A 56,049-nucleotide genomic window follows, 5' to 3' on the forward strand; every position below is an offset into this window, starting at 1 on the left:
CGTAAGGGTGTTTGAGCGTAGCGAGTTCCCTGGAGCCAGCCGGCCCTCACGAGAAGCGCAGGGAACCCGTGTAGCGGGCGCTGTCGCAGGGGTCGCCTTTCTTTGGTTACTTTCTTTGGCGAAGCAAAGAAAGTAACGTGCCCCCGCCACCGCGGGTATCCAATGCTTTTCAAACCCGCGCCGCAAGGCGCTAACAATCCTGCAACAATATTAACCAGACCAGCCACCCCGGATTCCCGCTAACGCTTCATCCGGGCTACGTTCCTGGTGGATCAGCGCCGGGGCTCCAAATCCCCCTAAAACCCTGGCATTCCCCTCAATACCCCAAAAAACAAAAAGCCACCATCCCCAAAAAGGAACAGTGGCTTTCCATCATCAAAAAAGAGGTTGCGAAGCCAGCCGGTAAGCCGGGTTTTGTACAGATGCTCGCGCATCCTGACAGCCATTCCTCTAGGCCCATCATTACTAATGGGCTCATGCAACCTACCCGCAGGCTTGGCGGGCCGCCTCAACGCCTGCTGCTTGGTCTTGCTCCGGATGGGGTTTACCGAGCCGCCCGGTTGCCCGGGACGCTGGTGCGCTCTTACCGCACCGTTTCACCCTTACCTGTGCCAGTTTGACCTGGCCATCGGCGGTCTACTCTCTGTTGCACTTTCCGTCGCCTCACGGCGCCCGGCCGTTAGCCGGCATCCTGCCCTGCGGAGCCCGGACTTTCCTCCCCCCGTTTTGCAACGGGCAGCGACTGTCTGGCTTGCTTCGCGGCGATGATTATACACACATTCATCGCCCACCTTTCCCCACGGGTCGGTTTCCCTGGCCGCGATGAGACCGCTCAAACGTCGGCAGAGTCCGGTGTTTCGGGGGTTTCGGCCACAAAGGGCAGACCGGCCCGGGCGGCCAGATGCCGGGCCTCCTGCACGGCCTTGTTTACGCCACGGCGCGTGGCACGGTAGTGAGAGAACACAAATCGGGCGTCGCCATTGTCAGCCAGGCAGACCCAGACGCTGTCTGGACCAATCACGTTGGGTTCCTGATCCAGCACCACGCGGGTAAAGGCGCTCAGTGGAATATGGCGCGTGCGCACCGGAATGAGGCCCAGGAGGCAGATACGCCGTTCCAGCACACCACCGTGCACCCGCTGCTCCGCCGGGAACGCCCAGAACAGCGCGCCCAGCAGCAACATGGAATACCAGAACAGTCCAAAGAAGTGGTTTTCAAAGCGCGGCGAGTCAATCAACGGCCAGCCCCAGGCTGCCGCCGCGATCAGGACCACTCCAAACACCATCCAGGCCGGCTTGCTGGCATTGCGGTGGGTCAGCATCAATCCACCAGCGTCCACTGAACCTCTTCGCCCGCGCGCAGCGGCACCACGGTATGACCGCCAAACGGGTACTCGGCCGGTACAGTCCACGGCGTGCGGGTCAGCGTGACCTTGACGGTGTTGCGCGGCAGACGGTAAAAATCCGGGCCGTTGAAACTGGCAAAGGCTTCCAGTTTGTCCAGCGCGCCAGCACGGTCAAACACTTCTGCATACAGCGGCAGCGCAGCGTGGGCGGTATACATGCCGGCGCAGCCACAAGCGGCCTCTTTGGTGTGGCGGGCATGGGGCGCGCTGTCCGTCCCCAGGAAGAACTTGCTTGAGCCGCTGGTCACGGCCTGAACCAGTGCCTGGCGATGTTGTTCGCGCTTGAGCACAGGCAAACAGTAGTGATGCGGGCGAATGCCACCGGTAAACATGGCATTGCGGTTCATTAACAGGTGATGCGCCGTCACGGTGGCGGCCACGTTATCGGGTGCGGCGGCCACAAAGGTGGCGGCCTGGCGAGTGGTGATGTGTTCCAGCACCACGCGCAATTGCGGCAGGCGCACCAGCAATGGCGCCAGGATGGTATCGATAAAGACTGCTTCCCGATCAAACACGTCGATATCCGGATCGGTCACTTCGCCGTGGACCAGCAACGGCAGGCCCAGCTCAGCCATTTTTTCCAGCGCCGGCATGACTTTGTCCAGCCCGGTCACGCCGCTATCCGAATTGGTGGTCGCGCCCGCCGGATATAGCTTGATCCCGTGTACAAAGCCGGATGCCCTGGCGCGGGCTACTTCCGCCGGATCGGTGCGATCCGTCAGGTACAGTGTCATCAGCGGTTCAAACGCCATGCCGGTCGGCAAGGCCGCCAGGATGCGGTCACGGTAGGCGGCCGCCAGTGCGGTGGTCGTTACCGGTGGCTTGAGATTGGGCATGACAATCGCACGGGCAAACTCACGCGCGGTGTGCGGCAGCACGGCCGCCATCAACGCGTCATCGCGCAGGTGCAAATGCCAGTCGTCGGGGCGGGTCAGGGTAATGGTCTGGGTCATGGTGTCGTCAGTGTGGGTCAGCGTTTCTGGATCACGAATACAAACTTGTCCGCGGCAGCGGTGCTATCGAGCAGCGGGTTGCCGGTTTGCTTGCAGAACGCTTCAAAATCTTTGGGCGTGGCCGGGTCGGTGCAGGTCACGTGCACGGTCTGGCCGCTCTGTAAATTGGCGAGTGCTTTTTTGGTGCGCAAGATGGGTAGCGGGCAATTGAGTCCAGACAGATCAATGACAAGATCGGCATCCATAGGCGGCAGGTTCTCTAGAGAATCTTGAAACAAGACAAACCGCAGATTTTACGCCTCAAATGCCCACTTTGCCGATCACCATGTGGGCAGACAGGCACAGAGAATTTACACATGCGCGCCGCTGGCTGGTCTGGATCAGCGTATGATTGGCGGGTTGTAAGCGGCGCGGCCAGAGGCTTGCGCCACCCCGTCCAGAGGAGCGAGAACTTGAAATGCCTGATCCCCGCCGCGTGCCTGTTGCTGTGCGTGGCCAGTCACGTGTATGCCGAGGCCAACGGCCAGAACCCGGATGCACGTTCCAACAACACGCTGGATGATGGCGATGCAAAGCACGAATATAGCATCACCAACTTCTTCAAAGACAAGCTGCCCACCCCGGCCGAGCAAAGTTTCACGCCACCCGATCTGGCCACGCTGAACGCCTGGGCGCCCATCCGTAATAACTATGCCTGGGGCAATGTCCACTTTGTTGTCTCTGAAGACAGTTTGTCGGTCGGTGACAAGGACAAGCTGGTGCGTTATGCCGTGGGTATTCCGTTGCGCAACGGCAAGTACAACTACGTGTACGAAGGCATGGATTGCGATACCGCCCAGACTCGTTCTTATTACTACGCCAATAGCGACAACCCGGTCTGGGCACCGCTGAATCGCGCTTGGGAACGCATCCAGGAAAAGGGTTACAACACCTACCAGGCGCCGTTGTATGAAGCGCTGTGCAGTTTCCGTGACCCGATGTCGATCAAAGACATGAAATCTTCGCTGGGTGCGACCACCTCGTCGCAAAACACCGCAGGATGTCCGGCATGTCATGCGGGCAGCGGGCAGGGCAGCAAGTAAACCGCCAGAGCATAAAAAAGGGGCTGACGAATCAGCCCCTTTTTTTGGTCGCCCCACACGGATTACAGCAGCACCAGGTTATCCCGGTGGATCAGTTCCGGCTCCTCCAGATAACCCAGCAGTGCTTCAATCTGGCTGGTGGGCTGACGCATGATGCGGCGGGCGTCACTGGCCGGGTAGTTCACCAGACCCCGCGCCAGCTCCACGCCCTCCGCATTGATACAACTGACCATATCACCGCGTGAGAACTCGCCCTCGACGGCGATCACACCAATCGGCAGCAGACTGGAACCCTTTTCCGCCAGCGCACGGCGGGCACCCTCATCGACCACCAGGCGGCCTTTGACCTGCAGGTGCGCGGCGATCCACTGCTTGCGCGCGGCCAGCGGTGTTTTCTCGGCAATCAACTGGGTACCAATGGCTTCACCGGCAGCCAACCGGGTCAGTACATCCGGCTCGCGCCCGCTGGCAATGATGGTGGCCGCGCCACTGCGCGCAGCGCGCTTGGCGGCAATCACCTTGGTATACATGCCGCCCGTGCCCACGCTGGAACCCGCACCGCCAGCCATGGCTTCCAGCGCCACATCACCCGCCCGTGCTTCCTGGATCAACGTGGCAGAGGCGTCTTTACGCGGATCGGCCGTGTACAAACCTTGTTGATCAGTCAGAATCACCAGCGCTTCGCCTTCCACCAGATTGGTGACCAGCGCGCCCAGGGTATCGTTATCGCCAAACTTGATTTCGGCGGTCACCACGGTGTCGTTCTCGTTGATGATGGGAATCACACCCAGCGCCAACAGCGTCAACAGCGTGGTGCGGGCATTGAGGTAACGGGTGCGGTCGGCCATGTCTTCATGGGTAAGCAAGACCTGGGCGGTTTTCAGACCATGTGCACGAAAGGCGCTTTCATAGGCCTGGCACAACCCCATCTGGCCGACGGCGGCGGCGGCTTGTTTTTCATGAATGGCGGTGGGTTTTTCTTTCCAGCCCAGGCGGGCCACGCCTTCAGCCACTGCGCCGGATGAAACCAGCACGACCTGTTTGCCCATGGCCGCAAGCTTGGCGATCTCTGCCGCCCAGCGGGCCAGCGCGGTGTGATCCAGACCGCGACCTTCGTTGGTGACAAGGCTCGAACCCACCTTCACCACGATGCGGTGCGCAGGCAAGAGGGCACTGACAGGCATGTTGTTCATCCAGAAGACGTGAAAACGCGTAATTATACCGGTCTGGCCCTGTCATAGACGAAGCGCTTGCGCGACCAAACCTTATCTGTCGACTTTTTACGGAATTAGCCATGTCCGCTGTAGCCATCAAGCGCCTGAAAACAGTCGTGTTCATCCTCTGCCTGATCCCGCTGGCCCGTACCGCCTGGCTGGCGGTCAGCGCGGTGAACCCCATTGAATTCATCACCCATCAGACCGGTACCTGGACGCTGATTTTTTTGCTGCTCACCCTCAGCATTACGCCATTGCGCCAGATCACCGGCCGCAATGAGCTGATCCGGTTTCGGCGCATGCTGGGCTTGTATGCGTTCTTTTATGTCTGCCTGCATTTTCTGACCTGGCTGGTGCTGGATCACTTTTTTGATTTCCAGGCCATCATCAAGGACATCATCAAGCGCCCCTTCATCACAGTGGGCTTCCTGGCGTTTGTATTGCTGATTCCGCTCGCGGTGACGTCCACCGACAAAATGATGCGGCGACTCAAGCGCAACTGGGGCCGCTTGCACAAACTCATTTACCTGATCGCCATCCTGGGTGTGCTGCATTACTGGTGGCTGGTCAAACGGGATATCACACAGCCCTTGATATTTGCCGTGTTATTGGCGGTATTGCTGGGCTGGCGGCTTGTGCGGCGACAACAAAGAGCCCCGGTCACGGCCTCTAGAATGGAGGCATGACCACTGACTCTGTATCCCCCCAACCCGTCCACCTGGCCGCGCTGACTGACACGGCACTCCACGCCGGGCTCATTGCCCATAGTTGCGGCGGCGATACCGCGCGCACCAGTGAGATCATGCAGCGCGTAGCGGTGGCGCTGGGTGGGCAGCGTGCCGATACGGTTGTCTCGTCGCTCAACCTGGGCCTGACGGTTGAAGCGGATGGCGAACGCGAAACCGCCCTGCGCAAAGCCCCGCATATGGGTATCAATTTTGATGCGCTCACCCATCTTGAAGACATCGTCCACGCGCTGGAAACCGGGCAGCTGGATCACCCCCGGTTTCGCTGTTTGCTTCATGAAACCGCGGCCCGGCCACGGGCATGGCCGGCGTGGCAGGTCGCCATCATGGTCGGGCTGGCCTGTGGCGGGTTTGCCGCGCTGTTTGGCGGGGATGTCGCCGCCATTGGCCTGACCAGCATCGCCAGTACCTGCGGCATAGCCTTGCGACAATGGCTGGCGCAGCGGCATTTTCAGCCGCTGATCTTTGCGACGGCCGCCGCCTTTGTCGCCACCCTCATCACCGGCCTGGCGCGACCGCTCACGCTCACTCCAGATGCCGCACTGGCGGCCTGCGTGCTGTTCCTCATCCCCGGCGTACCCCTGATCAATGGCACGGCGGATTTGCTGACCGGCAACTATCTCAATGGCAATGTGCGGCTCACCACCAGTGTGGTATTCATCCTTGGCATTGCCATTGGCATGAGCCTGGCACTCAGGATCACCGGATCATGACGCTGATCGCCCTGCTCAACGAATTGTGGGCGGCCGTCGCCGCGCTTGGGTTCGCCATGTTGTTCAATGTGCCGGTGCGCGCGTTACCCGCCTGCTGCACGCTCGCCGTGATCGGCCATGCCAGCCGCTTTGCACTGATCCACTGGGGTATCGATCTGGTCAGCGCCACGCTGCTGGCTGCGCTGCTGGTCGGTTTTCTGGCACAAGGGTGGGCGCGGCAAAGTGGCCGCATCAGCGTCATTTATGCCATCAGCGCCGCCATTCCCATGGTGCCGGGCGTGTCGATGTACCACGCCGTACAGGCATTGCTGCACCTGGCGACCGCGCAGAGCGTCAATACCACCGCCAGCGAGGCCTGGCTGGTCGATGCCGGCATCAATGCCACCCGCGCTGCCATGGTCGTGCTCTCGCTCACCCTGGGCATTGCTGCGCCGCGCTTGTTATGGCCGCGCGTTCACAAGAAAGACTGATCCATCCAGCTATCGGGCAGGTCGCTCCATATGAACGGCTTTGCCCGGCTAAATGGTTCCAGCATAATTTGCGGCTTGCTGGCGATGCGCCAGGTTTTCGTTCTAGCTGGGGCTTTCATGTCGATTCAATCTGCACCGTGGGACCACGGCGCTACGCTTTTCACCCTGGAAAACCAGCACGGTATGCGCGTGCTGATCACGGATATCGGCGCGTCGCTGGTGTCCTGGTTTACGCCGGACCGTGCCGGCAACATGGCAGATATCGTGCTGGGGCATCCTGACGCGGCGGGTTATCTTTCAGGCGCCGGTTTTTTTGGCTCTATTGCAGGTCGCTGGGCCAACCGCATCAAGGGCGCCAGTTGCACCATTGATGGCCAGCGCTACGCACTGGCTGCCAATGAAGGCGCCAATCTTTTGCACGGCGGCACGGCGGGTTTTCATACCCAACGCTGGCAAGGGCAGATTCTGGGCGACACGCTGCAATTGCAATTGCATTCGCCCGCTGGTGCGGCCGGCTTTCCGGGCAATCTGCAAGTGTGGCTGGATTACCATCTGGCCGACAATGGCACGCTGACCCTGACCTATGCCGCGCGTACCGATGCGCCTACACCAGTCAATCTGACCAACCACGCGTATTTCAACCTGGCCGGCGGCGGCAGTACGGGTATCCGTGAACATCAGTTGCAAGTGCATGCCAGCAACATACTGGCGATTGATGCGGAGTCCATACCTGTCGGCGTCATGCCGGTAGAGGGCACACCGTTTGACTTGCGCCAGGCTGCGGCATTGGGCGAGCGTTTCACCACGGCGCATCCGCAACTGGCGATCGCCCGTGGTTTTGATCATTGCTATGTGCCAGACGGCGAGCCCGGCCAGTTGCGTGACGTGGCTACGCTGTTTGACCCATCCAGCGGGCGCGAACTGATCACCGCGACCACCGAGCGCGGTATCCAGGTCTATACCGGCAACTTTCTGGAAGGCACGCAGGGCCGCCGGGCTTACCATGCGCATGATGGTGTGTGCCTGGAAACCCAGGCTTTCCCGGATCAGATCAACATGCCATCCGCCGAGGAAGTCATCCTGCGGCCAGGCCAGGTCTATCGGCAAATCACCACCTACCGTGCGCTGGTGCGGGGTTAAGACCAGACCAGTATTGCGTTTCGCGACAGCGGTTCAAAACAAAACAGCCACCCCATGGGGTGGCTGTTTTTTGCCCGGCGCGCCCGTCAGGCGGCGCTGGTTTTGTCGGCCTTGTTGATGGAGTGGGTGATGTACCACTGCTGTGTAATCGACAGCACGTTGTTCACAACCCAGTAAATCACCAGACCGGCCGGGAAGAAGAAGAAGAACACACTGAAAATCAGCGGCATGATCTTCATCATCTTGGCTTGCATGGGGTCCGGCGGCGGCGGGGAAAGCAGCGTCTGCACGTACATGGAGACGGTCATCAGCACCGGCAGCACATAGTACGGGTCTTTCACCGACAGATCGTGAATCCACAGAATCCACGGTGCCTGACGCAATTCAACCGCAGCCAGCAGCGCCCAGTACAGCGAGATGAAGATCGGAATCTGCACCAGCATCGGCAGGCAGCCACCCAGCGGGTTGACCTTCTCGGTCTTGTACAGCTCCATCGTGGCCTGCTGGAACTTCATGCGGTCGTCGCCATGACGTTCTTTCAGCTGTTCCAGACGCGGCGCCAGCTTGCGCATCTTGGCCATGGAGCGATAGCTCTTGGAGGCCAGCGGGTAGAACAGCGCCTTGATCAGCATGGTCAGGATGATGATGGACCAGCCCCAGTTGCCGACAACCTTGTGGATATGATCCAGCAGCCAGAAGATTGGCTTGGAGAACACGGTGAAAATGCCGTAGTCCTTGATCAGATCAAAACCCGGAGCAATGTGATCGATGATGGCGGTTTCTTGCGGACCGGCATACAGCTCAACGGTCACGTCTTTCTTGCCACCCGCCGGAATCGCCGGCAGATCGATGATTGCGCCTGCGGAGTACAGACCATCCGGCAGCTTTTTCAGCTCGTAGCGGCACGCAGCGGCGCCACATGCAGACGGCTGATCCAGCGGCGACATGATCCACGCGCTGGCAAAGTAATGCTGGATCATGGCAACCCAGCCGTCCTTGGCGCTTTGTGTGTAGCTGGCTTCACCCTTGTCGATCTTGGAGAAGTCCACCTTCTGGAACTTGCCTTCTTCCGTATACACGGCCGGGCCAGTGAAGGTATGCGCGCCACCAAACATGCTCGGGCCGGTGCTCTGGTCCGCCGGCTTGCCATCACGCAGCAGGCGGAAATAGGCCGAAGTCGCCAGCGGCTTGGTGCTGCCGTTGGTGATGTCGTAACCCACATTGATGACGTAGCTGCCGCGGGTGAAGGTGTAAATCTTGGTGACCTTCACGCCATCCGGGCCGGTGGCATCCAGGCGCACTTCCACCTTGTTCTGACCGTCCGCCAGGGCATAGGCGGCCTGGGAGGAGGTAAACGTGCTCTTGTGCGTCGGCAGACCGTTACCGATCAGGCCGGTTTGCGCCACGTAGGTATGTGCGCCGCTATCTTGCAGCAGCGTGAACGGCTGGGTGGTATCGCCCTGGGCACCGTGCTTGAGCAATTGCAGTTGACGCAGGTCGCCACCGTTGGTGTCGATCTCGGCGGCAAAGAGGTCAGTGGTGACCTTGATGCGTTGGCCCTTGGCAAGTGCAGCGGCATCTTGCGGTGCAGCGCCAGCGGCGCCAGGCGCAGCAGCAGTGCCAGAAGCGGTCGCGGTTTGCGCGGTGGTCTGGGCTTGCGGATAGCGTTTGTCCATCCACTTCTGCCAGAAGAAGAGAATGCCAAACGAAATCGCGATGAACAGAATCAGTCTGCGGATATCCATCGTGTACTCGAATCACGGTCCGGTGCGGTGTTTATTGGCACTGCGCCGGCACCAGGTGCCTGTTACGGTGTAGCCAGGCCAGCGCACGGCGTGTGTCTGGAATGACTGCGTTTTTGCTGCAAACCCGTTCAAGGAACAGGGTCGTGACCATGCCCACCCCACGGATGGCAACGGGCAAGACGGCGCATTGTAAGCCACCCGCCTTTCACCGCGCCATATCTGCCGATGGCTTCAATCGCATATTGTGAGCAACTGGGGGTGTAACGACAGCGTGCGCCCAGCAACGGACTCAGCGTGTAGCGGTAGATTTGCAGTAAAAGGATGATCAGACGGGACATCTGCGGCGGATCCGTGCGAACAGATCTTGCAGTTCTTCCCGCACAGCGACACGTTCTTTGCGGCCAAAAGCCTGGCGCGAACGCACCACCAGATCAAGCCCTGCCAGAGACTGGGCGTGAAGGCGGAAAGTTTCCCGGATTGTGCGCTTGATGTAATTGCGCACCACGGCCCGGTTGTCGGTCCGTTTGCCTACCACAAGGCCGAGCCGGGCCTGGGGTAGCGCGTTAGGACGGGCCAGCACCTGAAAATGCACATTGCTCACTGCATTGCGCAAACTAAAAACGGATGAGAATTCATCCGTTTTCAGTAAGCGCTGAGCCCGCGTAAAGCGGTATCTTGCGGCGCCCGACATACTGGACGCACCCGCTCAAAATCAGGCGGACAGCTTGGCGCGGCCTTGAGCGCGACGAGCGCGCAGCACTGCGCGGCCACCACGGGTTGCCATGCGGGCGCGAAAGCCGTGATTGCGTTTGCGCTTGATAACGGAAGGCTGGAAAGTACGCTTCATGATGTAGTCTCTGCAAAAAAACTGGAGTAAACCATCAATTACACAGTTAAGCCATTCAATTGTCAACACAAAAAGACAAGCGCGCCCCAGTATGCCTGTGGATAAGTCGCCCTGTTGAGCGTAGAATCCGGTCGATCCACAAAAATCAGTCCGAACCAGGCTTTACCCAGGCAGGCTTACCCGTCCGCCACATTGCGCGGCGCGTTTTTGCTGCGGTGGGTAGACCAGATCGCAGGGCTTACAACTTAGAGTCGTCATGTCCGCACTGGAAAACTGCTGGTCTCACTGCCTGACCGAACTGGAGTCCCGCCTTGGGGCCGACCAGTTCCGTATCTGGATCAAGCCCCTGGTGGCAGAGGTCAGCGGCGATAGTTTGAACCTGATCGTCCCCAACCAGATTTTCCTGCAGTTCATCCGTGACCGTTATCTGGGCGTGATTGAAGAATCCGCCAGTTCGTTTTTTGAAGGCGGCGTACCGGCCATTGCGCTCAAGGTGGGTAACGCCGCCCGCAAGGCACCGCCGCCATCGGCCGCCCCTGCGCGCCCGGTGCCCACGCCCTCCGCCAGCAATCAGCCCGCCAGCGTGGCCACCTTTCCGGCACCGGCCCCCAGCGTGCGCCCGGTGCCCCCGATTCAGGGCGGCTCTACCCATCACGAAACCACACGGCTGAATCCCGCGTTTACCTTTGAAACGCTGGTCACCGGTAAAGCCAACCAGCTCGCTCGTGCCGCCGCACAGCAAGTGGCCGAGAACCCGGGCGTGAGTTACAACCCGTTGTTTGTTTATGGCGGTGTCGGTCTGGGCAAGACGCACTTGATCCAGGCGATTGGCAATGCGGTGCATCAACGTAATCCGTCCGCCAAAATCCGGTATATCCACGCCGAGAAATACGTGGCCGATGTGGTGCGGGCGTATCAGCACAAGTCGTTTGACGAGTTCAAACGCTATTACCATTCGCTCGATCTCTTGCTGATCGACGATATCCAGTTCTTTGTCGGCAAAGACAAAACGCAGGAAGAATTCTTCTACGCCTTCAACGCCCTGGTGGAAGGCCACAAGCAAATCATTATCACCTCTGACCGCTACCCGAAAGAGATCGACGGCCTGCAAGACCGGCTGGTATCGCGCTTCTCCTGGGGCCTGACGGTGGCGATTGAGCCGCCAGAACTGGAAATGCGCGTGGCGATTTTGATGATGAAAGCCGAGCGCGAGAACTTCAAACTGGACTCGACGGTGGCGTTCTTTATCGCCAAGCACATCCGCTCCAACGTGCGAGAGCTGGAAGGCGCGCTCAAACGGGTGCTGGCCTATGCGCGCTTTACCAATCAGGCGCTGACGCTGGAAGCGGCCAAAGAAGCACTGCGTGACATTCTGGCCTCCGGCAATCGCCAGATCACGGTGGAGAACATCCAGAAAACCGTGGCTGACTTTTACAAGATCAAGGTCGCGGACATGCACTCCAAAAAGCGCACCCGCGACATTGCCCGACCGCGCCAGATTGCCATGGCCCTGACCAAGGAACTGACGCCGATGTCCTTGCCGGCCATTGGCGATGCTTTTGGCGGGCGTGATCACACCACCGTACTGCATGCCTGCCGCACCATTGAGGCCCAACGCAGCGCGGATAGCGAGCTTTCGCATCAATACAACGTGCTGATGCAGATGTTGCGCAGTTAACTTCGCTGGTTTCTGCCAGCGGTATACGAAAAAGCCCGACGGTATGTCGGGCTTTTTGTTGGAGTCACGCACCCAGTGAGTAGGGTGGATTCGGAACGAAGTGACAATCCACCGCAGCAAGGTGGATTGCTACGCGAATCCACCCTGCGCCACCGCGACGTCACTTGCCGCTCATCAAGCCCACCAGTTTTTCCCGGCTGGGCGCAAAGTACGCCGTGCCGGTCACCGCGCGGGTGTAATTGAGCATGTGATCGACCCGGCCATCAAACGTGGGGGCCACCATGCGGGTCAGCATTTTTTCAAAAACATCCGGCGTGCGCCCGTAAGAGGCAAACAGCAGACCCCGGTCACCGGCAGGCGTGCCATACGGTAAGGAATGCCGCAGCATTTCCAGTTCTTCACCGTTTTCTTCAATCACCACCCGGGCGATGTGGGATGTGCGTGGCTTGTGCTCGTCATCCATCTCCTCGTTGTGCGCCTTGGTACGGCCCATGATGGCTTCTTGCTGCTTGACCGGCAGCTTGGTCCATTGCTCCAGCCGGTGCACATAACGCTGCACGTGCAGGTAGCTGCCGCCTGCCCACTCGGCATCTTCTTCACCGACCACCGCCGCCGCAATGCGGTTGTCATCGCCTTCCGGGTTCTCCGTGCCATCAACAAAGCCGGTCAGATCGCGCTTGTCGCGGTAACGAAAACCACTGATCGATTCAACGACCTCAAACCAGTCGCCCAGTTGTACGGCCAGATGATCGGCAAATTCAAAGATCAGATCGTAACGCTCGCCGCGAATATGCAGCAGCAGATCACCATCCGTGGCGGGTGCGGGGTGGATGGCGCCGGCAATACGTGGAAACGGCCGCAAGGCAGCCGGGCGGCCGGTTTCAAAGATTTCTTGCCAGCAATCGCTACCAATCGCCAGCACCGCGCTGATGGCCGCATCCTTGTTACCGGCAGCCAGGGTTTCAATCCGTTCCGGCACATGCCCCAACAAGGTGCGCAGGGCCGGATCACCCCGCCGACCCAGACGGCGGCGCAGGGTGAGGAAAATTGCGTGAGAGGACGCAACAGGCAAAATGCCGCGCTGTGGCGTAGGCATAACTAGCTTTCTCCTTGAGCGAAGTTCCAGATTTGCGGCAGGTAATCGCCATACCGCTGGAACGAATGATCACCGCCTTCAATGACGGTTTGTGCGCTGCCCGCATATTTCTGGACAGCCTCACGGTAATCCAGTGTTTCGTCGCCGGTCTGCACCATGAGCCAGTAGCGCTCGGGGTCGCTGATCGTACGCTCGAATGTTTTCAGATGCTCGCCAAACACGGCGTCGATTTGATGAATCTCGCCCGTCTGGTAATTGCGTTGGGCCCCGACATACTGGTTGATCAGCACATACGGATGTACGGCCGGATTGACCAGCACCGCCTTGCCGCCAAACTCTTCTACCGCCCAGGTGGCAAAGTAGCCGCCGAGCGAGCTGCCGATAAAGCACACCGGTTCGCCATGCAATTTGTCGATGGCCAGGCGAATTTCCGTGACGGCCTCATAGGGTTCCATGGGAATTTGGGGACAATGAAAATAATCCGAGTACCCATGTTCAGCCATCCAGACGGCGGTTTCATTGGCTTTGTGGGAAAACGGACTCGATAAAAACCCGTGCAGATACATAAGATGGACCATGGCGGCGCTCACAGGACGGGTCAAGGCAACAGGATGATGGAACCGGTGGTATTGCGGCCTTCCAGATCACGGTGCGCTTTGGCGGCATCGGCCAGCGCATAGCGCTGGTGGACTTCCGCTTTGACCGTACCATTGGCAACCACAGAGAAATAATCTGCGGCTGTGGCCAGTAATTCCTCACGGGTTGCGGTGTAATGACCCAGAGTGGGCCGAGTAAGGAATAGCGAACCTTTTTGCGACAACAGCGCGGGCGAGAACGGCGGCACCGGGCCGGAGGCATTGCCAAAGCTGACCAGCATGCCGCGCAGCGCCAGGCTATCGATAGAACCATTGAAGGTGGCGGCGCCTACGCCGTCGTATACCACCGGCACGCCTTTGCCATCGGTCAGCGTACGCACTTGTTCGGCAAAATTGCCCTGCGTGTAATCAATCACGTGATCGCAAAACGGGGCGACCAGTTTGGCCTTGGCGGCAGAACCCACCGTGCCGATCACCTTTGCGCCCAGCGCCCGCGCCCACTGCGTGGCAATCTGGCCCACGCCGCCGGCAGCGGCATGAATCAGCACCGTCATCCCGGATTCTACCTTGAAGGTGCGTTTGAGCAGATATTGCGCCGTCATACCACGCAACAACGTGCCGGCCGCAATTTCGTCAGGTACGGCATCCGGCACGGGCACAAGACGCGCGGCGGCAATGTTGCGGTGGGAAGAGTACGAGCCAATCGGCCCGCCGGCGTAGGCGGCACGGTCGCCCACTTTGAATTCGGTCACGCCCTCGCCCAGTGCTTCGATCACGCCGGCGGCTTCCTGGCCAATGCCAGAGGGCAGCGGCACGGCGTACAAACCACTGCGATGATAGGTATCAATGAAGTTCACACCCACAGCGGAGTGGCGCAAACGCACTTCACCAGGGCCGGGTTCGGGGATATCGATATCGGTATAACGCAGTACGGATGCGTCGCCGGTCTGATCAAACCGGATGGCTTGGGCTTTCATGTTCGTTTCTCCTTGGTACTGCTTGTATTTTGTCGTTCTGTGGGGACTGTGACGCAGGCAAGCTTTATGCCAGGACGTGCATGCCGCCATCGACGTACAGCGTTGTTCCGGTTAAACGGCGCGCTTGTGGTTCGCACAAAAAGGCGGCCGCCGCACCCACGTCATCAATGTCGATCAGTTCGCCCAGCGGCGCACGGCGGGCAGCTTCATCAATCAGCAAGTCAAACTCACGGATGCCGCCAGCCGCGCGCGTACGCACCGGGCCGGGGGACACCGCATGCACGCGGATTTTTTTCTGCCCCAGTTCATTGGCCATATAACGCACGGTGGATTCCAGCGCGGCCTTCACCGGCCCCATCACGCCATAGTTGGGCACCACTTTTTCTGCACCGTAATAACTCATGGTGATGAGGGTGCCGCCCGTTTTCATCAAGGGCTCAGCCAGCGCCGACAAACGTACAAAGGAATGACAGGAGATATCCATGGCCTGCAAGAACCCCTCGCGTGAGGTATCGACAATGCGGCCATGCAAGTCGTCCATCGGGGCAAAGGCAATGGAGTGGATGCCGATGTCCAGCTTGCCAAAGCGACCATCAATCTCGGCAAACACGGCCTCTAATTGCCCGGCCTTTTGCACATCACATTCCAGGAACAGCGCGGGTTGCAGTTCTTCAAGCAGCGGCGCGACAAAATCCCGGGTGCGTGCGTTCAGGTAAGTGAGGACCAGCTCTGCGCCGCGCGCCTTGAGCGCCCTGGCGACACCGTAGGCAATGGAGTTCTGGTTGGCGATGCCGGTCACCAGGGCAACCTGCCCGGCGAGCGTCTGTTCTGGCATGTGACGTCCTTGATGACATTTGCAATTGCAGCGGTAATTTTCTGTTATGCGCCGTGCGGGCCCGCCCCGCAAGCCAAAATCTTTACCCTCATGCCATCTTCAAGCTACACATGGACAACAGGCTTTGGGTTTTACCCCCCGCCCTCATGTTAAAATTGAAGATTCGTTTTGCCATAACTTGTTGAGAATCAAGCCAATGACTCGTCGCGCCGACCTGCAACACCAGCTCAACCAACGCATCCTGATCCTGGATGGCGGTATGGGCACCATGATTCAGCGCTACGAACTGCAAGAAGCAGACTACCGCGGCGAGCGCTTTGCCGACTGGCCGAGCGACCTCAAGGGCAATAACGATTTGCTGGTGCTCAGCCGCCCGCAGGTGATCCGCGAAATCCACCAGGCCTATCTGGATGCCGGTGCCGACATCATCGAGACCAACAGCTTTAACGGCACACGCATTGCCATGGCTGACTACGGCATGGAAGAATTGGTGTGGGAGATGAACCACGCCGCCGCCAAACTGGTGAAAGAGTTGTGCGTGGCGCAGACCGCCAAAACACCCAACAAGCCCCGTTATTGTGCTGGCGTGCTTGGCCCGACCAACCGCACCGCCACCATCAGCCCGGATGTAAACGACCCCGGCTACCGTAACGTGACATTTGATGAACTGGTAGAAAGCTACACCGAAGCCATCGACGGTCTGGTGAAGGGTGGCGCGGACCTGTTGCTGGTCGAAACCGTGTTCGACACGTTGAATGCCAAGGCCGCCGTCTTCGCCATCCACACCTATTTTGACCATCACCCGGACACCGAGCGCCTGCCGGTGATGATCTCCGGCACGATTACCGATCAGTCCGGCCGTACCCTCACCGGCCAGACCACCGAGGCCTTCTACAACAGCCTGCGCCACGCCGAACCGCTGACCTTTGGTCTGAACTGCGCGCTGGGCCCGGATTTGCTGCGCCAGTACGTGGAAGAAATGGCGCGGATTTCCGAGACCTTTGTCTCGGTTCACCCCAACGCCGGCCTGCCCAACGCCTTTGGCGGCTACGATCTGGACCCGGCTACCATGGCCGGCCAGGTCCAGGAATGGGCCGAGCATGGTCTGGTGAACATCATTGGTGGTTGCTGTGGCACCACGCCGGATCACATCGCCGCCATTTATCAGGCCGTGAAGGACCTGCCGCCGCGCGCACTGCCGGATATTGAAAAGAAGTGCCGTCTCTCTGGTCTTGAGCCCTTCAACATTGGCGACAAAGACCTGTTTGTGAACGTGGGCGAGCGCACCAACGTCACCGGCTCCAAAGCCTTTGCCCGCCTGATCCTGAACGGCGATTACCCCGCCGCGCTGGAAGTGGCCCGCCAGCAGGTAGAAGCCGGCGCGCAGGTCATCGACATCAACATGGACGAGGGCATGCTGGACGCCCACAAAGCCATGGTGACGTTCCTGAACCTGGTCGCCGCCGAGCCCGATATCAGCCGCGTGCCCATCATGGTTGATAGCTCCAAGTGGGACGTGATTGAAGCTGGCCTGAAATGCATTCAGGGCAAGCCCATCGTCAACTCCATCAGCATGAAGGAAGGCCGCGAGAAGTTTGTCGAACAGGCCCGGTTATTGCGCCGTTACGGCGCGGCGGTGATCGTCATGGCGTTTGACGAAGTCGGCCAGGCCGACACCTTTGCCCGCAAGATTGAAATCTGCGAGAAGAGCTACCGCATTCTGGTGGACGAAGTGGGCTACCCGCCCGAAGACATCATCTTCGACCCCAATATCTTTGCCATTGCCACCGGCATTGAAGAACACGCCCGCTACGGTCTGGACTTCATCGAGGCCACTGGCTGGATCAAACAACACCTGCCCTACGCCAAGATTTCTGGCGGTGTCTCCAACGTGTCTTTCAGCTTCCGCGGCAACAACAAGGTGCGCGAGGCGATCCACGCCGTGTTCCTGTACCACGCCATCAGCCAGGGCATGACGATGGGGATCGTCAACGCCGGCGCGCTGGAAGTGTACGAAGAAGTACCGAAAGACCTGCGCGACCGCATTGAAGACGTGGTGTTGATGCGCGACACCGGCAACCCGGACCCGCTGGCCGCCACCGAAGCCTTGATCGCACTGGCCGAAGCCTTCAAGGGCGACGCCAACGCCGCCAAGGGTGAAGACCTGAGCTGGCGTAACCTGCCGCTGCAAGAGCGCATTACCCACGCACTGGTGAAAGGCATTACCACCTTCATCGTGGAAGACACCGAAGAAGCCCGTCAGGCCGCTGAACGCCCGATCCACGTGATCGAAAACCAGCTTATGAACGGCATGAACCACGTCGGCGATCTGTTTGGCGCGGGCAAGATGTTCTTGCCGCAGGTGGTGAAATCCGCCCGCGTGATGAAAGCCGCCGTGGCCCACCTGGAACCGTTTATCGAAGAAGAAAAAATTGCCATGGGTCTGGCCGACGCACCGGCCAAGGGCAAGATTGTCATGGCGACGGTCAAGGGCGACGTACACGACATCGGCAAGAACATCGTCGGCGTGGTGCTGCGCTGTAACAACTATCAGGTGACCGACCTGGGCGTGATGGTGCCGGCCCAGAAGATCCTGGATACCGCCAAAGAGATTGGCGCGGACATCATTGGCCTGTCTGGCCTGATCACGCCGAGCCTGGAAGAAATGGCGCACGTCGCCAAAGAAATGGAGCGCCAGGAATTCAACGTACCGCTGCTGATCGGCGGCGCGACCACTTCCAAGGTACACACAGCGGTCAAGATCGAACCCAATTACCCCAGCGGCAACGTGATTTACGTACCCGACGCCAGCCGTGCCGTGGGCGTGTGTTCCAGCCTGTTGAGTGACGAACTCAAGCCCGATTACGTCGGCAAAGTGCGCGATGAATACCTGAATATCCGCACCATTCACGCCAACAAGGGCGCCAGCAAGCTGCTGCCGCTGGCCACCGCCCGCGCCAATGCCTTCAAGCCCATCATTGACTGGCAGCACTACAACCCGCCTAAACCCAAACAATTGGGCGTGATGAAGTTTGAAAACGTGCCGCTCTCTGAAATCGCCCCGATCATCGACTGGAGCCCGTTCTTCAACGCCTGGGAACTGTTCGGCAAATACCCGCGCATTCTGGAAGACGAAGTGGTAGGCGAATCCGCCCGCGCGCTGTTTGCCGATGCGCAAGCCATGTTGAGCAAAATGATTGCCGAGAACTGGATCACCGCATCTGGCGTGATCGGCCTGTGGCCCGCCAACAGCGTCGGCGACGATATTGAAGTCTACGACCCACAAACCGGCGAAAAACTGATGGCCTGGCACACCCTGCGCCAGCAAAACGCCAAAGCCGCAGGCAAACCCAACTGGGCGCTGGCCGACTTCACTGCCCCCAAAGAGAGCGGCAAGACCGACTACATTGGCGCCTTTGCCGTGACCGGCGGCCTGAACATTGAACCGCACGTGAAGCGCTTTGAAGACGCCAACGACGACTACAGCGCCATCATGGTGAAAGCCCTGGCCGACCGCTTTGCCGAAGGCTTTGCCGAATACATGCACCGCAAGGTCCGCAAGGAAATCTGGGGCTACGTACCGGACGAAACCCTGAGCGTGGATGAACTGACGGACGAGAAATACACCGGCATCCGCCCCGCCCCCGGCTACCCCGCCTGCCCGGACCACACCACCAAAACCGACCTGTTCCGCGTACTGGACGCCAACAGCATCGGCATGACCCTGACCGAAGGCTACGCCATGCTACCCACGGCTGCGGTGAGCGGTTTCTACTTCAGCCACCCGCAGGCGCAGTACTTTGCGGTGGGGAAGATTGCCAAGGATCAGGTCGAGGACTATGCGGCGCGGCGTGGGGTTTCTGTTGAGCAAGCGGAACGGGATTTGGCGCCGAATTTGGGGTACAACTGATAATTCTTGCTTGAAACCAATCTGTTCTTTAGTTAATAAGGGCTTCTAGCACTAGAAGCCCTTATTTCTTATACATCATGCTTCTTTATAGAGAATAGGGATTTTATATTTTCTCTTCTTTATATCTCTATTGCTTTCTATTGTTTCAAAAAAACCAATCACCTGAAGAAATGCCAAAAATCCGGCTTCCATATCCTTCTCTGGAAAATTCACATTTTGAGATACCCACTTATAATAAAATGAATTCTTGTTTTTAATTTTTGTTAAAAAATCATTAAATGAAGAAGTCCATTTTTCGTCAAGCTTTGCAACATGCTTGATATAATCTTCTTTGGCTTGTATATAAGAAGAATATACCAAGTCCGAACTAAAAATCTCCCACCCCCAACCAACACTAACTCGGCGCGTGTGCACGTTCAAATCGGGATTTTCTGTGTAATAATGAGCAGTCTCAGCGATCAATTTCTTCAGAAATATTAGAACTTGCCTAGGGGTGCATGAATTATTTCCATCCAGAAAATGTGTACTAAAAAATTCATGGCAATCGATGCCAACTTCTTCACCCTTGGAGTTCTTATGCTTTAATTTTTTTTCAAACAACAACGAAATTATGCTTTTATCAAATGTTTCAAATAGAGAAATTGAACGCTTCTTTCCAAATAATTTTCTCCAGAGGATAGCAAAATTATAAAAAACACCTTCTTTCTTTCGCGTCGCAAGGACACGCTCATACCATCTCAATTCTGTTTCCGTTAAATCAATAGACTCGGCTATTTGCTGCGTCTCCCAAGCATCTGTCTCACAGAGAGCGCAGAATAACCTTTTTGCGATGAATGATTGAATCTCCGATGAACTCCATTTCAAGACCAGGGTATTATCTGCAACTTTATCCGGTCCTAAAGAAGAAAGGTTCAGTCTGTCATGCAAATCACTACGCAAAAATATTTTGAATCTAATAAAACCAACAGATTGAAGGTCATCTTCAACTTCTAGGAGAGATTCGATAAATTCGCGTTGAGTTTTATAATCCTCATGCGTTACGAATTTATCCAGTTTATCAATAATAACCAATGCGCTTTTAACTTCTCTGCCTTTTAAAGATCGTTCCAAACTGGATATAATTTTGTCCAAATTAATTTCAACAGTTTGTTTCTTCTGATGGACTTCTTTTCCCGCTTCTATTTCGATAGGCGTCGAACTTATCTTTGCTTTTATTTTAAAAGAAATGGTAGATAACAAATTTCTCATTACCTGAGTTAGAGAGACGTCTACATCTCCACCAATTTGGTAGAGAAAATCTCTAACCTGAACCTCGTCTTTGCTGCAGGGGAAATCCTCCAAACTTGAGACATGAGAGCTAATTGCTCGTACAATCTGAAACTTCCATATTAATTGATATAAAACCCGACTACTAACACCTGAAAAATATTGCCCAGCTATTTTTCTCAATTCTTCGAATTGGATCTGCTCTTCTATTGGGACGATAATTTCATTCTCAAAATCACCTATAAGATCGCTTTTATTTTTAAGTAATTTGAATAAGGTGCTTTTCCCAGATCCAAATGAACCAACGACAATTGAATGTTTGTCTAAACAAAATTGATCTATAGACCTGGTTTTGATAAAAACATTTTCAATGTTGTTATCGCGATGTCCATCTGCGTGACCTAAATTAATTCTGTTAAGCGTTTCTATAGGAAACGGATCTTTGAGTTTATTTTTTGCTTTCATTTTGTAAAAATCACCATAAAACCTACTATCGTTACTAAAAAATAGAGAACGAACTTGAAGTCAGCGTGGCGCCTCTCTTTGCCATACGAAAAGATAGAATATCGCTGTACTCTGACTTCACCCACTCGGGTTGTATTGGCACTCACCTCATCTCCGCACCAAAACAAGGCGCCAACTCTCCAAACATACTACGGTGTATGTTTCTACGTAAGCAGACACTAATCAATGTCGCGCTATCGCCGCAGTTTCGTTGATGGGGGCAGCTATTTCTTCACGGTCGCTTTGACAAATCGCAAAGAAAACTTACTGATTTGGCATATCGACAAGCTGCGCTCAGCCGTTCAAACCGTGAAACGCACACATCCATTCCTGATCGATGCCTGGGTGGTTTTGCCTGAACACATGCATTGCATCTGGACCTTGCCTGAAGGCGATGCGGATTACCCTTTGCGCTGGCGGTTAATCAAATTGCTGTTTTCTCGTGCGCTACCCCATACAGAATTTGTCACCTCAACCGCACAGGCACGTGGGGAGCGAGGTATCTGGCAGCGCCGGTATTGGGAGCATACGGTCCGGGATGAAGAAGACTTTGCCCGGCACGTGGCCTATATCCATTTCAACCCGGTCAAGCATGGGTATGTCCAGCGCGTGGTGGATTGGCCGTATTCGACGTTTCATCGGTATGTTGCGGCGGGGCTGCTGCCGGAGAATTGGGCAGGCGAAGGCGGGGAGATCGATGGTATGTTTGGTGAATGACCGTAGGGTGGGTTCGCGAAGCAACCCACCTTTGCAATGATGGATACTGCTGCGATGGTGGATTGTCGCTACGCTCCGAATCCACCCTACATAAATCACTGAGGCGAAACCCATGCACAAAACCAGCGGTGACCCGAACCGGCCGGCTCCCATCCTGATCGACGAACGCATTGCGGAACTGAACGACTGGCGTGGTGAGACTTTGGCCAGGCTGCGTGCGCTGATGCATGAAGCCATTCCGGACGTGGTCGAAACCTGGAAGTGGGGCGTGCCGGTGTGGGAGCACAACGGCATCATCTGCACCGGGGAATCCTACAAAGCGGCGGTGAAGCTGACTTTCCCCAAGGGCGCGACGGTGGCAGACCCCAAGCAGTTGTTCAATGCCAGCCTGGAAGGTAATGCGCGGCGGGCGATTGATTTCAAGCAAGATGCAACGCTGGATGAGGCAGGTTTAAAAGCGTTGTTTCAGGCCGCAGCGGCGTTGAACAAGCCCAAGGGCAAATGAGCGCGTTTACCGTAGCCCGGACGAAGGCCCAAGGGGCCGGGAATCCGGGGTGGCGGTGCGGGCAAGAATCTGCTGGCGGCGCAACCCCGGATTCTCGCCGCCCCACGGCCACTAGCTCCTGCAATTTCCGGCAACTTGGTGGGGGCACCCACCAAGGGGCGCGCTTCATCCGGGCTGCTCCTGACCCCCGCATGCTGGATCAACGCGCGCAATCCGCCGTACTGACGGCCTGGATAACCTCTGCCGTTTGCGGGTTTTGCAGCCACGCCACCACACGCACTTGTTTACCAGTAGATGCCGGCACGGCCAGCGTGGTTTGTACTGCGCCGTCTGCATGAACGGGTAGCGCCGGGGTCATGGCGCGGACGACGTGGGCGTGGGTGAGGGTGGCGCCGCTGTTTTCTCCGGCAATCACGTGCGAGACCAGGCCGCTTTCCGCCACAGCCACCCGCAGTTGCAGGTTGGCGTCTGGCTTCAGGCCACTGGCTTTGGCCGAGATCGCCAGCCGGTTACCGGGTTGCGGAGTAGCGCTGACGTACAGGCCAGCGGGGGCACTCTGGCTGGTGTTCTGGTTCATCAACGCGTCCAGCCGGCTGCGCCAGTCCAGCAGGGGCGTGCCGTTGATGAAGAAATGGGGCGTATAGACCACGCGGCCGCCGGTGGCGTGGACCATCCATTCTTGCAGCTCGCCATAGGCAGGATCAGCAAACAGGTCTCGCCAGCCCTGGTCGTCCCAATAGTTCACGTGGAACGCCAACGGCACGATGGGGCCGCTTTGGGCGCTGGTAGCGCTGTTCAGCGCATTCAGGCGCGTGTCGGCGGGCGGGCAATCTGAACAGCCTTCAGAGGTGAACAGTTGCACCAGCGCGGCGCGGTGGGTGCCGCTTTGCGCCTGGCAGGCAGCCGCCAGAGCCTGGCTGGCGGGCAACAGCGCCAGCGCAAGACTGGCGAGCAGGTGGATCAATGGAAAAGGTAACGGGCGCATGGCAAACCTCTGTGGGTGTTCGATACCGTTAGAGTCGTGCAGCGCGCCCGTTTATGACACCGCCTGGCGGCAGAGGATGATCTAGCCGCGCATGGAGAACATGCGGTCTTTCTCCACCACGGTCTGGCCGATAGGGGCCAGTGCAATCAGCGCCAGTTTCAGGTGTTGAATACCAAACGGAATGCCGATGATGGTGATGAAGTTGGCCGCCGCACACACCACGTGACCAATGGCCAGCCACCAGCCGCCAAAGACAAACCAGATCACGTTGCCCAGAAAACCCAGCGCGCCGGTGCCGATATCGTGCCGGCCGTTCACATCCCGCCGGCTGACGGCTTCCCGGCCAAAGGGCCACAGCGCAAAGCCGCCAATCACAAAGCAGGCTTTGGCCCACGGAATACCAACAATGGTGATCAACATGATCAGGCCGGCCAGCCACCAGCCCAGCGCCATCCAGACGCCACCCAGTACAAACCACAGAATATTGCCGATCAGACGCAGCATGGTTTCCCCTTTTTCAATGTTCTAAAGGCCGCTTGATACAAAAGATCATAATGGGCCATAGAGTTGCGTCAAAGTTCTATGCGGGCCACGTGTGACGAGCGTGACAAATACCAGGCCAGTCGCGCGTGTCGCCCCAAACCCGGCGTGGGCGCGGCATCCGGTACAATCGCGGGTTTGCGGCTGCGCTGGCCGCCACTTTTGTCTGGATAGAACCGTATGCTGCGACTGAATGAAATCAAACTGCCCCTGGATCACACGCCAGAAGAACTCCCCGCCGCCATCGTGGCCCGGTTGGGGATCAAGGCCGATGATCTGATCAGCCATTCCATTTACCTGCGCAGCTACGACGCCCGCAAAAAAGCCAACATCCTGCTGATCTACACGGTGGATGTAGAAGTCCGCAACGAGGCCGCGCTACTCAAGCGCTTCAAGAACGACACCAAAGTCAGCGTCACGCCGGATACCAGTTACAAACCCGTTGGCTTTGCGCCAGACAATCTCAAACATCGCCCGGTGGTGGTGGGTCTGGGGCCCTGTGGCCTGTTTGCCGCGCTGATCCTGGCGCAGACCGGCTTCAAACCCATTGTGCTGGAGCGCGGCAAGGCCGTGCGTGAACGCACCAAAGATACGTGGGGGCTGTGGCGCAAGCGTGAGCTGAATCCGGAATCCAACGTGCAGTTTGGCGAAGGCGGCGCGGGCACGTTCTCTGACGGCAAGCTCTATAGCCGGATCAAGGATCATCGCCACCACGGTGACAAAGTGCTGCACGAGTTTGTACTGGCCGGCGCACCGGAAGAAATCCTCTACGTATCCAAGCCGCACATTGGCACGTTCCGCCTCGTGGGCATGGTGGAAACCATGCGGGAGAAGATCATTGAGCTGGGCGGGGAAATCCGCTTCCAGACCCGCATGGATGATCTGATCGTGGAAAAAACCACCGACGGCAACCAGCAGGTGCGCGGCGTAAAGACCCAGACGGGCGAGATCATCGAGACCGATCACGTGGTGCTGGCTCTGGGCCACTCCGCGCGCGACACGTTCCAGGTGCTGTTTGATCGCAATGTGTATATGGAAGCCAAACCGTTCAGCGTGGGTTTCCGGATCGAGCACCCGCAATCCCTGATCGACAACGCCCGCTTTGGCCCCAACGCCGGCCACCCGATCCTGGGCGCGGCGGATTACAAGCTGGTGCATCACGCCAGCAACGGCCGTGCGGTGTACAGCTTCTGTATGTGCCCGGGCGGCACCGTGGTGGCGGCAGCATCTGAGCCTGGCCGCGTGGTCACCAATGGTATGAGCCAGTATTCACGTAACGAGCGCAATGCCAACGCCGGCATTGTGGTCGATATCAGTCCGGAACGGGACTACCCCGGCCACGTGCTGGCGGGTGTGGAATTCCAGCGCAAGCTCGAATCCGCCGCCTATGTGCTGGGCGGCAGCAATTACAGCGCGCCGGGCCAACTGGTGGGCGACTTTATTGCCAACAAGCCCTCCAAAGACTTTGGCAGTGTGCAACCTTCGTACACGCCGGGCGTGCATCTGACCAATCTGGATACCGTGCTGCCGGACTTTGCCATTAGCGCCATCCGCGAAGCCCTGCCGGCCTTTGGCCGCCAGATCAAGGGTTTTGATATGCATGACGCCGTGCTCACGGGCGTGGAAACCCGGACCTCTTCCCCGGTGCGTATCCGCCGTGACAATGAATCGCTGCAAAGCCTGAACACGCGCGGCTTGTACCCGGCGGGCGAAGGTGCAGGTTACGCCGGCGGCATTATGTCGGCGGGTGTGGATGGCATCAAAGTGGCAGAAGCCGTGGCCATGTCGATCCTGGCCCAGCCGGTCTGAAACGTGATTTATCCCCCGGACAGTCGGCCCGGCAGCGCGCCTGCGGTCGGCCTGGGCTGTTAACATTCTTTTTTTGCGGGCCACCCCATGCACATGCTCGAAGTCGAGATCGATAGCGAATACATCGCGCTGAATGATTTACTGAAAATCGCCGGAGTGGTCGATAGCGGCGGCGCTGGCAAGGCGCTGGTCGCCAGCGGCGTAGTCAAGGTCGATGGTGTGCAGGAACTGCGCAAGACCAACAAGATTCGACCGGGTATGACTGTGGATGTGGATGGGCAAGTCTTGATCAAGGTCATGGCAGTCTCACAATAACCGCTAGAAACACGGTAGATAATCGATATCCCGACTTGAGGCAGCACTGGCTGCGTGCCAAAGTCAAAGCCGGCCAGGTGTTTGCCTGGCCGTGTTTTTTTGTTGCGATTTGTCGCCTTTGATGTGTTTGTTTGATTGATTATTTGATTGAGCCGGTGCTACACCGGATTTGCAGGAAACCTGTTTTGGATACATCCACTCAACAAGATGGCCTCAAGCGTGGCCTGAAAAATCGTCATATCCAGTTGATTGCGCTGGGCGGGGCTATTGGCACCGGGCTGTTTCTGGGTTCGGCCGGTGTACTTAAGGCCGCTGGCCCCTCCATGATTCTGGGTTATGCCATTGGCGGATTTATTGCGTTTCTGATCATGCGCCAACTGGGCGAAATGGTGGCGCAAGAGCCCGTGGCCGGCACGTTCAGCCACTTTGCCTATAAGTACTGGGGCGACTTTGCCGGCTTTTTGTCTGGCTGGAACTACTGGGTACTGTATGTGCTGGTCAGCATGGCGGAACTCACGGCGGTCGGGAAATACATTGAATTCTGGCGGCCGGATATTCCCACCTGGGTGTCGGCACTGGTGTTCTTTCTGGCGATCAACGCGGTCAACCTGGCCAACGTCAAACTGTTTGGCGAGATGGAGTTCTGGTTTGCCATCATCAAAGTGGTCGCCGTGATTGCCATGATTGTGTTCGGCGGCTACCTGTTGCTGAGTGGTCACGGTGGCCCGCAGGCCAGTTTCAGCAATCTGTGGAACGATGGCGGCTTCTTCCCGCATGGCTTTGGCGGCCTCTTCATGATGCTGGCGGTGATCATGTTCTCTTTCGGCGGGCTGGAGCTGATCGGCATTACCGCCGCAGAAGCAGCAGACCCGCGCAAGAGCATCCCCAAGGCCGTCAACCAGGTGATCTACCGGATTCTGATCTTTTACATTGGCGCGCTGACTGTGCTGCTGTCGCTCTACCCGTGGAGCAAGGTGGCGGCTGGCGGTAGCCCGTTTGTGATGATCTTCTCGCAGATTGGTGAAGGGCTGACCGCCAATATTCTCAATATTGTGGTGCTCACCGCCGCGCTCTCGGTCTACAACAGCAGCGTTTACGCCAACAGCCGCATGCTGTACGGCCTGGCAGAACAAGGCAATGCGCCGCGTTCACTGCTTAAGGTGAACCGGCGCGGCGTACCGGTGGCGGCGATCTTGCTGTCTGCGCTGGCCACCTTTACCTGTGTGATCGTCAATTACGTGATCCCCGCGCGCGCGCTGGATGTGCTGATGGCCCTGGTCGTTGCGGCGCTGGTCATTAACTGGGCGCTGATCAGCCTGACGCATATCAAGTTCCGCCGGGCGATGGATGCTCAAGGCGAGACCATTGTGTTCCGCTCGTTCTGGTTTCCGCTCAGTAACTGGATCTGTCTGGCCTTCATGCTGATGATTCTGGGTATTTTGCTGTTCACACCCGGGCTGGATGTCTCGGCTTATCTGGTGCCGGCGTGGTTGTTCATCATGTGGCTGGGTTACCGCTACAAAGTAAAAACCACGCGCAACTAAGCTGTTGGTGGCTGTTGATATGGAGAAAAAGGCTGTCCTGATCAGGGCAGCCTTTTTTGTTAACTTTTTCCAGGCTGTCAAAAGGATGACTGCCGTCCCTCACCTATGGGGCATTAAATAAGTTTGACGTGTCAGTAACATGTCCTATGCATAAGTCTGGGCTCGATAAAAGTTTGCCCGCCAAACCACATGAATCGGGCCCTGGCCACCACAATGATCTTCCAATGAGAGGGAATAAGAATGAAACAGCTTCTTGTGCGCACCACACTGGCACTGGCATTGGGTCTGGGCTTTGGCGTCACCGCTACTTCCGCATGGGCTGATGGCGCCAATGGCGAAAATGGCGAGGCTGCTACCGCAGCGAGTACCGCCAAGCCGTCTGTGACCACCCAGGTCAAAAAGGCGCTGAAAGACCCGGCCCTGGGCGCATCCAAAGTCAAGGTCAAGAACAAGAAAGGTGTGATCACCCTGACCGGTTCCGCCGCCACCAAGGATCAGGCTGCAGCAATTGCTGATGCCGCTGGCAAGGTCGATGGCGTGAAGAGCGTGGTGAACCACATCATCACCGCTGACTCGCTGACCGGCCAGGTCAAAGCCGCCCTGAACAAGGATGCCACCCTGCATGCCTTTAATCTGGGCGTGAAGGAAAACAACGGCGAAGTGACTCTGTTCGGCTCTGTGCAAGAACAGGAAGACTCTGAAAAAGCCGAAACCATCGCCAAGGGTGTCAGCGGTGTGACCTCGGTGAAGAACCTGATCAACGTGGCTCACCCGCACTGATCGGACGTATCCGCAGACGGCGGTTTACCGCCATGCAAAAAACAGCGGCTCAGGCCGCTGTTTTTTTGTCCGTGCGCCGCTGACACCACAAAGGGGTTTGCCTGCCCGGCGGGATGCTCTATGCATACTTTGGGAGTGATCAATGTATTGACTGCCGTTCTGGAGGGATCGCGCCCATAAAACCAACTTTCGTTCGGGTCTCACAGTCTCATAAGGAAACCAAAAATGTTGAAACAACTACTGCTGCGTTCCACGCTTTTCATTACCCTGGCACTGGGCTTGAGCGCCGTATCCGGTATCGCGTGCGCGGATGGCGACACACCGCAAGGCGCACCCACCGCCACCGCCGCGCCCTCTGTCACCAAACAGGTGAAGCAGGCGCTGAAAGCTGACCCTTCACTGGGTGCCTCCAAGGTCAAGGTCAGCAACAAGAAGGGCGTCATCACGCTCAACGGGTGGGTGGCCAACAAAGATCAGTCTGACAAGATTGCCGATACCGTCAGCAAGGTGCCGGGCGTGAAAAGCGTGGTGAATCATCTGCAGACGGCGGACTCGCTGGCGGGACAAGTGAAGGCTGCACTGAGCAAGGATGCCACGTTGCGCACGTTTAACCTGGGCGTACGGGAAAGCAGTGGCAACGTCACGCTCTTTGGCTCCGTTCAGGAACAAGGTCAGGCTGACAAAGCCGCAGAGATCGCAAAAAGCGTGAGTGGTGTGACTGGCGTAACCAACCACATCAACGTGATGCAGACCAACTGAACTACCGCAAAATAACACTTTGTAGCGTTTGTTCTGAAACAGCGGCCCTGGCCGCTGTTTTTTTTATGCTGGCGTGCCGCTAACCCTTGCCAGTGAAGGCTTTGCGGCAGATCAAGCCCTGTTCATTCTTGAGGACGTCCATCGTTTTATTTCCGGTTTGCGGAGAGTTGTCATGAAATCGCAATGATTGATTCATACATTTCCGCCTGAGTCGGAATTCCCTGCGCGCGTTAAGCGCACGCCGATCCGTTTTCAACTGCTCTTATTCATCCGGTCTTGTGACAAGGAAAAAGAAATGAACAAACTGCTCGCACGTACACTGATCGCTGCCGCCCTGGTTGTTGGCACCTCTTTCACCGCAACTGCCGCCATGGCTGCTGATGCTGCCGCCGCTGCTGCACCGACCGACGAGCAACTGGCTGCTGCGGTCAAGGCTGCTCTGGACGCTGACGCTAACCTGAAGCCGTTCAACCTGGTTGTGACCGCCAAGAAAGCCGAAGTCTCTATCGACGGTACCGTGGATCACGGCGAACAAATGGCCGAAGCCGGCCAGATCGCTGAAAAGGTGCCGGGCGTGAAGTACGTCATCAACAACATCAACCCGAAGGACTAAGCGTTCACCACGCTGATCCAGGATGTTGAAAAAAGCCCGGTGCGAACCGGGCTTTTTTGTTGGTCAGCGGCGGTTGATCCGGCTTAACCCGCCGCCCGCAGCGTCAGCCAGACGCGCAGGTCAAATTCCAGTTGGTGATAATCCGGCTGCATGTGGCAGCACATCTGGTAAAAGGCCTTGTTGTGGTCTTTCTCTTTCAGGTGCGCCAGTTCATGCACCACGATCATGTTCAGAAACTCGGGCGGCGTTTCGCGAAAGAGGGTGGCGATGCGGATCTCGTTCTTGCGCTTGAGTTTGCCGCCCTGCACGCGTGAGGCAAAGGTATTGGTCCCCAGCGTGCCGCCAATCAGATCAAGCTGGTTGTCATACTGCACCCGCGCTGGCTGCGGCGCGTTTTTCAGATACCGCTGTTTCAAGTCAGTCACATAGTCGTACAGCGCTTTATCGGTCTGGATTTCGTTCCTGTCCGGGTAACGCTGGCTCAACCACGGGCCCAGCTCACCGCTATCGAGCAAACGCTCCACCCGTGCTACCAGCTCCGCCGGATATCCCGTCAGATACCGCAGTTTGCTCATTTGGCCACCACTGCCTCGCCTGCGGCCGGGGTGGATGGCACCACCATACGCGCGCGACGCCAGCCACCAAAACGGTAGTACAACAAGGCCAGGGTGAGCGAGACCACCGAGCCCACCGGGAAACTCCACCAGATGGCTTCCTGGCCCATGTGGGTGCTCATCAGGGAGGCAAACGGCAGCCGCGTCAGCCACATGGCAATGATCAGAATCACCAGCGGCGCCACCACCGCGCCAGTGGCGCGCACAGTGGCAAACAGCACAATGGTCACACCGAACAGAATGAACGACCAGGAGACAATCCAGTCGATATGGCGGGCCACACCCATGGCCGTGGCGTCATCAGGCAAGAACAGGCCCAGTACCAGGTGGTCCAGCAGCAATAACAGCGTGACCAGCGCACCCGTCATCAGAAAATTGAACAGCACACCGACCCGCGTAATCCGCGATACCCGGTCCCACAGCCCCGCACCGACGTTCTGCGCCACCATGGAGGACACGCCCGCGCCCAGCGCCAGCGCAGGCATCTGGATGTAGTTCCACAGTTGCGAGGCCACACCATACGCGGCGGTCACCGTCGAGCCGTGCGCATTCACCAGACTGATCATGACAATGGCGGAAGACGCAATCACCAGCATCTGCAACCCCATCGGCAGGCCCTTGAAGATCAGCGCGCGCAAGATGGCCGGGTCCGGCTTGAGGTAATGCAGTTCATGCCGCCCCAGCAACAGAAAATATTTGCGGCGCTTGAGAAACCACATCATGGCGATCAGGCTGCCGCTTTGTGCAATCAGCGTGGCCGTGGCCGAGCCGGCAATACCCATTTTGGGAAACGGACCCCAGCCAAAGATCAGGATCGGGTTAAGAATGATGTCCGTCACCGCCGAGAGCAGCATGAACCAGAACGGCGTACGCGAGTCACCGGTTCCACGCAGTGTCATCATCATGACGTTGTACAGATACATGAACGGCACGGCGATGAAGATCACCCGCAAATACGCCACCGCGTAGGGGCGCGCGTCCGCTGGCGTGCCCATGGCATCCAGAATATGCGGCGTCAGGATGACCCCGGCCAGCGCCAGCAACACGGACACCACCACAAAGAAGGTCGCACTGGTGCCGACGACGCGGCGGGCCTGATCCATATTGCGCGCCCCGACCGCCTGGCCGACCAGGATGGTATTGGCCATGGACAGCCCGAATACCACGCCCAGCAAAAAGAACAACACGATATTGGCGTTGGAGGTCGCCGTCAGCGCGGCTTCGCCCAGGTAATGCCCGACCCACATGGAGTTAATGGAGGCATTGAGCGATTGCAGCACGTTGCTGCCCAGCACCGGGAGCGAGAACAAAAACAGTGTCCGCCCCACCGGACCGGTGGTGAGATTCATACGGGACTTGGACATGCAGCGGCCCCAGCTTTATGTGATGATCAGAGCCCCGAATATTGGCGCGTTTACGCGCGCACGCAAACCCTTTTATGCAGCCCGTTGCCGAAGGCGTCACCACGCCCTGGTTTGTTTATCTGATTGAATGCCGCAATGGCAGCTTGTACACCGGCATCAGCAATGACGTGGCAGCGCGATACGTCGCCCATGCCAGCGGCAAAGGCGCGCGTTATACCCGCGCCAATCCACCGGTACGCCTGATGGCCGTGCTGTGTTGTGCGGATCGGGCCGAGGCCTCGCGGCAGGAATACGCCACCAAACGGCTGAGCCCGAAAGCCAAACGGGCGCTCTGTGCCAGCAACCCGCCCGACGCCGCCTTGCTGGCGCAACTGGCCGACCGCTTGATCAGCCCGGCAGGGTGACTTCCGCCACGCGGCACAGCGCCTCAAAACAGCGCGGATCGATAGCGGTGCCGACACTCTTTTTCATGATCGCCAGCGTTTCATCCACCGACATGGCCGGGTGGTAGGGGCGTTCTGCACTGATGGCGTCAAAAATATCGGCCGTGGTCACAATGCGGGTTTCCAGCGTAATGGCTTCACCCTTGAGCCCGCGCGGGTAACCTGAACCATCCAGCCGTTCGTGATGCGCTGCGGCCATGCGCGCCAGTTCGCGGAACGAAGAAATGCGCGAAAGGATGGCCTCGGTATAGCTGGCGTGCATCTTCACGGCTTCCCATTCTTCATCGTCCAGCTTGCCGGGTTTATCCAGAATGGAGTTGCTGACACCCAGCTTACCCACATCATGCAGCAACGCGGCGCGCCGCAGCCAGCGCCGGCGTGGCTCCGGGATATCCAGCGCGGCCGCAATGGCATCGGTATACAGGCCAACCCGCTGGCTGTGGCCAGCGGTAAACGGGCTCTTGGAATCCACCACCTCGCCAAACGCTTCGGCAATATCATCCAGGTAATCGTCATCCAGCGGCACGGCGTACTGCGCCGGCTCCAGCGCCAGCACCGCTTTGGTAATCTGGTCAGACTCCAGCATTTGCCAGAACAGGGCATCCGCCGCGATGGACTCAAACGCGCGGCACAGTTCCGGGTCAAACCATTTGCCGGCGCGATTGCGCACCTCGTTGATGGCCGCCCCGCGCCCGCCGGAAAAATGAAACACATCAATCACCTGGGCCAGCAAGGCAATTCGCGCGGCCAGCGGGATATCCTCGCCCTTGAGGTGCGCTGGTCGACCGGAACCATCCCAATGCTCGTCCAGCGAGCGGATACCGGCCGCCACGGATTCGTTGAAACGCAGGCGCCGCGCGATTTCCGCGCCCCGGTCACAGCGGGTCTGGATCAACTCCTGCGACATCTCGCCGCCGTTCTTGAGCACATTCATGATGGCTTGCAGGCGTTCGCGCCAGCGCGCGTTGCGACCCGTGTGGCTGAACACAAACCCGAGGATTTCCGGCAGGCCAGAGCCCACCAGTTTGAAGCTTTGCTTGAAGCCCAGATCGTCTGTGAGGTAAAGCTGGCAGATGCGCGCCGCGTTGCTGCTACAGCCCAGATCCTTGAGCAGCAGGGTGTAGTAGAGATCCCACTGCTCCCGCTCGCTCACCCCCAGTTCCCGGGCGATATTGAGGCCAATCCAGCAGCAGCGGACACAATGGCCTTCTGGCTGGCCTTCGGTGATGTCCAGCGCATAGCTGAGCGAAGCCATCAGGTCCGCCAGCTTGAGACGCGACACCGGGCTGGCGGCGGCAGCGGCCGACATGAACAGGGTGGATTGTGCATTCATTCAGTGTGACTCCAGAACCGGACAGCCTGACACTGCTCTCCAGTCTGTAAGTTTATACACGCACAAAATCATGATTGAAATCAAATATCATGTTTTTGCTTACGAATCGACCAACGGTTATCCGGCCCCCGGCCTACCCTGCGGAACAAGGCATAAATCCTTTATAATTCAGGCTAATCCAGCTGCCCCAGTACCCGTTACCCCGGACAAACCAGCCCGACGCCGGTTTTTCTGTCCGTAAAGAGATCGCCCGTGAACAACACCCCTGAAATCCGCCCCGGCCAGTCGGTCGAATTGCTTAAACAACTGCATATCCTGACCCGTGACGGCAAACTCAATCAGGACAGCCGCCGCAAGCTCAAGCAGATTTACCACCTGTACAACTTTATTGAGCCGCTGCTGACCGAAGTGCTGAACCGTCATCCGGACGTGTCACTGGTGGATCACGGCGCGGGCAAGTCTTACCTGGGCTTTATCCTGTACGACCTGTTTTTCAAAGCGCGCGACGCCGGTCAGATCTACGGCATTGAAACCCGCCAGGAACTGGTAGATGGCTCCCGCGAACTGGCTGACCGACTGGGCTTTGGCCGGATGTCTTTTCTGCATGAAACGGTCGAGCAATCCATCACCTCCAGCGCCCTGCCCGAACAGATCGACGTGGTCACCGCGCTGCACGCTTGTGACACCGCCACGGACGACGCCATCCGCTTTGCCCTGGAAAAAGACGCGCACCATATCGTGCTGGTGCCGTGCTGCCAGGCCGAAGTGGCCTCGCACCTGCGCAAGCTAAAGAACCAATCCTTTGGCAAAACGCCGCTGTCTGAAATCTGGCGCCACCCCATCCACACCCGCGAGTTTGGCAGCCAGATCACCAACGTCCTGCGCTGCCTGTTGCTGGAAGCGCATGGCTACCAGGTGACGGTGACGGAACTGGTGGGCTGGGAGCACTCGATGAAGAACGAGTTGATCATCGCCAGTAAATCCGGCCAGCGCCCACGTAATGCCAAAGAGCGGGCAGAAGCGATTCTGGATGAACTGAATCTGGGTGAGATGCGCTACCGGTTTGTGTATTGAGGGTGCGGGTGTTTTTGCATGCATGGCGGTCCCGGATTCTCGCTGCGCTTCATCCGGGCTACAGGGCTACTGGCCTGCATTGCAAAGGCCACCTACGGCGGCCCACTGGATTCCCGCCTGCGCGGGAATGACGAAGTGGTGGGCAGGGCAACCCACTCTTGCGAGCAGACGGTTTGCGGGGTTGGGGTTGGGGTTGGGGTAGCCTTTGGTGTTGGAGTTGCCTTTGACTTTCCTCCCCCATCAAAGCCCAGCGCCGAGGGCGTGGAGGGAGACCTTAGGCTCCCGACCAACCGAGGGCAGCCCGGAGGGCCGCCAGGCTGGGGTCGCCTTTCTTTTGGGTACTTTTCTTTGGCGACCCAAAGAAAAGTGCCGTGCTCCCGGGCACCCCCGGGTTTGTAAACGCCTTTCAGCCCCGCGCCAAAGGCGCTAACACGCACAACAATATAAACCAGGTCCGCCACCCCGGCCTGACGACCTTAATCCGGGCTACGAAGTGGCACTCCCTATCTATTTTGAAAGACGCTAAGATGGATTGTGCCACAGCCCCCAATCCCCCTGCGCCCTCATCCCTCCCCTAAAACGCCCTCATCCCGCATCACCCCCAACTCATCCGTAAACACCCCACTCACCCCCCAGCCCTTGAGTTCCCGCGCCCGCGCCACATCGTTCACCGTGTACGCCAGTACGTGATACCCCGCCTCGCGCACCGCATCGACCCGCGCAGCGGTCAGTAGTTTGTGGTTGCAATGCAAAGACACCGCTTCCAGCGTCTGCAAGCGTGCTTGCCAGTCCTCGTGCCAGTGATCAATCAGCCAGCCAACCGGCAACCACGGGGCGGCGGTCACGGCGGCCTGGAGTGCTTCGTAAGAGAAAGAGGACAATAGCGGCGGCACGGCTTCACCTTGCCAGAACAGTGCAGCGTCCCGCGCCACCAGCTTGCCGGTGTCGACCTCCCGCCCAGGGCAGGGTTTGATTTCCACATTGGCCAGCAACTGGTTACGTACACAGTACAAACCCACGTCACTGAATGCCGGGATGGGTTCGCCGGCAAACTCTTCACCTTTCCAGCGACCGGCGTCGATATCCTGCAATTGGGCAAAACGCTTGCTGGCCATGGGGCCGTGGCCATCGGTGGTGCGCTCCAGCGTGTCGTCATGCAACAGCACGCAGACATTGTCCGCGGTGAGTTTGACGTCGAACTCCACCGCGCCATAACCGTATTCGGCAGCTTTCATCATGCCGGCCAGCGTGTTTTCCGGGGCCAGGCGGCCGCCGCCACGGTGGGCAAACAAAAAGGGGTAGGGCCAGTCGTTCATGAGCACATACCTGCATCAAAGTGGGGTGAACAGGTTCTCAGACGATTATGCAGCATGGATTGTTCCATCGACATGTCAGACCGCCCGCGCGCCCAAAGCGTCAAACCTGTCAGGCATGCGGTGTATACTGGCAGGCTTACCCGAAAATTCAGTAACGTGGCGTACCGGCTATTGTTTTTGCCTGATAGCACGGGTTTGTCACGCTGCGGCAATATCGGTGTCATTCAATACAGTCATTGAGCGAGAGCAAGTATGAGCAGAACCGTTAACTGCGTGAAACTCGGCCGCGAGGCTGAAGGCCTGGATTTTCCGCCAGTACCGGGTGATCTGGGAAAACGCCTGTGGGAAAGCGTCTCCAAAGAAGCCTGGCAAGCATGGGTGCGTCATCAGACCATGCTGATCAACGAAAACCGGCTGAATCTGGCAGACCCAAGCGCACGCAAGTATCTGCAACAGCAGATGGAAAACTATTTCTTTGGTGGTGGCGCAGATGCGGTACAGGGTTTTGTGCCGCCCTCGCCCTAAGCACTAACGCGGCCGTCCACTGACGGCCGCTGATCGACAGGCACCACCCGCTTGCACGCCCGGCATGTTTCTTGCCGGGATAACGGATCAATCAACCGCCACGCAGACACCATGAACATGATCTACAAGCCCGCAGAAAACCAGTTGTTGCTTAACCGCGAACTGGGACTCCTGGAATTCAACCGCCGCGTTCTGGCGCAAGCGGAAGACCAGGGCAATCCGCTGCTGGAGCGGCTCAAGTTCCTGTGTATTGTTTCATCCAACCTGGATGAATTTTTCGAAGTGCGCATGGCATGGCTCAAGGAGAACATGAAGCTCTCCGCCACGCGCCTGTTGCCTGAGGGCGTCACGCCCATGCAGGCCTTCGAGTGGATCACGCGTGAGAGCCATGAGCTGGTTGAACGCCAGTACCGCGTGTTTGGCGAGGTGATGCTGCCGGCGCTGGCCGCAGAGGGCATCCACTTTTTCCGCCGGACGCTGTGGACAGATACCCAGCGTGAATGGGTGCGGGATTACTTCTTCCGCGAACTGATGCCGGTGCTCACCCCAATCGGACTGGACCCATCCCACCCGTTTCCGCGCGTGCTGAACAAGTCGCTCAACTTCATTGTTGAGCTGGAAGGCCGGGATGCTTTTGGTCGTAATTCCGGCATCGCTATTGTGCAAGCGCCGCGTATTCTGCCCCGTTTTGTGAAATTGCCATCGGAAGTCAGCGGCGTGGAACACGGCTTTGTGTTCCTCTCGTCCATCCTGCACGCTCATGTCGATGAACTCTTTGCCGGCATGCGCGCCAAGGGTTGCTACCAGTTCCGCGTCACGCGGGACTCTGACGTGTCGGTGGATAACGATGAAGATGTGAAAGACCTGCGCGCCGCGCTGGAAGGCGAATTGTCGCAACGTCCGTTCGGCAGCGCCGTGCGCCTGGAAGTGGCGGACAACTGCCCGCTGCATCTGCAGGATTTCCTCAAAGAACAATTCCGCCTGGAAGACGTGGACGTCTACCGCGTCAATGGCCCGGTGAACCTGGTGCGCCTGATGCAGGTGCCCGATCAGGTCGATCGCCCGGATCTGAAGTTTGAACCGTTCATGCCCGGCACACCGGTAGAACTGCGCAAGCAGACCGACCTGTTTGCCGCCATCCGCCACGGTGACGTGCTGCTGCATCACCCCTACCAAAGCTTCACGCCGGTGATTGATCTGCTGCAGCAAGCCGCGCTGGACCCGGCGGTGATTGCCATCAAGATGACGGTCTACCGCACGGGTTCTGATTCCGCCCTGATGGAAGCCCTGGTGGAAGCCGCCCGCCGTGGCAAGGAAGTAACTGCCGTGGTGGAACTGATGGCGCGCTTTGATGAAGAAGCCAACATCAACTGGGCCGCCAAACTGGAACGCGCTGGCGCACACGTGGTGTACGGCGTTTACGGCTACAAGACGCATGCCAAGATGCTGCTGATCGTGCGTCGGGAAGAAGGCAAGCTGCGCCGCTACGCCCACGTGGGCACCGGTAACTACCACCCGCGCACGGCCAAGCTGTACACCGACTTTGGTCTGATGACCGCGCATGAAGAAATCACCAGCGACGTGAACGACGTGTTCATGCAGCTGACCGGTCTGGGTCTGGCCGGGGACCATTACCAGTTGTGGCAATCGCCGTTCACGCTGCAGCCCAATATGGTCAAAGCCATCGACCGCGAAATTGCCCACGCGCGCCTGGGCCGCAAGGCAGTGATCATCGCCAAGATGAACGCCTTGCTGGAACCGACCATTATCGAAAAGCTGTACGAAGCCTCGCAGGCCGGTGTCACCATCCACCTGATCGTGCGCGGCGTGTGCGCACTGCGCCCGGGCATTCAGGGTATCTCTGAAAACATCCGGGTGCGTTCCATTGTCGGGCGCTTCCTGGAACACCACCGCGTGTTCTACTTCTATAACGACGGCGTGGAAGACCTCTACCTGTCGTCCGCCGACTGGATGGGCCGCAACCTGTTCCGCCGGATCGAAATTGCTTTCCCGATCCTGGACCCGCGTGTCAAACGCCGCGTCATCCGCGAAGGTCTGCGCCCGTATCTGGTCGACAATGCCCAAGCCTGGGAAATGCAGTCGGATGGCCGCTATCGCCGCAAGACCGCACGCACCGGCAAGAAACGCAGCGCCCAGGCGGGCTTGCTGGCCGATCTGGCCGCCAAGCAGCGCAACTAAGGCGAACCCATGGATTTGATCTTGTGGCGTCATGCAGAAGCGGAAGACGGTTCGCCTGATCTGAAACGCGCGCTGACGCGCCACGGCCACGTGCAGGCCAGATTGATGGCGCAATGGCTGGCCCCCCGGCTGGCACAGCAGTCTGTGCGGATTGTTGCCAGTGAAGCCTTGCGCGCCCAGCAAACCGCCACGGCCTTATCGACGGATTTTCTGGTCGATCCGCGCCTGAACCCGGATGTACGCGGCCCGGCGGACTACCTGGATGTGACTGGCTGGCCGGAAGGCAAAGAGGGCGACATCACCATTCTGGTCGCCCACCAGCCCACCATTGGCCGTCTGGCCGGTTTGTTGCTGACCGGGCTGGACCAGGACCTCTCGACCAAAAAAGGTGCAATCTGGTGGATTCAGCGCCGCTTGCGTGGTGGCGCGGTGCAGTACTGTTTGCGGGCCTCCATTTCGCCGGATTTGCTGCAGAACGGTTAAACCTGCCCGCCCAATAAAAGACCGCCCTTCGGGGCGGTTTTTTTGTTGGGCAACCCTTCCAGGTCGCCCGGATGAAGCCGCAGGCGAAAATCCGGGGTCGAGTCACTGGCCGGGGAGCTTTCCTGCATGGCAACCCCGGATTCTCGCTGCGCTTCATCCGGGCTACTCAATAACCTGTATCCCAAGCCGGCCAATAAAAAACCGCCCAAAAGAGCGGTTTTTTGTTGAACGCAAATATGGGCTTAACGTGGCAGCGCAAGTTCCAGCGCTGCACGGTAGTGCCGGGCGGCATCGTCGTGACGATCCAGACGTTCCAGCAACTCCGCCAGCTCTGCGTGTGCCACGGCGGTTTTCTCTACCGCCAGGCACGCTTCCAGATAGTTCAGCGCCTTACCCCACAGGCTGCGGGCACTGCACAGACGACCCAGTGTCAGCAGCAACTGGCTGTCTTCCGGATGCGCGACCAGCCAGGCTTCCGCCTGCTGCAATTGTCCCACGCGTTCTTCTGCGGGCAAATCCAGCCGGCCGTAACGCTCGACCAGATCACTGGACCACTGCCGGGCCAGCGTCTCTTCAATGATGACCCGTGCTTCCTCCGCCGAGCCTTGCTCACTGAACTGATCGACTGCCGCCGCGGTAATCTGCGGCAGGGCTTTGTCTTCAGCCGACAGCTTGAGCCACCAGTTCTTCAACTCACGTCCTGCCAGCACGTGACTGGCCAGCAGCGACAGCAGCGCCTGCGCACGAATGCGCGCCACCTGGGCAACATCCAGCGCGTCCGACTTGGCCAGTTGCTCACACAAGCGCAAGACGGCTTGCGGGTTGTCTTCACGCTGGCGCAAGCGCAGTTCCAGCCGCATGGCAGCGGTCAGCTTGGGCGAGACTGCCCGCGCTTCGGCAATGGCGCTATCGGCATCGGCATAACGGCGCTCATCAAGGAACAACTCCGCCATGGTCATGGCCAGCGCCAGATGCTGGGGCGTGAGCTTTTGCTTGAGTTCGGCAAAGTAGCGGTCCCGCTTGCCGTAATCACGCATGGCATGGGCAGAACGTGCAGCCAGCAGCCCATTGACGGCAATGGCTTCGGCAGTGCGGCTGGCGGCATACGCTTCACCCGCCAGACGTTCTGCGCGTTGATAGCGGCCTTCATGAAAGGCAATGCGCGATTCACGCTCCAGCTTGATGGAGGCGTCTTGCGCCTGGCGGTCGCGGTAACGCTTGACGCGCGTGGGCAAGCCGCCCAGTTCGCGCACCAGACGGGTCACGGCATACAGCACCGCCACCGTAATCAACACCAGCAAGATAAAGACGTTGAGCGAGATTTCCACCCGCCACGGCGGCACAAACAACAGCGCGTAGCCGGTGTTCACCTGGGCGAACAATGTCACGCCGACGGCCAGGGCAAACAGGGCGATCAACCAGACCAGAATTCTCACGGCTTGGCCCTTTCCGCCGTCGTCCGGGCGGAGCGCACTGCCGCAAGACTGCTATCGAGCGAGGGCAGGTTCTGGGCAAAGGAAATGCGGGACAAATCATTGAGCGCGGCCTGTGCGTTCTGTACCGGCTTGGCGCTGCCATCAAAATACTGGGCCAGATAACGATTCACCGCCGCCAAATCCGCCTTGAAGCCCTTTTCATCGTGCGAGAACAGTTCTGTACGCGCATCCAGCAGGCGCAATTTCATGTTTTCGCGCAGGAACAGCGACTGGTCGGGTGTCAGCAACGCGGCGTCCGGTTTATCCATGCGCCGGATCTGGATCAGCGCCTTGATGTCGGCCCACAGTTCCGCGCCAAAGCTGCCCGCCCAGGAACGATCTGCGGTGTTGCTGGCGGGTGCGGCCGGAGCCCGGTTCACATCGACCGACAACGGCAACTGATCCAGCTCATCAATCAAGCTATTGAGGCGCGCAGTAATCCCGACGGTATCGAGCACCGGCAGTGCCTTGAGCTTGTCCATGTCATGCGTGACCGCCTGGCGCAGGGAGATCAGCTCCGGCTTGTTGAGTTCTTGCAGCTTGCGGTCAGCGGCGTCCAGCACCGTCAGCGCGGCCGTCACATTGCCGGTGAGCTGCAATTGCTGGCTGGCGTAGGTCAGGTTCTGTTCGATATCCGCCAGCGAGCGCTGGGTGTCACTGCGGGTCAGCGTGTCGTACATGCTGGCCAGCGAAGATTGCTGGCTCTGCGCCTCTGCCTCTTTGGCCGAAACGAGGGCAATCTGCTGCTGCACGGTGCGCAGTTGCAACTGGGCGGCGGCGTAGCTGGCCTGGGCATCCTGTTCACGCTTGGCGGCCTGGGCGGATTGCTCCGCCAGCTTGGCGCGCAAACCGTCCACTTCATGCTGTTGATGTACCCAAACGGCGCCAGCAGCGACGATCGCCACCACCGCCAGCCATACACCGGGCTGGTTCAAGGTAAAGCGGCGCGGTGGTTTGGGATGAGTTGTCAGCGCGGCCGACAGAGAGTTCTGGTCCTGGGTCATGGCGTCCTGTTGAAATAACGGCACAGCGAAGTCACGATGCCAGCATCACCCGCTTCAGTGGCGACAATCCGGGTTGCGCCGTGTTCTGCCAGTGCAGCAGCAATCCGCGGGTGCGGCGTGAAATATAAAACCGATTGTAGCCGCTTGCGGTAGCTGGCTTCAAATTGCGTAAAAAGGTAATGCGCCGCTTCCGAGCTGGAAACCACGGCGGCATCGCAGCCAGCATCCAGTTCTGCGCCCAGCCGGGCATTGTCAAACGCGGGCGGCAGCCGCCGGTAAGCGCTGACCAGCGTCAGCTGCGCACCGCGTTCGCGCAGGCCGGCGGGCAAAATGTCCCGCCCACCGTCCCCCCGGAACAACAACACTTTGCGCCCGGCCAGAGTGTGCAGACGGGGTTCAGCCAGCAGGCCCTCGCTATCAAACTGCCGAGCCGGCGCAATCACGTCCGCCATGCCATATTCTAGCGCGCGGCGCTCGCTGCCAGGCCCCACCACAGCCACCGGCACCTTCGCCGGCCAGGGCTGGTGCCAGCGTGCCATCACCGCATCCATCGCAGAGGGGCTGACAAAGATGACCAGATCCGTCTGCGGCAGTTCCGCCAGTGCGGCATCCAGCGGGGCCAGGTCAACCGGCGGTGCGATCTCCAGCAGGGGCAGGCTGACCGGCAGCGCGCCGGCGCTGCGCAAACCTTCAATCAACGTTTGCGCCTGGTTTGCCGGACGGGTCACCCACACGCGCTGGCCGGTCAGCATGGCGGTTCAGTCTGCCGCTGCGGTGGCAAGGCGCTTGAGGACCTCCGCCGCGCCTTCGGTCAGCAACAAATCGGCCACCTGCAACCCCAAGCCATTGGCGGCCGCGCGCGAGCCATTGGCTTCGGCATAGACCATATCGGTGCCGTCCGGATTGGCAACAAATCCGCGCAGGCGCAAGAAGCCATCGTCATCTTCGGCAAACGCGCCCAGCGGAATCTGGCAAGAGCCGCCCAAACGGCGTGAAAGGGCACGCTCTGCCTGCACGCATGCGGCCGTAGCGGCGTGGTTGAGCGGTGCCAGCAGGGCTTTGAGGTCGTCACGGGCATCCAGAATCTCGATGCCCAGCGCGCCCTGACCCGGTGCAGGCAGGCTGTCTTCGGCGCTGAGCGTTTCGCGAATGCGTTCGGCATAACCCAAGCGCTTGAGGCCAGCGGCAGCAAGGATGATGGCATCGAACTCGCCGGCATCCAGTTTGCCCAGCCGCGTACCCAGATTGCCGCGTAAGGGTTTGATGGTCAGATGGGCAAAGCGCGCACGCAACTGGCTTTCCCGGCGCAGGCTGGACGTACCCACCACCGCCCCTGCCGGCAGATCCGCAAGGCTGGCATAGCGGTTAGAGACAAAGGCGTCGTAGGGGGTTTCACGTTCACTGATGGCCGCAATGGCAAAGCCTTCCGGCAACACCATGGGAACATCTTTCATGGAATGCACCGCCAGATCAGCCCGGCCTTCTGCCAGTGCGGCCTCCAGTTCCTTCACGAACAAACCTTTGCCGCCGATCTTGTTCAGGGTGCGGTCCAGAATCTGGTCACCCTTGGTGGTCATCCCCAAGAGTTCTACCGTCATGTCCGGATACAGCGCCAGCAGACGGTCGCGAACGTGATTGGCTTGCCACAAGGCAAGCGGGCTTTCGCGCGTGGCAATGACAAGACGTTGGGATGCGGCGGTGGTCATGGACGGTATCGCAGGTCGGGAGCAAACCGCCATTCTAGCGCGGGATGGCGCAATCACCACTGCCGCTATCCGCAAGCCGGTGCTGTTTTAGCGGCGATCGTCAAAAACAAAGGGGTTCAGGTCGAAGTCCACGTCACCAGACCACTCTGGCCGGACTTCCGCCGGTTTCTGCAACGCCTCCCGCGCCAGCCGTTCCCGTTTCAATTTGCGGTTCTGGCTTTGACGCAGTAAAAACACCGGCACACACACGGCCAGTGCCGCCAGCAAAACTGCAATCAGCGCTTCAGAGTACGACGCCAGGGACTGCAGAATGCTGTTTTCGTCGGCCGGCCGGGCCCCCCCGGAGCCGTCAGACTGGCTTTGCCCGTCACTCGTCGCCTGCGGGCTGGCACGGGGCCGCGCCGGCGTGGGGCTTTGTTGCTCCAGCAGGCGCATGCGCAGTTCAATCGCCGTTTGCTCCATGCGCAATTGTTCCAGTGAAGCATCCAGCACCGGGGAGGAAACCGGCCGTGGTAGCGCTTGTGCGTCTGACAAACGCCCATCCAGCATCAATGGCACCGGGGGATCGCCAATTTGCAGTCTGGCGCAGCCCGCGGCGGAGGCACCGGGGCAATCAGCGGCCAGCGTGGATTGCGTCCACAACACCAGCATCAGTACGCCGGCAAAACACCATGACCACTCGCGGCGGTCCGAAAGACTGGATGACATATGCTCTTGCTCCCGCAGCGGCCAGGTTCATACCACCCGCAAAAGACAAGAGCATATTTTTGATGCTGCACCCCGGCCATAAGGTCAGCCTTATTTTTGGAACAATCGGATATCACCCCGCTTAGTGGGCTTCTTCCCAACTCAGGCCCACACCGGTATCGGCCACCAGCGGCACCTTGAGCTTTGCCACCTCCGCCATGACGCGCGGCAGCGTGGTGCGAACCAGTTCCAGTTCTGCATCCGGTACTTCCAGTACCAGTTCATCGTGCACTTGCAGTACCAGTTTGCTGGCCAGTTTGTCGCGCTCAATCCAGTCCTGCACGGCCAGCATGGCCAGTTTGATCAGGTCTGCCGCAGTGCCTTGCATCGGCGCGTTAATGGCGGCGCGTTCGGCCCCGGCGCGGCGCATGGGGTTAGCGGCTTTGATCTCGGGTAGCCACAGGCGACGGCCAAACACGGTTTCGACAAACCCCACGCGGCGTGCCTCGGCGCGGGTGCGTTCCATGTAGGCGGCTACACCCGGGAAGCGGCCAAAGTAGCGGTCAATGTAGTTTTGCGCGGCGCTGCGTTCAATTTCCAGCGATTGCGCCAGACCAAACGCGCTCATGCCGTAAATCAAACCAAAGTTGATGGTTTTGGCGTAGCGGCGTTGCTCGCTGGAGACTTCCAGCGGCGTCACGCCAAATACTTCTGCGGCCGTGGCGCGGTGAATGTCTTCACCTTCGGCAAAGGCCTTGAGCAAGGCGGCGTCGCCCGACAAATGCGCCATGATGCGCAATTCGATCTGCGAGTAATCGGCCGACACAATCTTGTGGCCGGCGGGCGCCACAAAGGCTTCGCGAATCTTGCGGCCTTCCGCCGTACGCACCGGAATATTCTGCAGATTGGGATCGGTAGAACTTAACCGTCCGGTCACGGCCACGGTCTGGTTAAAGCTGGTGTGCACGCGACCGGTCGCCGGGTTCACCATCAGCGGCAGTTTGTCGGTGTAGGTGGACTTGAGCTTGGACAGGCTGCGGTGTTCCAGCAGCACCTTGGGCAGCGGGAAATCCTTGGCCAGTTCTTGCAGCACGTCTTCGTCAGTGGAAGGCGCGCCTTTTGGCGTTTTCTTGACCACCGGCAATTTGAGCTGTTCAAAGAAAATCTCGCCAATCTGTTTGGGGCTGCCCAGATTGAACGGCTGGCCGGCCAGTTTATAGGCCTCCTGTTCCAGTTCCAGCAGTCTCAGGCCGATCTCATGGCTTTGTTTGTTGAGCTTGGGGCCGTCCAGCAAGATGCCGTTACGCTCCATCTTGAACAAGACTTCCCGCACCGGCAGTTCGATAGTTTTATAGAGTTTGTCCAGAGAGGGCACTTGCGCCAGCCGCTCATGCAGCGCGTGGGCCAGGCGCAGCGTGATATCCGCGTCTTCAGCGGCGTAGGCCGTGGCGGCTTCTACACCCACTTCGTCAAAGCCGATCTGTTTGGCGCCCTTGCCGCACACATCTTCATATTTGATGGTGGTTTCGCCCAGTTCGCGCTCGGCCTGATCGTCCATATTGTGGCGTTCGTGGCTGGCCAGTACATAGGACATCAGCAGCGTGTCGTCGCTGATCCCGCGCAGTGTGATGCCGTGATTGGTAAAGACGTGCTGGTCATACTTGAGGTTCTGCCCCAGCTTTTTGTGGGTATCCGATTCCAGCCAGGGTTTGAGCAGCGCCAGCGTTGCATCAAACGGCAGTTGCACCGGCGTGTCCGGGCCGCGATGCGCCAGTGGCAGATAGGCCGCTTCACCTGGCGTCACCGAGAACGACATACCCACAATGCGTGCCTGCATGGGATCAAGGCTGGTGGTTTCGGTATCGACCGCGACCACGTCTGCCGCATTGAGTTTCTCGATCCAGGCGGTCAGTTGTTCCGGGGTCTGGATGGCCTCGTAATGGCGCTCCAGCTTGCTGGCGGGTTGGTCACTCACAACGGCCGGGTCCACTTCACCGACCACGCCGGAGGCCAGTTTTTCTTCAGCCTCACGCAGCCAGGTGCGGAAATTGTAGCGGCGGAACAGCGCTTCCAGCTCAACCCAGTTGGCGGCCCGCGGGGCGAGGTCCGGCAGCGCGCCGGGGAGCTCCTTGCTCAGGTCTACGTCGCATTTGATGGTGACCAGCGCCTTGGCGGTGGGCAACCAGCCCAGGGCGTTGCGCAGGTTCTCACCCACCACACCGCCAATCTTGTCGGCATTGGCGACGATGTTATCCAGGCTGTCGTATTCCGCCAGCCATTTGGCGGCGGTTTTGGGCCCAACCTTGGGCACGCCAGGCACGTTGTCAACCGTATCGCCAATCAGGCTGAGGTAATCGACGATCTGGTCCGGCCGCACGTTGAATTTGGCAAAGACGCCTTCGATATCCAGCACTTCTTCGGTCATGGAGTTTTCGATGCGCACGCAATCGTTGACCAGTTGCGCCATGTCCTTGTCGCCGGTGGACATGATGGTCTCAATGCCATGTTCGCAGGCCATCATGGCCAGTGTGCCGATCACGTCGTCGGCCTCAACGCCTTCAATGCACAAAATGGGTACGCCGAAGGCGCGCACCGCTGCATGGATGGGCTCGATCTGCACGCGCAACTCGTCCGGCATGGGCGGGCGGTTGGCTTTGTAGTCAGCGTAAATGTCGTCGCGGAAGGTCTTGCCCTTGGCATCGAACACACAGGCGATGTAGTCCGCCGGGGTGGTCTGCCGCAGCTTGCGCAACATGTTCACAAAGCCATACAGCGCATTGGTGGGCGTGCCATCCGGCGCGGACAATTCACGGATGGCGTGAAACGCGCGGTAAAGGTAAGACGAACCATCAATGAGCAAAAGCTTAGGCATCAGGGGAAACCCTCTATACTGGAAAAAGGCGGCGGCGCGCGGCACAGGCGCTCATCAAAACCTGAACAGGAAATCACCATGAGTCTGAAAGACAAGGTGCCCACACTGGTCGATACCGCCGCACAGGCGGATATTCATGCCTGGCGCGCGCGCGAATCATGGCGCGTGTTCGAAATCATGGCAGAGTTTGTCGAAGCCGCAGAACGACTGCAACCGATTCAGCCTGCCGTATCCATCTTTGGCTCTGCACGCACGCCGCAAGAGCATCCGTATTATAAGCTCACTGAACAGGTCGCCCGGCTTTTGTCTGATGCCGGTTTTTCGGTGATCTCTGGTGGCGGTCCTGGCATTATGGAGGCCGCCAACAAAGGCGCGTTCTTTGGCAAGAGCCCGTCGGTGGGGCTCAATATCCAGTTACCTCACGAGCAAAGCGGCAACCCTTATCAGGATGTGAGCCAGAGCTTCCGCCACTTTTTTGCGCGCAAGGTCATGTTTGTCAAACATGCCACGGCCTATGTGGTGATGCCCGGTGGTTTTGGCACGCTGGATGAACTCACCGAAGCGCTCACCCTCATTCAGACTGGCAAATCGCGCAAGATTCCCATCATTCTGGTCGGTAGCGCTTTCTGGGGTGGTATGGTGGACTGGTTCCGCAACATATTGGTCACCGAAAAAATGATCGGCCCGGATGACATGAATCTGGTGCAGTTGATTGATGAGCCCCAGGCCATTGTCGATGCCATCTTCAAATATTACGAAACGCGCGGCTTTGAAATGTCGCCGGCTGAACGCGAAATGCAGTTCAGTTTGTAACCAGGATGAACCCGCCGTGCCAGGCGGACGTCCAAACCTATAACACAAGCAAAACTTATATCTATAAAGGAGACCCGCTCATGCGTATGACGTCTTTGCTGGCTTGTCTGGCCCTTGTGGCCAGCATGGCCCACGCGGCTACAGACAATGGCAAGAAAGAACCGGACGGCCCGCCGCCGCCGCCCATCCCTTCTACCGACAGCCCGGCCGCCCCTGAGCCGGAAGTCACCGTGGTGCAAAAACAGGACGCCACCGTCACCGAATACCGCATGAAGGGCAAGCTGTACATGATGCGTGTTGTGCCCAAAGTGGGTAAGCCGTATTACCTGGTCGACAAGGAAGGCAATGGCCGTTTTAACGAGATGCCAGACCTTGGTGGCGACAATCTGGCCCCACCGCGCTGGGTACTACTTGAATTCTAAGATTGAATTCTGCCCGCGCCTTTGAAACAATGCCCGGCGTTGGCCGGCTCCGGCGTACTCGTTGATGAACCATGTCTGTTTTCACTACTGTTACGCCGGATGATCTGGCGCCCTTTCTGAAACGCTATTGCATCGGCCAGCTGGTCGAGCTTAAAGGCATTGCTGCGGGCGTCACCAATACCAATTTCTTTGTGACCACCACGCATGGTCGCTACGTACTGACATTGTTCGAGACCTTGCAGGCCGAAGAACTGCCGTACTACGTGAACCTGCTGGCGCATCTGGCCCACCACGGCATTGCTTCTGCCGCACCCATTGCCAATCTGGATGATCAGTACGTCGATACGCTGAACGGCAAGCCGACGCTACTGGTCACCTGCCTGCCCGGCAAAGTAGCCGAACACCCCAACACCACACAATGCGCCGAAGTCGGTGAGATGCTGGCGCAAATGCACCTGGCATCACGCAGCTATGGTGGCTACATGAAAAACCCGCGCGGGGTGCAATGGTGGGCGGATACCGCCGCACAGGTTGCCCCCTTCATGAGCGCCGCCGATGCCGATCTGCTGCGGGCCGAAGTCGCCCTGCAACAAACCACGGATTACCGGGCATTGCCGGCGGGCATGGTGCATGCCGACCTGTTTCGCGACAATGTGTTGATGGATGGCGACCGCGTTGGCGGCTTTATCGATTTTTACTACGCCTGCAACGACGCCTGGCTTTACGACGTCGCCATTGCGCTGAACGACTGGTGTTCTACCGCAGACGGCGATATCGACGATGCCCGTGCCCGTGCCTTCCTCAAGGGTTACACCGGCGTACGCGAACTGGATGCGGCAGAAAAAAGCGCGTGGCCGACCATGCTGCGCGGCGCGGCACTGCGGTTCTGGACATCCCGGCTGCTGGATTTTCACAAGCCCGCCAGCGGCGAGATGACCTTCGCCAAAGACCCGACCCACTTCCAGCGCGTGATTGAACACCACATCCGCCGCCAGGATTTCTGGCTGAGCTGATCACCATGTCCTTAGCCGAATCGCTCCACGCACTACGCCCGGATCTCTTGCGGTACGCGCGCTATCAGTTGGGCGATGACACCAGCGCAGAAGATGCCGTGCAGGAAACCTTGCTGGCGGCGCTGGAAAAACCCGAATCGTTCAGCGGGCAATCCAGCTTGCGGACCTGGGTGACGGCCATCCTTAAATTCAAGGTGATTGACGTGCAGCGGCGGCGCTACAAAGACCCGCTGCATATCCACCCGCAGCTGGACGAAGAAAACGACCTCTCGGACTTCGACACATTGTTCGACAAGACCGGTCACTGGGGCAGTGAAGGCCCGCGCCACTGGTCTCACCCGGATGCCAGTCTGCAGGACAAACAGTTCTGGAGTACCTTTGAAGCCTGTCGCAAGGCCATGCCGGCACGCACCGCGCTGGTTTTTTGCCTGCGCGAGATTACCGGACTGGAAATCGAGGCGATCTGTCAGCAATTGGAGATCACCACGACTAATTGCTCAGTACTGTTGTACCGCGCCCGCATGGCGTTGCGTTTGTGTCTGCAAAAAAACTGGTTTGATGACGAGGTAGCCGGGTGATGCCCGCTATCCAGAAGGAATATCCATAATGTTTGGCGCCTGCCGGCAAGCGAGCCGCTTGCTGTCCAAGTCTCAGGACATGCCACTGACCCTGGGTGAGCACATGAAGCTGCGCTACCACCTGGCCCTGTGCGACAAATGCCGCGAGTTTTCCCGGCAACTGGGATTGTTGCGCCGGTTTGCTCGCCAGGGTGACGAACAAGCCCAGTCTGACGCTTGATGTACCGCTGCCTTGACGGGCATCTGACCGCTTTATCCAGAGGTTCCCATGTCTGAATCCCACCCCTTGCTGGCAGAGCTTGCCACCTTGCTTGACCCCGCTGGCATTCTCATTGGTGATGCGACTGAAGGCTACATGATCGACGGCCGCCGTCGTTACCACGGCCGCAACCTGGCGGTGATCCGCCCGCGCAGCACCGAAGAAACCGCCGCCGTGGTCAAAGCCTGCGCCCGCCACAAAGTGCCCATGGTGCCGCAGGGTGGCAATACCAGCCTGTGTGGTGCGGCTACGCCGGACGAGAGTGGCCACAGCGTGGTCATCAGCATGGAACGCATGAACCGGGTACTGGCGGTAGATGAGGGTAACAACACGATCACGGCCCAGGCTGGCGCCATTATTGCCGATCTGCAAAACGCAGCGCTTGATGCCAAACGTTTGTTCCCGGCCGACTGGGGGGCCAAGGGATCGGCCCGCGTGGGTGGCGCGCTGGGTACCAATGCCGGCGGCTTGAACGTACTGCGTTACGGCAATATGCGGGAACTGACGCTGGGTCTGGAAGTGGTGCTGGCAGATGGGCGCATCTGGAACGGTCTTAGAGGGCTGCGCAAGGACAATACCGGTTACGACCTCAAGCAACTGTTCATTGCCTCTGAAGGCACGCTGGGTATCATTACCGGCGCGACCTTCAAACTGTTCCCGCTGCCCACCGCGCAATCCACCGCGTTGATCCCGGTGGCCGACCCGCAAGGCGCGGTAGACCTGTTGCGCGGTCTGCAGCATGAACTGGGCGATCGGGTCACCTCATTCGAGCTGATCTCCCGCCGCTGCTGGGAATTACTGGCCCAATACTGCCCGGAACTGCCCAAGCCCTTTGCAGAACTGCCGCAATGGAGCGTGCTGGCCGAAGTCTCTGACGGCGGCGCGGATGATCACTTGCTGGATCGTTTTGCCGACGCTCTGGATCACCTTGGCTGCGCTGACAACGCGCTGGTGGCGCAAAGCCGCTCTGACGCCAACGACTTCTGGACGCTGCGTGAAGCCATTCCGGAAGCGCAAAAGCGCAAAGGCGTGAGTATCAAGCAGGATATTGGCGTCCCCACTTCGGCGTTCCCACAGTTTCTGCAAGAGGCTCAGGCCGCACTCAAAACCGGGTTTGGCGAGGCCGATATCATCGCCTTTGGTCACTTGGGCGACGGCAATCTGCACTACAACGTATTTCTGTCCGATGTCTCCAGCGGCGTGTACCAACATGAAGCACGGATCAACGACATTGTGTACGAGATCGTGCAGCGTCATGGCGGTACAATCTCGGCCGAACATGGTATCGGCCAGCTCAAGCGCAATCTGTTGCCGCACTACCGCAGCGATGTGGAAATGGCATTGATGCGCCAGATCAAGACCGCGCTGGACCCCGATAACCTGATGAACCCTGGCAAGCTGCTGGCCGATTGATCCCTACCCGGATCAACCCCGCCGGCCATGCCCCCCAATTGACCCTTTGGTGCCCGCAATGCTGACTCTCTCTACCGCTTTTGACTCTGGCGCAATCGACGTCATTGATCTGGCTGATCATGCCAACATCCGCCTGAACCTGCGGCCCGACAACGCCTCTGAATTCAAACAATGGTTCCACTTTCGCCTTGCCGGAACCGCGTTTCGGGAATGCGTGATCCACATTGAAAACGCCGGTCAGTCTGCCTATCCCGGAGGCTGGGATGGCTACAGCGCGCGCGCGTCTTACGACGGCATTGAGTGGTTCTGCGTACCGACCGAATACGAAAACGGTGTGCTGACCATCCGCCACCAGCCGCAACGCGACATGGTGTACTACGCCTATTTCGAACCGTATTCGTGGGAACGGCACCTGCAAATGCTGGGCCACGCCCAGTACTCACCGGATTGCGTAGTGCGCGAACTGGGCCAGACCATCGACGGCCGCCCGCTGGATTTGCTGCGCATCGGCACGCCAGAAGCCGGCAAACACAAGGTCTGGGTCATTGCACGCCAGCATCCCGGCGAAACCATGGCCGAATGGTGCGCAGAAGGTGTGATCGGCAGCCTGCTGGACCCGCAACACGCCGTGGGTCGGGCCCTGTTGAACAAAGCGGTGTTCTACGTTGTGCCCAACATGAATCCGGACGGCGCCGTGCGTGGCAACCTGCGCACCAATGCCGCAGGCACCAACCTGAACCGCGCCTGGCAGGCGCCAAGTATGGAAACCAGCCCGGAGGTATTCCTGGTGCGCCAGGCTATGCAAGAGATCGGCGTGGATGCCTTTTTCGATCTGCATGGCGACGAAAGCATTCCGCACAACTTTGTCGCCGGCTGCGATGACAACCCGTCATTCTCAGCACATCAGCGCAGCCTGGAAGAAGCCTTCAAGCAACTGTGGGTGGCCGTTTCGCCGGATTTCCAGACCGAGTACGGCTACGGCCCCAGCCAGTTTGGCCCGGAAACCCTGACCCTGGCGACCAACTGGGTGGGCGACCATTTCGGTTGCCTGGCATTCACGCTGGAAATGCCCTTCAAGGACACCGCCCATCATCCAGAACCCGATGTAGGCTGGAACGGCGAGCGCTCACTGCAACTGGGCGCGTCCATGCTGACCGCGCTCAACGGCGTGATCAGTCGCCTGCGCTGAGGGTTCGAAGACACTCGCCAACACAACCCGGTCTCGCGCCGGGTTGTTTTTTGCCTGGCCTGTCTATTCAACGTGCCAACCAGCCGGCTGCATCGTTTCGCAATGCCCGGGCCGCCTACACTGGCGCAGTTGATCCGGGGCCTTGCCATGCCACTACCTGAACATTTGCTTCCCCTTGCCACCCGTTTTCTGGGTGGCATACCGCTGGATGCCGCAAAGATAGACGGCTTTTACGCCGAGGTCTGGTTATTGCGCGGCCCACAACAACGTCAGGTGGTACTCAAATGCTTTCGTCAGCCAGGAAATGCTTCACGTGAAACATTGGCGCTGCACACGCTGCGCGCAGCGGGCGGCGCGGTATTGCCGCAGGTGTTGGGCAAAGGTCTGGATGAAACCGGGCGTGAAGTATTGGTGCTGGAACGGCTGGATGGCGTGGACGCCTGTGCCGCCATCCAGTCACCAGAGGCAATGACGCGCTTTGCGGATCGCGTCACCGACATTTTGCTGCATTGGCACGGTGTGACATCGCCGTTGGGTTTTCAGGACATCGACGGCAGCTTCCGGCCCGGCTTTGTGCCAAGCTGGCAGCGCTTCGCGCAAGACCGGCTGGCGTGGCTATTCAGTGCTGCGGGCGAGGCCCGGACGACCTTACCCATGCGCCAGCACTTTGAGCGCATCTGGCGCATTGCAGATGCACTGGTCAGGCCCCTGGCGGACGATATTTCATCTTTGATTCACGACGACTGCCACGCCAGCAATTTTCTGGCCGATCCGCTGACGCAAACACTCACCGCGGTGATCGACCCCAACCATGCCCGCTTTGCGCATCGAGAGTTTGATCTGTTTCATCTGAACGATGCCCGCCCCGAGTTCCGGTTGCTGGAAACCTATCTGGAAAAGCACCCTGCCGCACCAGGCTTTGGCGCCCGCCGCTACTTGTTCAGCCTGTTTGATGATCTCAAGCATGTGCAATACACCGGCTGGTTTGACCATGACTGGTTTATGCGCAAGTTTGCGCAGTTTGATGAAGCACGCGCGCGCGTGGCCTGAACGGCGGGCAACAAAAAAGGCACGCATAGCGTGCCTTTTTTCATCTGGTGCCGGATGGCATCAAGCCATGGCCGGTTCCAGCGCGTCTTTCATCTTTTGCAGGGCCTTGGCCTCGATCTGGCGAATACGCTCAGCCGACACGCTAAATTCAGCAGCCAGTTCATGCAGCGTGGTGCTGCCTTCATCGCCCAACCAGCGCGCTTCAATGATGCGGCGGCTGCGCGGGTCCAGCGTACCCAGCGCCTGCTGCAGACCTTCAGACTGCAAGCGGTCGTAAGACTGACGCTCCATCTGGCGCACCGGCTCATTGTCGCTATCAGCCAGCCAGTCGATCGGCGCGTAGCCGTCGTCATCGCCGTCTTCAGCCATCAGCGCAATGTCCTGCCCGGTCATCCGGGTTTCCATCTCGAAGACTTCTTCCGGCTTGACGCCCAGGTCATGCGCAATGACTTCGGCCTGAGCGCGGGTCAATGCAGCAAAACCGGTCTTCTTGGAACGCAGGTTGAAGAACAGCTTGCGCTGGGCCTTGGTGGTGGCAATGCGCACCAGACGCCAGTTACGCAGGATGTACTCGTGAATCTCGGCTTTGATCCAGTGCACGGCAAACGAGAACAGGCGCACACCGCGGGTCGGCTCGAACCGCTTCACGGCCTTCATGAGGCCAATGTTGCCTTCCTGAATCAGGTCTGCTTGCTGCAAACCGTAACCGGCATAACCACGCGCAATGGAAACCACAACGCGCAGATGGGACATCACCAGCTGGCCAGCGGCTTCCAGGTCGTTGTCATGGCGGTAGCGATTTGCCAGATCGATCTCTTGCTCGTGCGTGAGCATGGGCATGGCATTGACTCGCTGGATATAGCTCTCAATGCTGTCGCCACCCGTGATCACCGGCAATGCAACGCTGTCTACCATGAATTTTCTCCTGTGTTACTCCGCGCCGTTCTCAAACGACGACGCTGGATATTAGCACTCCATACCTCAGAGTGCTAACCGAACAAAAAGTTCTTATGAATTCAAGCACACACGCGATGTTGTTGCACGGCAATATTTTCAATGCTTCCGATAGATTAGACCAATCGGTCTATTTCCGACAAGCGGTAGCAATCAGCGGCAATTCGCTTAGCGAAATTGCCGCAAATGGCGGCCCACTGCCAGCGAAGCACCCAACAGACACAACAGCGTGGTGACTGCCAGTGTCACCAGCACCACGCGCCAGTCTGCCAGGGCCAGACTGAATTGTTGCCCATAACTTTTAGCCAGCGCCTCTACCGCAGGATTGAGCCACGTCCGTGCCGCCCAGACGATAGCGCAGGCCAGCAAGCCGCCCAGCACACCCTGCAACGCGGCAAAGTACACAAAGGGGCGGCGGATAAAAGCATCGGTGGCGCCGATCAGTTTGGCGACCTCAATCTCATCTTTGCGGGTCAGAATCTGCAGGCGGATGGCGTTACCGGTAATCAGCACCAGCGCCACCGCTAGCAGTACCAGCACGATCTCCAGCAAGGCTTTACCGACCACGATCAGTTGTTGCAGACGTCTGGCCCAGGCCGAATCCAGTTGTACCTGTTCTACGCCGCTGGAGGTAGTCAGCTCCTTCTGCAATGCTTCGAGGGAATCCGCCGACGCATCCGTGCTGGCCGTCAGGATGAACGTATCCGGCAGCGGGTTATCCGTGAGGCCCGCCAGCAAATCGCCGCCACCAACGCTGGCCTGCATCTGTTTGAGCGCTTCATCCTTGCCAATGAACTGCACTTTGGTCAGGCGCTTGTCGGTAGCAAGCCGCTGCTTGAGCTGGTTGATTTCATCTGCCGCCACGCTGGTGCGCAGGTAGACCGACAACTGCGGCTCAACCGGTAACTGGCCAATCACGCCTTGTGCGCTGGCAATCAACAGGTAAAAGCCCAGCGGGAACGCCGCCGCAATGCCAATCACCAACAGGTTAAGCAGGCTGGAGAGCGGCGCGCGCAGCATGCCGCTTACGGTGCGGGTCAAGGCAATCCAGTTCAGACGGATCCAGTGTTTCATGGCGCGATCCTCAGGCTGAGAACTGGCCGTTTTTCAGGCGCAGGATACGACGGCCGTAGTCGGCCATCAGGGTTTCATCGTGAGCGGAAATCACCAGCGTGACACCCACCTGGTGGAAGGATTTGAACAGCTCCAGGATGTCGTGGGCGTAATCACGATCCAGATTGGCAGTGGGTTCATCCGCCAGCAGGATGGACGGCCGGTGGACCACGGCGCGGGCAATGCACAGCCGTTGCTGCTCGCCACCCGACAAGCTCACCGGGTTGAGCGCCTCTTTGCCGGCCAGGCCCACTTTATCCAGCGCAGCTTGAACGCGGCGACGTGCTTCACGGTGATCAAAGCCAATGATATCCAGCGGCAGGCGCACGTTGTCGTACACGCTGCGGTCGTAAAGGATTTTGTGGTCCTGGAAAATCAGCCCGATATGCCGGCGGGTATAAGGCAG

The 56,049-nt window shown here is 58.7% G+C and carries 56 protein-coding genes and 1 other RNA gene (1 of these 57 only partly in view); 28 read left to right on the top strand and 29 right to left on the bottom strand.

Going from position 1 to position 56,049, the window contains the following annotated elements:
* Positions 1-387: 387 nt before the first annotated feature.
* The 4 genes from rnpB to HNQ50_RS12770 all read right to left on the bottom strand — a co-directional run bounded on the left by rnpB (position 388) and on the right by HNQ50_RS12770 (position 2,603).
* Positions 388-758: RNase P RNA component class A (rnpB, locus tag HNQ50_RS12755), an RNA gene on the bottom strand.
* A 74-nt stretch (positions 759-832) separates the two neighbouring features.
* Positions 833-1,321, bottom strand: a complete 489-nt coding sequence (locus HNQ50_RS12760) for a hypothetical protein (protein ID WP_184101349.1) — start codon at positions 1,319-1,321, stop codon at positions 833-835.
* Positions 1,321-2,358 carry a dihydroorotase gene (gene pyrC, locus HNQ50_RS12765; protein ID WP_184101350.1) on the bottom strand — a complete coding sequence of 346 codons (1,038 nt, stop codon included), beginning with the start codon at positions 2,356-2,358 and terminating at the stop codon, positions 1,321-1,323. The genes HNQ50_RS12760 and pyrC overlap by 1 nt, the downstream gene beginning before the upstream one ends.
* A gap of 17 nt (positions 2,359-2,375) precedes the next feature.
* Complete coding sequence (locus HNQ50_RS12770) at positions 2,376-2,603, bottom strand: sulfurtransferase TusA family protein (protein WP_184101352.1); 228 nt, start codon at positions 2,601-2,603, stop codon at positions 2,376-2,378.
* Positions 2,604-2,810: 207 nt separating this feature from the next.
* Between HNQ50_RS12770 and HNQ50_RS12775 the strand changes: the two genes are divergently transcribed.
* Entirely contained in the window at positions 2,811-3,440 is a 630-nt protein-coding gene (locus HNQ50_RS12775) for a CNP1-like family protein (protein WP_184101354.1), read from the top strand.
* 62 nt (positions 3,441-3,502) lie between these two features.
* On the opposite strand, the gene proB is transcribed toward HNQ50_RS12775, so the two are convergent.
* Positions 3,503-4,624, bottom strand: coding sequence for a glutamate 5-kinase (gene proB / locus HNQ50_RS12780; protein WP_373282233.1), 1,122 nt, complete (start codon positions 4,622-4,624; stop codon positions 3,503-3,505).
* A gap of 110 nt (positions 4,625-4,734) precedes the next feature.
* On the opposite strand from proB, the gene msrQ reads away from it, so the two are divergent.
* The 4 genes from msrQ to HNQ50_RS12800 all read left to right on the top strand — a co-directional run bounded on the left by msrQ (position 4,735) and on the right by HNQ50_RS12800 (position 7,723).
* Positions 4,735-5,340, top strand: coding sequence for a protein-methionine-sulfoxide reductase heme-binding subunit MsrQ (msrQ, locus tag HNQ50_RS12785; RefSeq protein WP_184101358.1), 606 nt, complete (start codon positions 4,735-4,737; stop codon positions 5,338-5,340).
* Positions 5,337-6,113, top strand: coding sequence for a threonine/serine exporter family protein (locus tag HNQ50_RS12790; protein WP_184101360.1), 777 nt, complete (start codon positions 5,337-5,339; stop codon positions 6,111-6,113). Before msrQ ends, HNQ50_RS12790 begins: the two co-directional genes overlap by 4 nt.
* On the top strand, positions 6,110-6,583 hold the full coding sequence (locus tag HNQ50_RS12795) for a threonine/serine exporter family protein (RefSeq protein WP_184101362.1): 474 nt from the start codon (positions 6,110-6,112) through the stop codon (positions 6,581-6,583). The genes HNQ50_RS12790 and HNQ50_RS12795 overlap by 4 nt, the downstream gene beginning before the upstream one ends.
* 117 nt (positions 6,584-6,700) lie before the next feature.
* The gene (locus HNQ50_RS12800) at positions 6,701-7,723 is read left to right on the top strand and encodes an aldose epimerase family protein (protein ID WP_184101364.1); all 1,023 of its coding nucleotides are present in this window, start codon (positions 6,701-6,703) and stop codon (positions 7,721-7,723) included.
* 86 nt (positions 7,724-7,809) lie between these two features.
* Here HNQ50_RS12800 and yidC read toward each other — a convergent pair whose 3' ends face one another.
* The 4 genes from yidC to rpmH form a co-directional block, all read right to left on the bottom strand.
* Positions 7,810-9,468 carry a membrane protein insertase YidC gene (yidC, locus tag HNQ50_RS12805; RefSeq protein ID WP_184101366.1) on the bottom strand — a complete coding sequence of 553 codons (1,659 nt, stop codon included), beginning with the start codon at positions 9,466-9,468 and terminating at the stop codon, positions 7,810-7,812.
* 128 nt (positions 9,469-9,596) lie between these two features.
* Positions 9,597-9,806 carry a membrane protein insertion efficiency factor YidD gene (gene yidD / locus HNQ50_RS12810; RefSeq protein WP_184101368.1) on the bottom strand — a complete coding sequence of 70 codons (210 nt, stop codon included), beginning with the start codon at positions 9,804-9,806 and terminating at the stop codon, positions 9,597-9,599.
* Positions 9,794-10,159, bottom strand: coding sequence for a ribonuclease P protein component (gene rnpA / locus HNQ50_RS12815; protein WP_184101370.1), 366 nt, complete (start codon positions 10,157-10,159; stop codon positions 9,794-9,796). The genes yidD and rnpA overlap by 13 nt, the downstream gene beginning before the upstream one ends.
* Before the next feature lie 21 nt (positions 10,160-10,180).
* A complete protein-coding gene (gene rpmH, locus HNQ50_RS12820; RefSeq protein WP_184101372.1) occupies positions 10,181-10,315 on the bottom strand; it encodes a 50S ribosomal protein L34 in 135 nt (44 codons plus the stop codon).
* 256 nt (positions 10,316-10,571) lie between these two features.
* On the opposite strand from rpmH, the gene dnaA reads away from it, so the two are divergent.
* On the top strand, positions 10,572-11,993 hold the full coding sequence (dnaA, locus tag HNQ50_RS12825; RefSeq protein ID WP_184101374.1) for a chromosomal replication initiator protein DnaA: 1,422 nt from the start codon (positions 10,572-10,574) through the stop codon (positions 11,991-11,993).
* A gap of 160 nt (positions 11,994-12,153) precedes the next feature.
* Here dnaA and HNQ50_RS12830 read toward each other — a convergent pair whose 3' ends face one another.
* From HNQ50_RS12830 to fabI, 4 genes are all read right to left on the bottom strand, one after another.
* The gene (locus HNQ50_RS12830; protein WP_184101375.1) at positions 12,154-13,089 is read right to left on the bottom strand and encodes a Dyp-type peroxidase; all 936 of its coding nucleotides are present in this window, start codon (positions 13,087-13,089) and stop codon (positions 12,154-12,156) included.
* Between the two features lie 2 nt (positions 13,090-13,091).
* On the bottom strand, positions 13,092-13,667 hold the full coding sequence (locus HNQ50_RS12835) for a YqiA/YcfP family alpha/beta fold hydrolase (protein ID WP_184101377.1): 576 nt from the start codon (positions 13,665-13,667) through the stop codon (positions 13,092-13,094).
* A gap of 20 nt (positions 13,668-13,687) precedes the next feature.
* Positions 13,688-14,662, bottom strand: coding sequence for a quinone oxidoreductase family protein (locus tag HNQ50_RS12840; protein ID WP_184101379.1), 975 nt, complete (start codon positions 14,660-14,662; stop codon positions 13,688-13,690).
* 64 nt (positions 14,663-14,726) lie between these two features.
* Positions 14,727-15,497 (bottom strand): enoyl-ACP reductase FabI, encoded by a 771-nt coding sequence (gene fabI, locus HNQ50_RS12845; RefSeq protein WP_184101381.1) that lies wholly within the window; start codon positions 15,495-15,497, stop codon positions 14,727-14,729.
* 196 nt (positions 15,498-15,693) lie between these two features.
* On the opposite strand from fabI, the gene metH reads away from it, so the two are divergent.
* Positions 15,694-19,407 (top strand): methionine synthase, encoded by a 3,714-nt coding sequence (gene metH / locus HNQ50_RS12850; protein WP_184101389.1) that lies wholly within the window; start codon positions 15,694-15,696, stop codon positions 19,405-19,407.
* Positions 19,408-19,482: 75 nt separating this feature from the next.
* On the opposite strand, the gene HNQ50_RS12855 is transcribed toward metH, so the two are convergent.
* The gene (locus HNQ50_RS12855) at positions 19,483-21,138 is read right to left on the bottom strand and encodes a P-loop ATPase, Sll1717 family (RefSeq protein WP_184101391.1); all 1,656 of its coding nucleotides are present in this window, start codon (positions 21,136-21,138) and stop codon (positions 19,483-19,485) included.
* A 225-nt stretch (positions 21,139-21,363) separates the two neighbouring features.
* On the opposite strand from HNQ50_RS12855, the gene HNQ50_RS12860 reads away from it, so the two are divergent.
* Together HNQ50_RS12860 and HNQ50_RS12865 are read left to right on the top strand one after the other, a co-directional pair.
* Entirely contained in the window at positions 21,364-21,894 is a 531-nt protein-coding gene (locus tag HNQ50_RS12860; RefSeq protein WP_184101393.1) for an REP-associated tyrosine transposase, read from the top strand.
* A gap of 112 nt (positions 21,895-22,006) precedes the next feature.
* On the top strand, positions 22,007-22,399 hold the full coding sequence (locus tag HNQ50_RS12865) for a DUF1801 domain-containing protein (RefSeq protein ID WP_184101395.1): 393 nt from the start codon (positions 22,007-22,009) through the stop codon (positions 22,397-22,399).
* Positions 22,400-22,598: 199 nt separating this feature from the next.
* On the opposite strand, the gene HNQ50_RS12870 is transcribed toward HNQ50_RS12865, so the two are convergent.
* Complete coding sequence (locus tag HNQ50_RS12870) at positions 22,599-23,384, bottom strand: DUF1223 domain-containing protein (RefSeq protein ID WP_184101397.1); 786 nt, start codon at positions 23,382-23,384, stop codon at positions 22,599-22,601.
* Between the two features lie 81 nt (positions 23,385-23,465).
* Positions 23,466-23,888 carry a YccF domain-containing protein gene (locus HNQ50_RS12875; protein ID WP_184101399.1) on the bottom strand — a complete coding sequence of 141 codons (423 nt, stop codon included), beginning with the start codon at positions 23,886-23,888 and terminating at the stop codon, positions 23,466-23,468.
* 216 nt (positions 23,889-24,104) lie between these two features.
* Here HNQ50_RS12875 and HNQ50_RS12880 point away from each other — a divergent pair, with 216 nt between their 5' ends.
* The 6 genes from HNQ50_RS12880 (at position 24,105) to HNQ50_RS12905 (ending at position 29,744) form a co-directional block, all read left to right on the top strand.
* Complete coding sequence (locus HNQ50_RS12880) at positions 24,105-25,733, top strand: NAD(P)/FAD-dependent oxidoreductase (RefSeq protein WP_184101401.1); 1,629 nt, start codon at positions 24,105-24,107, stop codon at positions 25,731-25,733.
* An 87-nt stretch (positions 25,734-25,820) separates the two neighbouring features.
* Positions 25,821-26,048 (top strand): RNA-binding S4 domain-containing protein, encoded by a 228-nt coding sequence (locus HNQ50_RS12885; RefSeq protein WP_184101403.1) that lies wholly within the window; start codon positions 25,821-25,823, stop codon positions 26,046-26,048.
* 185 nt (positions 26,049-26,233) lie between these two features.
* Positions 26,234-27,592 (top strand): amino acid permease, encoded by a 1,359-nt coding sequence (locus HNQ50_RS12890; protein WP_184101405.1) that lies wholly within the window; start codon positions 26,234-26,236, stop codon positions 27,590-27,592.
* 240 nt (positions 27,593-27,832) lie between these two features.
* Positions 27,833-28,372 (top strand): BON domain-containing protein, encoded by a 540-nt coding sequence (locus HNQ50_RS12895; protein WP_184101407.1) that lies wholly within the window; start codon positions 27,833-27,835, stop codon positions 28,370-28,372.
* Between the two features lie 225 nt (positions 28,373-28,597).
* Positions 28,598-29,131, top strand: a complete 534-nt coding sequence (locus HNQ50_RS12900) for a BON domain-containing protein (protein ID WP_184101409.1) — start codon at positions 28,598-28,600, stop codon at positions 29,129-29,131.
* A 295-nt stretch (positions 29,132-29,426) separates the two neighbouring features.
* Positions 29,427-29,744 carry a BON domain-containing protein gene (locus HNQ50_RS12905; RefSeq protein WP_184101411.1) on the top strand — a complete coding sequence of 106 codons (318 nt, stop codon included), beginning with the start codon at positions 29,427-29,429 and terminating at the stop codon, positions 29,742-29,744.
* Positions 29,745-29,827: 83 nt separating this feature from the next.
* Here HNQ50_RS12905 and HNQ50_RS12910 read toward each other — a convergent pair whose 3' ends face one another.
* On the bottom strand, positions 29,828-30,319 hold the full coding sequence (locus tag HNQ50_RS12910; RefSeq protein ID WP_184101413.1) for a M48 metallopeptidase family protein: 492 nt from the start codon (positions 30,317-30,319) through the stop codon (positions 29,828-29,830).
* Positions 30,316-31,722, bottom strand: a complete 1,407-nt coding sequence (locus HNQ50_RS12915; RefSeq protein WP_184101415.1) for an MATE family efflux transporter — start codon at positions 31,720-31,722, stop codon at positions 30,316-30,318. The genes HNQ50_RS12910 and HNQ50_RS12915 overlap by 4 nt, the downstream gene beginning before the upstream one ends.
* Before the next feature lie 74 nt (positions 31,723-31,796).
* Here HNQ50_RS12915 and HNQ50_RS12920 point away from each other — a divergent pair, with 74 nt between their 5' ends.
* A complete protein-coding gene (locus HNQ50_RS12920) occupies positions 31,797-32,126 on the top strand; it encodes a GIY-YIG nuclease family protein (protein WP_184101417.1) in 330 nt (109 codons plus the stop codon).
* Here HNQ50_RS12920 and HNQ50_RS12925 read toward each other — a convergent pair.
* Positions 32,110-33,498, bottom strand: coding sequence for an HD-GYP domain-containing protein (locus tag HNQ50_RS12925; protein WP_246428708.1), 1,389 nt, complete (start codon positions 33,496-33,498; stop codon positions 32,110-32,112). The genes HNQ50_RS12920 and HNQ50_RS12925 overlap by 17 nt on opposite strands.
* Before the next feature lie 252 nt (positions 33,499-33,750).
* Between HNQ50_RS12925 and HNQ50_RS12930 the strand changes: the two genes are divergently transcribed.
* On the top strand, positions 33,751-34,572 hold the full coding sequence (locus HNQ50_RS12930) for a class I SAM-dependent methyltransferase (RefSeq protein WP_184101419.1): 822 nt from the start codon (positions 33,751-33,753) through the stop codon (positions 34,570-34,572).
* A gap of 563 nt (positions 34,573-35,135) precedes the next feature.
* On the opposite strand, the gene ugpQ is transcribed toward HNQ50_RS12930, so the two are convergent.
* Positions 35,136-35,888 carry a glycerophosphodiester phosphodiesterase gene (ugpQ, locus tag HNQ50_RS12935; RefSeq protein ID WP_184101421.1) on the bottom strand — a complete coding sequence of 251 codons (753 nt, stop codon included), beginning with the start codon at positions 35,886-35,888 and terminating at the stop codon, positions 35,136-35,138.
* 252 nt (positions 35,889-36,140) lie between these two features.
* Here ugpQ and HNQ50_RS12940 point away from each other — a divergent pair, with 252 nt between their 5' ends.
* The 3 genes from HNQ50_RS12940 to HNQ50_RS12950 all read left to right on the top strand — a co-directional run bounded on the left by HNQ50_RS12940 (position 36,141) and on the right by HNQ50_RS12950 (position 39,095).
* Positions 36,141-36,413, top strand: a complete 273-nt coding sequence (locus tag HNQ50_RS12940; protein ID WP_184101423.1) for an oxidative damage protection protein — start codon at positions 36,141-36,143, stop codon at positions 36,411-36,413.
* Between the two features lie 117 nt (positions 36,414-36,530).
* On the top strand, positions 36,531-38,612 hold the full coding sequence (ppk1, locus tag HNQ50_RS12945) for a polyphosphate kinase 1 (RefSeq protein WP_184101857.1): 2,082 nt from the start codon (positions 36,531-36,533) through the stop codon (positions 38,610-38,612).
* Between the two features lie 9 nt (positions 38,613-38,621).
* Positions 38,622-39,095, top strand: a complete 474-nt coding sequence (locus HNQ50_RS12950) for a SixA phosphatase family protein (protein WP_184101425.1) — start codon at positions 38,622-38,624, stop codon at positions 39,093-39,095.
* A 242-nt stretch (positions 39,096-39,337) separates the two neighbouring features.
* Here the strand turns inward: HNQ50_RS12950 and HNQ50_RS12955 are convergent, their stop codons facing one another.
* The 6 genes from HNQ50_RS12955 to polA form a co-directional block, all read right to left on the bottom strand.
* Positions 39,338-40,531 carry a heme biosynthesis HemY N-terminal domain-containing protein gene (locus tag HNQ50_RS12955; RefSeq protein ID WP_184101427.1) on the bottom strand — a complete coding sequence of 398 codons (1,194 nt, stop codon included), beginning with the start codon at positions 40,529-40,531 and terminating at the stop codon, positions 39,338-39,340.
* The gene (locus HNQ50_RS12960) at positions 40,528-41,574 is read right to left on the bottom strand and encodes a uroporphyrinogen-III C-methyltransferase (RefSeq protein ID WP_184101429.1); all 1,047 of its coding nucleotides are present in this window, start codon (positions 41,572-41,574) and stop codon (positions 40,528-40,530) included. Before HNQ50_RS12960 ends, HNQ50_RS12955 begins: the two co-directional genes overlap by 4 nt.
* Positions 41,571-42,326, bottom strand: coding sequence for a uroporphyrinogen-III synthase (locus HNQ50_RS12965; protein WP_184101431.1), 756 nt, complete (start codon positions 42,324-42,326; stop codon positions 41,571-41,573). Before HNQ50_RS12965 ends, HNQ50_RS12960 begins: the two co-directional genes overlap by 4 nt.
* Before the next feature lie 6 nt (positions 42,327-42,332).
* Entirely contained in the window at positions 42,333-43,280 is a 948-nt protein-coding gene (gene hemC / locus HNQ50_RS12970) for a hydroxymethylbilane synthase (RefSeq protein ID WP_184101433.1), read from the bottom strand.
* A gap of 87 nt (positions 43,281-43,367) precedes the next feature.
* Complete coding sequence (locus tag HNQ50_RS12975) at positions 43,368-43,988, bottom strand: hypothetical protein (protein WP_184101435.1); 621 nt, start codon at positions 43,986-43,988, stop codon at positions 43,368-43,370.
* A 121-nt stretch (positions 43,989-44,109) separates the two neighbouring features.
* Complete coding sequence (gene polA, locus HNQ50_RS12980; protein ID WP_184101437.1) at positions 44,110-46,839, bottom strand: DNA polymerase I; 2,730 nt, start codon at positions 46,837-46,839, stop codon at positions 44,110-44,112.
* A gap of 78 nt (positions 46,840-46,917) precedes the next feature.
* On the opposite strand from polA, the gene HNQ50_RS12985 reads away from it, so the two are divergent.
* From HNQ50_RS12985 to HNQ50_RS13020, 8 genes are all read left to right on the top strand, one after another.
* Positions 46,918-47,652, top strand: coding sequence for an LOG family protein (locus HNQ50_RS12985; protein WP_184101439.1), 735 nt, complete (start codon positions 46,918-46,920; stop codon positions 47,650-47,652).
* An 80-nt stretch (positions 47,653-47,732) separates the two neighbouring features.
* Positions 47,733-48,074 carry a DUF2782 domain-containing protein gene (locus HNQ50_RS12990; RefSeq protein WP_221303168.1) on the top strand — a complete coding sequence of 114 codons (342 nt, stop codon included), beginning with the start codon at positions 47,733-47,735 and terminating at the stop codon, positions 48,072-48,074.
* Positions 48,075-48,145: 71 nt separating this feature from the next.
* Positions 48,146-49,087 carry a homoserine kinase gene (locus HNQ50_RS12995; protein WP_184101441.1) on the top strand — a complete coding sequence of 314 codons (942 nt, stop codon included), beginning with the start codon at positions 48,146-48,148 and terminating at the stop codon, positions 49,085-49,087.
* 5 nt (positions 49,088-49,092) lie between these two features.
* The gene (locus tag HNQ50_RS13000) at positions 49,093-49,665 is read left to right on the top strand and encodes a sigma-70 family RNA polymerase sigma factor (RefSeq protein WP_184101443.1); all 573 of its coding nucleotides are present in this window, start codon (positions 49,093-49,095) and stop codon (positions 49,663-49,665) included.
* A gap of 28 nt (positions 49,666-49,693) precedes the next feature.
* The gene (locus HNQ50_RS13005) at positions 49,694-49,885 is read left to right on the top strand and encodes an anti-sigma factor family protein (RefSeq protein WP_184101445.1); all 192 of its coding nucleotides are present in this window, start codon (positions 49,694-49,696) and stop codon (positions 49,883-49,885) included.
* 48 nt (positions 49,886-49,933) lie between these two features.
* Positions 49,934-51,337 carry an FAD-binding oxidoreductase gene (locus tag HNQ50_RS13010; RefSeq protein ID WP_184101447.1) on the top strand — a complete coding sequence of 468 codons (1,404 nt, stop codon included), beginning with the start codon at positions 49,934-49,936 and terminating at the stop codon, positions 51,335-51,337.
* A gap of 58 nt (positions 51,338-51,395) precedes the next feature.
* Positions 51,396-52,526 carry a M14 family metallopeptidase gene (locus HNQ50_RS13015; protein WP_184101449.1) on the top strand — a complete coding sequence of 377 codons (1,131 nt, stop codon included), beginning with the start codon at positions 51,396-51,398 and terminating at the stop codon, positions 52,524-52,526.
* A 147-nt stretch (positions 52,527-52,673) separates the two neighbouring features.
* Complete coding sequence (locus tag HNQ50_RS13020) at positions 52,674-53,576, top strand: phosphotransferase (RefSeq protein ID WP_184101451.1); 903 nt, start codon at positions 52,674-52,676, stop codon at positions 53,574-53,576.
* A 60-nt stretch (positions 53,577-53,636) separates the two neighbouring features.
* Here the strand turns inward: HNQ50_RS13020 and rpoH are convergent, their stop codons facing one another.
* The 3 genes from rpoH to ftsE form a co-directional block, all read right to left on the bottom strand.
* Complete coding sequence (rpoH, locus tag HNQ50_RS13025) at positions 53,637-54,491, bottom strand: RNA polymerase sigma factor RpoH (RefSeq protein WP_184101454.1); 855 nt, start codon at positions 54,489-54,491, stop codon at positions 53,637-53,639.
* A gap of 207 nt (positions 54,492-54,698) precedes the next feature.
* On the bottom strand, positions 54,699-55,604 hold the full coding sequence (gene ftsX / locus HNQ50_RS13030) for a permease-like cell division protein FtsX (RefSeq protein WP_184101456.1): 906 nt from the start codon (positions 55,602-55,604) through the stop codon (positions 54,699-54,701).
* Positions 55,605-55,614: 10 nt separating this feature from the next.
* A protein-coding gene (gene ftsE, locus HNQ50_RS13035) for a cell division ATP-binding protein FtsE (protein WP_184101458.1) crosses the window boundary here: on the bottom strand, positions 55,615-56,049 show its 3' portion. 219 nt of this gene lie beyond the right edge of the window; only the last 435 of its 654 coding nucleotides appear in the window; the start codon falls outside the window, past its right edge; the stop codon is at positions 55,615-55,617.

It is taken from the genome of Silvimonas terrae, from assembly GCF_014202765.1.
In the GTDB taxonomy this organism is placed as follows: domain Bacteria; phylum Pseudomonadota; class Gammaproteobacteria; order Burkholderiales; family Chitinibacteraceae; genus Silvimonas; species Silvimonas terrae.

Coding starts and splice junctions, on each gene's coding strand:
- HNQ50_RS12760 (WP_184101349.1), bottom strand. CDS start 1,321: ATGCTGACCCACCGCAATGCCAGCAAGCCGGCCTGGATGGTGTTTGGA.
- pyrC (WP_184101350.1), bottom strand. CDS start 2,358: ATGACCCAGACCATTACCCTGACCCGCCCCGACGACTGGCATTTGCAC.
- HNQ50_RS12770 (WP_184101352.1), bottom strand. CDS start 2,603: ATGGATGCCGATCTTGTCATTGATCTGTCTGGACTCAATTGCCCGCTA.
- proB (WP_373282233.1), bottom strand. CDS start 4,624: ATGCCTGTCAGTGCCCTCTTGCCTGCGCACCGCATCGTGGTGAAGGTG.
- msrQ (WP_184101358.1), top strand. CDS start 4,735: ATGTCCGCTGTAGCCATCAAGCGCCTGAAAACAGTCGTGTTCATCCTC.
- HNQ50_RS12790 (WP_184101360.1), top strand. CDS start 5,337: ATGACCACTGACTCTGTATCCCCCCAACCCGTCCACCTGGCCGCGCTG.
- HNQ50_RS12795 (WP_184101362.1), top strand. CDS start 6,110: ATGACGCTGATCGCCCTGCTCAACGAATTGTGGGCGGCCGTCGCCGCG.
- HNQ50_RS12800 (WP_184101364.1), top strand. CDS start 6,701: ATGTCGATTCAATCTGCACCGTGGGACCACGGCGCTACGCTTTTCACC.
- yidC (WP_184101366.1), bottom strand. CDS start 9,468: ATGGATATCCGCAGACTGATTCTGTTCATCGCGATTTCGTTTGGCATT.
- yidD (WP_184101368.1), bottom strand. CDS start 9,806: ATGTCCCGTCTGATCATCCTTTTACTGCAAATCTACCGCTACACGCTG.
- rnpA (WP_184101370.1), bottom strand. CDS start 10,159: ATGTCGGGCGCCGCAAGATACCGCTTTACGCGGGCTCAGCGCTTACTG.
- rpmH (WP_184101372.1), bottom strand. CDS start 10,315: ATGAAGCGTACTTTCCAGCCTTCCGTTATCAAGCGCAAACGCAATCAC.
- dnaA (WP_184101374.1), top strand. CDS start 10,572: ATGTCCGCACTGGAAAACTGCTGGTCTCACTGCCTGACCGAACTGGAG.
- HNQ50_RS12830 (WP_184101375.1), bottom strand. CDS start 13,089: ATGCCTACGCCACAGCGCGGCATTTTGCCTGTTGCGTCCTCTCACGCA.
- HNQ50_RS12835 (WP_184101377.1), bottom strand. CDS start 13,667: ATGGTCCATCTTATGTATCTGCACGGGTTTTTATCGAGTCCGTTTTCC.
- HNQ50_RS12840 (WP_184101379.1), bottom strand. CDS start 14,662: ATGAAAGCCCAAGCCATCCGGTTTGATCAGACCGGCGACGCATCCGTA.
- fabI (WP_184101381.1), bottom strand. CDS start 15,497: ATGCCAGAACAGACGCTCGCCGGGCAGGTTGCCCTGGTGACCGGCATC.
- metH (WP_184101389.1), top strand. CDS start 15,694: ATGACTCGTCGCGCCGACCTGCAACACCAGCTCAACCAACGCATCCTG.
- HNQ50_RS12855 (WP_184101391.1), bottom strand. CDS start 21,138: ATGAAAGCAAAAAATAAACTCAAAGATCCGTTTCCTATAGAAACGCTT.
- HNQ50_RS12860 (WP_184101393.1), top strand. CDS start 21,364: ATGTCGCGCTATCGCCGCAGTTTCGTTGATGGGGGCAGCTATTTCTTC.
- HNQ50_RS12865 (WP_184101395.1), top strand. CDS start 22,007: ATGCACAAAACCAGCGGTGACCCGAACCGGCCGGCTCCCATCCTGATC.
- HNQ50_RS12870 (WP_184101397.1), bottom strand. CDS start 23,384: ATGCGCCCGTTACCTTTTCCATTGATCCACCTGCTCGCCAGTCTTGCG.
- HNQ50_RS12875 (WP_184101399.1), bottom strand. CDS start 23,888: ATGCTGCGTCTGATCGGCAATATTCTGTGGTTTGTACTGGGTGGCGTC.
- HNQ50_RS12880 (WP_184101401.1), top strand. CDS start 24,105: ATGCTGCGACTGAATGAAATCAAACTGCCCCTGGATCACACGCCAGAA.
- HNQ50_RS12885 (WP_184101403.1), top strand. CDS start 25,821: ATGCACATGCTCGAAGTCGAGATCGATAGCGAATACATCGCGCTGAAT.
- HNQ50_RS12895 (WP_184101407.1), top strand. CDS start 27,833: ATGAAACAGCTTCTTGTGCGCACCACACTGGCACTGGCATTGGGTCTG.
- HNQ50_RS12900 (WP_184101409.1), top strand. CDS start 28,598: ATGTTGAAACAACTACTGCTGCGTTCCACGCTTTTCATTACCCTGGCA.
- HNQ50_RS12905 (WP_184101411.1), top strand. CDS start 29,427: ATGAACAAACTGCTCGCACGTACACTGATCGCTGCCGCCCTGGTTGTT.
- HNQ50_RS12910 (WP_184101413.1), bottom strand. CDS start 30,319: ATGAGCAAACTGCGGTATCTGACGGGATATCCGGCGGAGCTGGTAGCA.
- HNQ50_RS12915 (WP_184101415.1), bottom strand. CDS start 31,722: ATGTCCAAGTCCCGTATGAATCTCACCACCGGTCCGGTGGGGCGGACA.
- HNQ50_RS12920 (WP_184101417.1), top strand. CDS start 31,797: ATGCAGCCCGTTGCCGAAGGCGTCACCACGCCCTGGTTTGTTTATCTG.
- HNQ50_RS12925 (WP_246428708.1), bottom strand. CDS start 33,498: ATGAATGCACAATCCACCCTGTTCATGTCGGCCGCTGCCGCCGCCAGC.
- ugpQ (WP_184101421.1), bottom strand. CDS start 35,888: ATGAACGACTGGCCCTACCCCTTTTTGTTTGCCCACCGTGGCGGCGGC.
- HNQ50_RS12940 (WP_184101423.1), top strand. CDS start 36,141: ATGAGCAGAACCGTTAACTGCGTGAAACTCGGCCGCGAGGCTGAAGGC.
- ppk1 (WP_184101857.1), top strand. CDS start 36,531: ATGATCTACAAGCCCGCAGAAAACCAGTTGTTGCTTAACCGCGAACTG.
- HNQ50_RS12950 (WP_184101425.1), top strand. CDS start 38,622: ATGGATTTGATCTTGTGGCGTCATGCAGAAGCGGAAGACGGTTCGCCT.
- HNQ50_RS12960 (WP_184101429.1), bottom strand. CDS start 41,574: ATGACCCAGGACCAGAACTCTCTGTCGGCCGCGCTGACAACTCATCCC.
- HNQ50_RS12965 (WP_184101431.1), bottom strand. CDS start 42,326: ATGCTGACCGGCCAGCGCGTGTGGGTGACCCGTCCGGCAAACCAGGCG.
- hemC (WP_184101433.1), bottom strand. CDS start 43,280: ATGACCACCGCCGCATCCCAACGTCTTGTCATTGCCACGCGCGAAAGC.
- HNQ50_RS12975 (WP_184101435.1), bottom strand. CDS start 43,988: ATGTCATCCAGTCTTTCGGACCGCCGCGAGTGGTCATGGTGTTTTGCC.
- polA (WP_184101437.1), bottom strand. CDS start 46,839: ATGCCTAAGCTTTTGCTCATTGATGGTTCGTCTTACCTTTACCGCGCG.
- HNQ50_RS12985 (WP_184101439.1), top strand. CDS start 46,918: ATGAGTCTGAAAGACAAGGTGCCCACACTGGTCGATACCGCCGCACAG.
- HNQ50_RS12990 (WP_221303168.1), top strand. CDS start 47,733: ATGCGTATGACGTCTTTGCTGGCTTGTCTGGCCCTTGTGGCCAGCATG.
- HNQ50_RS12995 (WP_184101441.1), top strand. CDS start 48,146: ATGTCTGTTTTCACTACTGTTACGCCGGATGATCTGGCGCCCTTTCTG.
- HNQ50_RS13000 (WP_184101443.1), top strand. CDS start 49,093: ATGTCCTTAGCCGAATCGCTCCACGCACTACGCCCGGATCTCTTGCGG.
- HNQ50_RS13005 (WP_184101445.1), top strand. CDS start 49,694: ATGTTTGGCGCCTGCCGGCAAGCGAGCCGCTTGCTGTCCAAGTCTCAG.
- HNQ50_RS13010 (WP_184101447.1), top strand. CDS start 49,934: ATGTCTGAATCCCACCCCTTGCTGGCAGAGCTTGCCACCTTGCTTGAC.
- HNQ50_RS13015 (WP_184101449.1), top strand. CDS start 51,396: ATGCTGACTCTCTCTACCGCTTTTGACTCTGGCGCAATCGACGTCATT.
- HNQ50_RS13020 (WP_184101451.1), top strand. CDS start 52,674: ATGCCACTACCTGAACATTTGCTTCCCCTTGCCACCCGTTTTCTGGGT.
- rpoH (WP_184101454.1), bottom strand. CDS start 54,491: ATGGTAGACAGCGTTGCATTGCCGGTGATCACGGGTGGCGACAGCATT.
- ftsX (WP_184101456.1), bottom strand. CDS start 55,604: ATGAAACACTGGATCCGTCTGAACTGGATTGCCTTGACCCGCACCGTA.